The 57,671-nt window shown below is 69.0% G+C and carries 47 protein-coding genes (2 of these 47 cut by a window edge); 28 read left to right on the top strand and 19 right to left on the bottom strand.

The window, feature by feature from the left end; genetic code table 11:
• The 7 genes from AC069I_RS06460 to AC069I_RS06430 form a co-directional block, all read right to left on the bottom strand.
• Nucleotides 1–202, bottom strand: partial view of an MFS transporter gene (locus tag AC069I_RS06460; RefSeq protein WP_478223953.1) — the 5' end (the start) only. Its footprint begins 1,217 nt before the window's first position; the window shows 202 of its 1,419 coding nt (coding positions 1–202); it begins with the start codon at nt 200–202; its stop codon lies beyond the left edge, outside the window.
• A 102-nt stretch (nt 203–304) separates the two neighbouring features.
• Complete coding sequence (gene ptsP, locus AC069I_RS06455) at nt 305–1,939, bottom strand: phosphoenolpyruvate--protein phosphotransferase (protein WP_478264954.1); 1,635 nt, start codon at nt 1,937–1,939, stop codon at nt 305–307.
• Between the two features lie 68 nt (nt 1,940–2,007).
• A complete protein-coding gene (locus AC069I_RS06450) occupies nt 2,008–2,868 on the bottom strand; it encodes a ribokinase (protein ID WP_478223951.1) in 861 nt (286 codons plus the stop codon).
• Nucleotides 2,869–3,189: 321 nt separating this feature from the next.
• Nucleotides 3,190–4,344 carry a DUF6346 domain-containing protein gene (locus tag AC069I_RS06445; RefSeq protein ID WP_478264953.1) on the bottom strand — a complete coding sequence of 385 codons (1,155 nt, stop codon included), beginning with the start codon at nt 4,342–4,344 and terminating at the stop codon, nt 3,190–3,192.
• Between the two features lie 14 nt (nt 4,345–4,358).
• Nucleotides 4,359–5,372 carry a WXG100 family type VII secretion target gene (locus AC069I_RS06440; protein ID WP_478264952.1) on the bottom strand — a complete coding sequence of 338 codons (1,014 nt, stop codon included), beginning with the start codon at nt 5,370–5,372 and terminating at the stop codon, nt 4,359–4,361.
• The gene (locus tag AC069I_RS06435; protein ID WP_478264951.1) at nt 5,365–5,703 is read right to left on the bottom strand and encodes a hypothetical protein; all 339 of its coding nucleotides are present in this window, start codon (nt 5,701–5,703) and stop codon (nt 5,365–5,367) included. The genes AC069I_RS06440 and AC069I_RS06435 overlap by 8 nt, the downstream gene beginning before the upstream one ends.
• 23 nt (nt 5,704–5,726) lie before the next feature.
• Nucleotides 5,727–6,275, bottom strand: a complete 549-nt coding sequence (locus AC069I_RS06430; protein WP_478264950.1) for a YbaB/EbfC family nucleoid-associated protein — start codon at nt 6,273–6,275, stop codon at nt 5,727–5,729.
• 190 nt (nt 6,276–6,465) lie between these two features.
• Between AC069I_RS06430 and AC069I_RS06425 the strand changes: the two genes are divergently transcribed.
• The 5 genes from AC069I_RS06425 (at nt 6,466) to AC069I_RS06405 (ending at nt 10,079) form a co-directional block, all read left to right on the top strand.
• Nucleotides 6,466–6,837 (top strand): hypothetical protein, encoded by a 372-nt coding sequence (locus tag AC069I_RS06425; protein ID WP_478223946.1) that lies wholly within the window; start codon nt 6,466–6,468, stop codon nt 6,835–6,837.
• Between the two features lie 79 nt (nt 6,838–6,916).
• The gene (locus AC069I_RS06420; RefSeq protein WP_478264949.1) at nt 6,917–8,281 is read left to right on the top strand and encodes a hypothetical protein; all 1,365 of its coding nucleotides are present in this window, start codon (nt 6,917–6,919) and stop codon (nt 8,279–8,281) included.
• Nucleotides 8,282–8,283: 2 nt separating this feature from the next.
• Nucleotides 8,284–9,039 carry an ESX secretion-associated protein EspG gene (locus AC069I_RS06415; protein WP_478264948.1) on the top strand — a complete coding sequence of 252 codons (756 nt, stop codon included), beginning with the start codon at nt 8,284–8,286 and terminating at the stop codon, nt 9,037–9,039.
• Between the two features lie 12 nt (nt 9,040–9,051).
• A complete protein-coding gene (locus AC069I_RS06410; protein ID WP_478264947.1) occupies nt 9,052–9,456 on the top strand; it encodes a hypothetical protein in 405 nt (134 codons plus the stop codon).
• A gap of 32 nt (nt 9,457–9,488) precedes the next feature.
• Nucleotides 9,489–10,079: a DUF3558 domain-containing protein gene (locus tag AC069I_RS06405; RefSeq protein ID WP_478265164.1), complete on the top strand. Its 591-nt coding sequence runs from the start codon at nt 9,489–9,491 to the stop codon at nt 10,077–10,079.
• Here AC069I_RS06405 and AC069I_RS06400 read toward each other — a convergent pair.
• Nucleotides 10,063–10,974 carry a hypothetical protein gene (locus AC069I_RS06400; RefSeq protein WP_478231044.1) on the bottom strand — a complete coding sequence of 304 codons (912 nt, stop codon included), beginning with the start codon at nt 10,972–10,974 and terminating at the stop codon, nt 10,063–10,065. The genes AC069I_RS06405 and AC069I_RS06400 overlap by 17 nt on opposite strands.
• 292 nt (nt 10,975–11,266) lie before the next feature.
• On the opposite strand from AC069I_RS06400, the gene AC069I_RS06395 reads away from it, so the two are divergent.
• The gene (locus AC069I_RS06395; RefSeq protein WP_478223940.1) at nt 11,267–11,986 is read left to right on the top strand and encodes a TetR/AcrR family transcriptional regulator; all 720 of its coding nucleotides are present in this window, start codon (nt 11,267–11,269) and stop codon (nt 11,984–11,986) included.
• A gap of 1 nt (nt 11,987) precedes the next feature.
• Here AC069I_RS06395 and AC069I_RS06390 read toward each other — a convergent pair whose 3' ends face one another.
• From AC069I_RS06390 to AC069I_RS06380, 3 genes are all read right to left on the bottom strand, one after another.
• Nucleotides 11,988–12,725, bottom strand: coding sequence for an SDR family oxidoreductase (locus AC069I_RS06390; RefSeq protein ID WP_478223939.1), 738 nt, complete (start codon nt 12,723–12,725; stop codon nt 11,988–11,990).
• Nucleotides 12,726–12,814: 89 nt separating this feature from the next.
• Nucleotides 12,815–15,661, bottom strand: a complete 2,847-nt coding sequence (leuS, locus tag AC069I_RS06385) for a leucine--tRNA ligase (RefSeq protein ID WP_478264946.1) — start codon at nt 15,659–15,661, stop codon at nt 12,815–12,817.
• A 170-nt stretch (nt 15,662–15,831) separates the two neighbouring features.
• Nucleotides 15,832–16,929, bottom strand: coding sequence for an esterase-like activity of phytase family protein (locus AC069I_RS06380; protein ID WP_478265163.1), 1,098 nt, complete (start codon nt 16,927–16,929; stop codon nt 15,832–15,834).
• 134 nt (nt 16,930–17,063) lie between these two features.
• Between AC069I_RS06380 and AC069I_RS06375 the strand changes: the two genes are divergently transcribed.
• Entirely contained in the window at nt 17,064–17,486 is a 423-nt protein-coding gene (locus AC069I_RS06375; RefSeq protein ID WP_126734731.1) for an SdpI family protein, read from the top strand.
• On the opposite strand, the gene AC069I_RS06370 is transcribed toward AC069I_RS06375, so the two are convergent.
• Nucleotides 17,483–18,064: a YqgE/AlgH family protein gene (locus AC069I_RS06370; protein WP_478223937.1), complete on the bottom strand. Its 582-nt coding sequence runs from the start codon at nt 18,062–18,064 to the stop codon at nt 17,483–17,485. The two genes, AC069I_RS06375 and AC069I_RS06370, sit on opposite strands and share 4 nt — an antisense overlap.
• Nucleotides 18,065–18,272: 208 nt before the next feature.
• Between AC069I_RS06370 and AC069I_RS06365 the strand changes: the two genes are divergently transcribed.
• The 10 genes from AC069I_RS06365 to AC069I_RS06320 all read left to right on the top strand — a co-directional run bounded on the left by AC069I_RS06365 (nt 18,273) and on the right by AC069I_RS06320 (nt 37,172).
• A complete protein-coding gene (locus AC069I_RS06365; RefSeq protein ID WP_478264945.1) occupies nt 18,273–19,580 on the top strand; it encodes an MFS transporter in 1,308 nt (435 codons plus the stop codon).
• Between the two features lie 55 nt (nt 19,581–19,635).
• Complete coding sequence (locus tag AC069I_RS06360) at nt 19,636–20,256, top strand: YbaB/EbfC family nucleoid-associated protein (protein ID WP_478223935.1); 621 nt, start codon at nt 19,636–19,638, stop codon at nt 20,254–20,256.
• On the top strand, nt 20,256–20,585 hold the full coding sequence (locus AC069I_RS06355) for a WXG100 family type VII secretion target (RefSeq protein ID WP_340685748.1): 330 nt from the start codon (nt 20,256–20,258) through the stop codon (nt 20,583–20,585). Before AC069I_RS06360 ends, AC069I_RS06355 begins: the two co-directional genes overlap by 1 nt.
• A 10-nt stretch (nt 20,586–20,595) precedes the next feature.
• Nucleotides 20,596–27,666: a WXG100-like domain-containing protein gene (locus tag AC069I_RS06350; RefSeq protein WP_478265162.1), complete on the top strand. Its 7,071-nt coding sequence runs from the start codon at nt 20,596–20,598 to the stop codon at nt 27,664–27,666.
• Nucleotides 27,663–28,109 carry a hypothetical protein gene (locus tag AC069I_RS06345; protein ID WP_478223934.1) on the top strand — a complete coding sequence of 149 codons (447 nt, stop codon included), beginning with the start codon at nt 27,663–27,665 and terminating at the stop codon, nt 28,107–28,109. The genes AC069I_RS06350 and AC069I_RS06345 overlap by 4 nt, the downstream gene beginning before the upstream one ends.
• Nucleotides 28,110–28,114: 5 nt before the next feature.
• Complete coding sequence (locus AC069I_RS06340) at nt 28,115–29,584, top strand: TNT domain-containing protein (protein ID WP_478223933.1); 1,470 nt, start codon at nt 28,115–28,117, stop codon at nt 29,582–29,584.
• A complete protein-coding gene (locus AC069I_RS06335) occupies nt 29,585–31,831 on the top strand; it encodes an ADP-ribosylglycohydrolase family protein (protein ID WP_478264944.1) in 2,247 nt (748 codons plus the stop codon).
• A gap of 189 nt (nt 31,832–32,020) precedes the next feature.
• Complete coding sequence (locus AC069I_RS06330) at nt 32,021–34,036, top strand: YrhB domain-containing protein (protein ID WP_478264943.1); 2,016 nt, start codon at nt 32,021–32,023, stop codon at nt 34,034–34,036.
• A 4-nt stretch (nt 34,037–34,040) separates the two neighbouring features.
• Complete coding sequence (locus AC069I_RS06325) at nt 34,041–35,204, top strand: ADP-ribosylglycohydrolase family protein (protein WP_478223930.1); 1,164 nt, start codon at nt 34,041–34,043, stop codon at nt 35,202–35,204.
• A gap of 39 nt (nt 35,205–35,243) precedes the next feature.
• Nucleotides 35,244–37,172 carry a TNT domain-containing protein gene (locus AC069I_RS06320; RefSeq protein ID WP_478264942.1) on the top strand — a complete coding sequence of 643 codons (1,929 nt, stop codon included), beginning with the start codon at nt 35,244–35,246 and terminating at the stop codon, nt 37,170–37,172.
• Nucleotides 37,173–37,186: 14 nt separating this feature from the next.
• Here AC069I_RS06320 and AC069I_RS06315 read toward each other — a convergent pair whose 3' ends face one another.
• The 3 genes from AC069I_RS06315 to AC069I_RS06305 form a co-directional block, all read right to left on the bottom strand.
• Complete coding sequence (locus AC069I_RS06315; protein ID WP_478223928.1) at nt 37,187–38,038, bottom strand: class I SAM-dependent methyltransferase; 852 nt, start codon at nt 38,036–38,038, stop codon at nt 37,187–37,189.
• Nucleotides 38,039–38,054: 16 nt separating this feature from the next.
• Nucleotides 38,055–39,362, bottom strand: a complete 1,308-nt coding sequence (locus AC069I_RS06310) for a sensor histidine kinase (protein WP_478223927.1) — start codon at nt 39,360–39,362, stop codon at nt 38,055–38,057.
• A gap of 79 nt (nt 39,363–39,441) precedes the next feature.
• Complete coding sequence (locus AC069I_RS06305) at nt 39,442–40,860, bottom strand: CCA tRNA nucleotidyltransferase (RefSeq protein ID WP_478224444.1); 1,419 nt, start codon at nt 40,858–40,860, stop codon at nt 39,442–39,444.
• A 148-nt stretch (nt 40,861–41,008) separates the two neighbouring features.
• Here AC069I_RS06305 and AC069I_RS06300 point away from each other — a divergent pair, with 148 nt between their 5' ends.
• The 9 genes from AC069I_RS06300 (at nt 41,009) to AC069I_RS06260 (ending at nt 52,174) form a co-directional block, all read left to right on the top strand.
• Nucleotides 41,009–41,533: an NUDIX hydrolase gene (locus tag AC069I_RS06300; RefSeq protein ID WP_125679360.1), complete on the top strand. Its 525-nt coding sequence runs from the start codon at nt 41,009–41,011 to the stop codon at nt 41,531–41,533.
• Nucleotides 41,530–43,677 (top strand): DUF6049 family protein, encoded by a 2,148-nt coding sequence (locus tag AC069I_RS06295; RefSeq protein WP_478264941.1) that lies wholly within the window; start codon nt 41,530–41,532, stop codon nt 43,675–43,677. Before AC069I_RS06300 ends, AC069I_RS06295 begins: the two co-directional genes overlap by 4 nt.
• A 272-nt stretch (nt 43,678–43,949) precedes the next feature.
• Nucleotides 43,950–46,052 carry a murein biosynthesis integral membrane protein MurJ gene (gene murJ, locus AC069I_RS06290; RefSeq protein WP_478265161.1) on the top strand — a complete coding sequence of 701 codons (2,103 nt, stop codon included), beginning with the start codon at nt 43,950–43,952 and terminating at the stop codon, nt 46,050–46,052.
• A 120-nt stretch (nt 46,053–46,172) separates the two neighbouring features.
• Nucleotides 46,173–47,732 (top strand): hypothetical protein, encoded by a 1,560-nt coding sequence (locus AC069I_RS06285; RefSeq protein ID WP_478224442.1) that lies wholly within the window; start codon nt 46,173–46,175, stop codon nt 47,730–47,732.
• Nucleotides 47,733–47,763: 31 nt separating this feature from the next.
• A complete protein-coding gene (sigM, locus tag AC069I_RS06280; protein WP_478264940.1) occupies nt 47,764–48,423 on the top strand; it encodes an RNA polymerase sigma factor SigM in 660 nt (219 codons plus the stop codon).
• Nucleotides 48,420–49,208, top strand: coding sequence for a hypothetical protein (locus tag AC069I_RS06275; RefSeq protein WP_478264939.1), 789 nt, complete (start codon nt 48,420–48,422; stop codon nt 49,206–49,208). Before sigM ends, AC069I_RS06275 begins: the two co-directional genes overlap by 4 nt.
• A gap of 206 nt (nt 49,209–49,414) precedes the next feature.
• Nucleotides 49,415–50,410 carry a thioredoxin-disulfide reductase gene (gene trxB, locus AC069I_RS06270; RefSeq protein ID WP_478223924.1) on the top strand — a complete coding sequence of 332 codons (996 nt, stop codon included), beginning with the start codon at nt 49,415–49,417 and terminating at the stop codon, nt 50,408–50,410.
• 41 nt (nt 50,411–50,451) lie between these two features.
• Nucleotides 50,452–50,775: a thioredoxin gene (trxA, locus tag AC069I_RS06265; RefSeq protein WP_101611569.1), complete on the top strand. Its 324-nt coding sequence runs from the start codon at nt 50,452–50,454 to the stop codon at nt 50,773–50,775.
• Between the two features lie 250 nt (nt 50,776–51,025).
• On the top strand, nt 51,026–52,174 hold the full coding sequence (locus AC069I_RS06260; protein WP_478223923.1) for an N-acetylmuramoyl-L-alanine amidase: 1,149 nt from the start codon (nt 51,026–51,028) through the stop codon (nt 52,172–52,174).
• 284 nt (nt 52,175–52,458) lie between these two features.
• On the opposite strand, the gene AC069I_RS06255 is transcribed toward AC069I_RS06260, so the two are convergent.
• Complete coding sequence (locus AC069I_RS06255) at nt 52,459–53,103, bottom strand: GNAT family N-acetyltransferase (RefSeq protein ID WP_465459656.1); 645 nt, start codon at nt 53,101–53,103, stop codon at nt 52,459–52,461.
• Nucleotides 53,104–53,298: 195 nt separating this feature from the next.
• Between AC069I_RS06255 and AC069I_RS06250 the strand changes: the two genes are divergently transcribed.
• Both AC069I_RS06250 and AC069I_RS06245 read left to right on the top strand, forming a co-directional pair.
• Nucleotides 53,299–54,618 (top strand): aminotransferase-like domain-containing protein, encoded by a 1,320-nt coding sequence (locus tag AC069I_RS06250; protein ID WP_478223922.1) that lies wholly within the window; start codon nt 53,299–53,301, stop codon nt 54,616–54,618.
• 34 nt (nt 54,619–54,652) lie between these two features.
• Nucleotides 54,653–55,603, top strand: a complete 951-nt coding sequence (locus AC069I_RS06245) for a D-alanine--D-alanine ligase family protein (RefSeq protein ID WP_340686107.1) — start codon at nt 54,653–54,655, stop codon at nt 55,601–55,603.
• 5 nt (nt 55,604–55,608) lie between these two features.
• Here the strand turns inward: AC069I_RS06245 and AC069I_RS06240 are convergent, their stop codons facing one another.
• From AC069I_RS06240 to AC069I_RS06230, 3 genes are all read right to left on the bottom strand, one after another.
• Nucleotides 55,609–55,992, bottom strand: coding sequence for a hypothetical protein (locus tag AC069I_RS06240; protein ID WP_478223921.1), 384 nt, complete (start codon nt 55,990–55,992; stop codon nt 55,609–55,611).
• Nucleotides 55,989–56,660, bottom strand: a complete 672-nt coding sequence (locus AC069I_RS06235) for an HAD family hydrolase (RefSeq protein ID WP_478264938.1) — start codon at nt 56,658–56,660, stop codon at nt 55,989–55,991. Before AC069I_RS06235 ends, AC069I_RS06240 begins: the two co-directional genes overlap by 4 nt.
• A gap of 85 nt (nt 56,661–56,745) precedes the next feature.
• Nucleotides 56,746–57,671: the 3' portion of a ParB/RepB/Spo0J family partition protein gene (locus tag AC069I_RS06230; protein ID WP_478264937.1), read on the bottom strand. Its footprint extends 91 nt past the window's final position; 926 of the gene's 1,017 nt are visible here — the last part of the coding sequence; its start codon lies off the right edge, out of view; the stop codon is at nt 56,746–56,748.

Raw genomic sequence — 57,671 nt, 5'->3', positions numbered from 1 at the left:
TGAAGCCGGCGATCATGAAGCCGTAGACGTCCATGATCCACAGCTGCTGGACGCTGTCGGCGCCGAGGCTCTGGCTGAGCTTCGGCAGCGCGAGGATCAGCACGAAGACGTCGAGGGAGACCAGGAAGGTGGGGAGGGCCAATACGGCCAGCCCGACCCACTCCCGGCGTCCCGCCCGCGTCGAGGTCATGGTGGTCGTCATGGTCCGGTCCTTTCGTCGCTTCGGTGTCTTTCACCTAGGCGTCGAAGTGGTGGACCTGATTTCGACATGCCCCCGATCCTTTTTGGGAGCGGGGGACCTTTGCTACCGCTTCGCGGCGGCCTGCCTCGCGGCGACCGGGTCCGACGTGGCCAAAACGGCCTCGGCCAGCGACTCGCATTCGGCCAGCGTCGTGGCCGCCAGGCTCGCGCCGACCGCGCGCACGGCGGGCGCGTTCATCGAAAGGCTGGTGAGGCCGAGCCCGGCCAGCACCAGCGCGAGCCTCGGGTCGGCGGCGGCTTCACCGCAGACACCGGCGGGCTTGCCGGTGTCCTTCGCGGCCTGCCCGATGACCTTCAGCAGGCGCAGCAGCCCTGGCTGCCACGGGTCGTTGAGCTTGGCGACCGCGCCGAGCTGGCGATCCGCGGCGAAGGTGTACTGCGCGAGGTCGTTGGTGCCGACGGAGACGAAGTCGACCGCGTCGAGGATCTCGCGGGCGGTCAGCGCGGCGGCCGGGATCTCGATCATCACGCCCACGCGGGCGATTCCGGCGGCGCGGGCACGCTCGGCGAACCAGGCGGCCTCGGCGGCGGTGGCGACCATCGGGGCCATCACCGAAACCTCGGCTCCGGAGTCCTGCGCGGCACCCGCGATGGCCTCGAGCTGGCGGTCGAGGATCTCGGGCCGGTCGAAAGCGACGCGAAGGCCGCGTACGCCGAGCGCCGGGTTCGGCTCGACCTCGGGCTCCAGGAACGCGAGAGGCTTGTCGGCGCCCGCGTCGAGCGTGCGGACGATGACCGGCTTGCCGCGGAACGGCGTGAGCACGGCGGTGTAGGCCTTGCGCTGCTCTTCGACGCTCGGCTCGGCGGACGCGTCGAGATAGCAGAACTCGGTCCGGAAGAGGCCGACGCCTTCCGCGCCCGCCTCGGCCGCGGCCTGGGCATCGGTAGCGGAACCGACGTTGCCGAGCACCTTCACCCGGTGGCCGTCGGAGGTCGCGCCGGTGCCGTCCCACTCGATCGCGCCGGTCTTGGCGGCCGTGACGACCTCGGCGGCCGGGTCCGCGACCTCGACGACCCCGGTGTCCCCGTCCACCGCAAGCGCTTGCGCGTCGAGCGCGAGGATGCCGCGGACCGCGACGACGGCGGGAATGCCGAGCGCGCGGGCGAGGATCGCGGTGTGACTGGTGGGGCCGCCCTCTTCGGTGACGAGCGCGAGCACCTTGTCCGGGTCGAGGCCCGCGGTGTCGGCGGGCGCGAGGTCGCGGGCGACGAGCACGCTCGGCGAGTCCAGGTCGGGAACGCCGGGAGGCGCGATGCCGAGCAGTTCGGCGATGAGCCGGTCGCGCACGTCGAGGACGTCGCGGGCACGCTCGGCCATGTAGCCGCCCGCGGCCGCGAGCGCGTCGGCGAACTTGCCCGCCGCCTGGTGCACCGCACGCGGCGCGGGCAGGTTCTGATCCTTGACCAGCTGCTCCGCCGAGGAGACGAGCGCCGGGTCGGCCGCCATCGCCGCGGTGGTGATGAGGATCGTCGCGGCCTCACCCGTCGCCGTCTCGGCGAGCTTCTCGAGCCTGCCTGCCACGATCTGCGCGGCCGGGGCGATCCGGGCGGCCTCGGCGGCGGGATCGGCCGGTGCCGGCGTGCTCGCGGGTTCGCCGAGCGACTCGGCGACCCGGACGACAGGACCGCTCGCGCGGCCGGGACTGACGGCGACCCCGGACAGTGACTCAGACGGCATGGTCTAGACCATATCTCATAGGCGGCGTGACCTGGCTCATAGCCACCAGCAGAACACAGACGAAGGCATCATTCCAGTTCGGACGCCGTCGGATACGAAGGCTGCGCCCCCTGGCGGGTCACGGTGATCGCCGCCACCTTCACCGCCTTGCGCGCCGCCTCGGCCAGCTCGTCACCCTTCGCGAGCGAGGTGGCGAGCGCCCCGGCGAAAGCGTCACCGGCGCCCGTCGTGTCGACGGCCTCCACCTTCGGCGACGGCACCTCCGTTACCCCGTCCGCGGTCACCACCGCCGCCCCCTTCGCGCCGAGCGTCACGACAGCGGCCTTCGGACCGAGGTCGAGCAGCTTGGGGAAGTCGGCCTCGCCACCAAGGAGGAAGGCCGCCTCGTGCTCGTTGACCAACAGCACGTCGAGCCCCTGAAGCGTCTTCGCGGAAAGCTCGGCCGCCGGCGACAGGTTCAGCAGGGTTTTCGCGCCGCTCTCGACGGCCTTCGCGACGGCGTGCTCGACGGTTTCGAGCGGGATCTCCAGCGACAACACCACGACCTCGGCGCCGTCGAGGTCGACATCCTCGGGCCGCAGGGCCGAATTGGCGCCAGGCGAAACGAGAATCGAGTTCTCACCGTCGGGCGTGACCGTGATGTACGCGATCCCCGTCGGACGCTCGCTCGTGCGCAGGGAGCCAGTGTTCACCCCGGACTCGGCCAGCGACCGCTTGAGCAGCTCGCCGTACGGGTCGTCGCCGACCGCCCCGAGCAACGCGACGTCGGCGCCGAGCCTGGCCGCGGCGACCGCGGTGTTGGCGCCTTTGCCACCCGGCGACAAGACCGTGTCGCCGCCCAGTACGGTTTCGCCACCACCCGGCCGCCGGTCGACCGGGACGACGAGATCGGCATTGGCGGACCCGATGACCAGCACCTGAGAAGTCATGGAGGAAACGATGCCATGACCAGCAGTTGTCCGGTCATGGCCCTTCTCCGGGCGAAGATGTGAAGAACTTTGTAACTTTCTCGGCGCGTAGTGCGACAATCAGGCGAGCAGCGGAACGCCGTCACTCTTTCGGGGGATAACCTTCCCCCGGGCGTCACTTCGGCGATCACGCCCGCTCTTGAGATGCGTTGCCGCTTCCAAGCGGTGACGTTGCCCCGATCCCGGCCGGTGCCGGGAAGAGGGCATCGGGTCGCCGGCGTCGATCACGTAGCCCCCCGAGTGATCGGCGCCGGCGGCGCCCCGTTCGACGGGGCGCCGCACTCAGGACACAACCGTGTTCTGCGGGATTCCCCGGTACTCGCTCAGCCTGTCCGGCCGGATCATCGTCATCGCGGCCCGGATCTCGGCGAACGCGGCGTCGCTGAACGCCTCAGGAATCCGGTAGCCGTTCACAACCGGCGGAAGTGGACGGCCGTCGAGGTTCGCCCCGATTTCCCATAGCCCTTTCAGCGTTCTATGACGCTTCGCGAAATCCTCGTCGAGAGGGAAGAAGTCGATCATCCGCAAGACGTGTTTGCCATCGGTGACGGTGGTCAGCCGAAGCTCGCGGAGCTCGTCCCAGCCCACCTCGAAGGTCGCCTTGTCGCGGCGGAACCAGCGGATTCCTTCGATCGACACAGTGAACGTGGTGCACCAGGTCGCCTTTTTCCATCGCGCGGGGGTGCAGAACCAAAGCCATCCGGGAGAGAGGAGTCCGATCGCCGCGATCGTGAGGGTAGCTTCGCGGAGCTCCGTTCCGCGGCCCGCGGTGAAACCCACGATCCCGGAGATGACGGCGACAACGAGGATCACCCCGCAAATGCGCCAGAACTTCGCTGATGACCAGTCGTTGGGCGTGACCGTCCTAGACACCGTCGCAGGAAGGCCGGCAGGAGCCGCCACGCCACCCAGCGGACGAACTGACGAGAGAGAAAGCGAGTTGGTCACGGGTGCTTCGGTGTCAGGTTTGCGGAAACGCTTGTTCCGTCGCCAGTGGGCGAACAGGGCCAACCCCACGAACCCACCGATGCCAGGTGCGAGGCTCCACCACGGAACATCGCTTTTGAAGTCCCGGGCGTAGTACCTGCCGAACTCTTTGACTCGGACGGACTTACCGATGTCGGCTGGTGTCAACTCGTCCGGGAACGAGCGCGCTGTCACGACTTCCTGCCTGGAACCCGGCGAGTAGGGACGAACCTCGATGTCGCAAACCCAGTAGTAGCCGATCCCGGCGATGCTCAGCGGCCCTATCTCCTCGCAAGTCTTCGCCGTCGCCATGTCGACGAACTTGCTCGTTCCCTCCTCTCCGTGAGACACCATCCCGCGGCCGAGCAGAGTCCAGCAGATCAGCACATAGAGGAACACGCCGACGGCGACGCCCGCCACCTTCCAAGGGGATCTGCGCGTGACTGTGGGAGCTGCTTCGTACCCGGTCATCAGAAGACCGTTGCTCACTGGATCGACCCGGATATCCGTTGCGTTCCAGGTTGCTCGAAAATCGGCTCCTGCTCGACAGGGTTCCTGGAGCCGACTGCTCCGTTAGCCTTCTCTGGCGGCGTCGGTTCGCCAGTGGCGTTGATGGTCGTCTCTCGCCGGTCGCGCGCCTTGTCCTCCGACGCGCTCTTGACCACCTCTTTGACGGCCGTCTTTCCTGCTTCCTTCGCCACCTCCCAGAAAGCACCCATGCCCGCGCCTTCGAACACGTCGCCCTTCTTGAGGAGGTCGCCGACGTTCTTGTAGAAGTCCATCAACATGGACTTCGCTCGCAGGAGGACGCGCATGAGCTTCTCGGCCCACGTCATGGCCTCGGTGCTTTTTTCGATTGCGAAGGGAACACCCTCGGCCGCCAAGGCGGCTGGGTAGGCAGGGGGTGGATACCTGGCGATGATCATGACGATCTTCGCCAGTGTGTCGGTGATCAGGTCTCGAATGATCGTTCGAACCACCGAGAGCACGGTCTTGCAGATGTTGATGACGTTCCCGGCCTGCTCGGCGAGCCGCACTATTTCCCGGTATCCGTCGAGCTGCTTTTGAACGTACGCTCGATACGCGTCAGCCCCGGCGCCCGACCAGTCCATGCAGTTCTTCTGGACCTCGTCGGTCAACTCCTCGGCTGTCTGCTTGACGTACTGGCCCACCTGCAGCCATTTCTGTACCTCGAGATCCAGCGCGTCTTGGTCACCGGAAACCCAGTCAAGCGGCTCTTTCAAGAAATCGACATGCTCGATGATCCACCCGAAACCCCAGCTCATCAGGGTTTCCAAAGGGTTCTTGATGACCTCGACGATGTCGGGTACGGCTCCCGCGAGGCTGAGGAGTCCCTCCGTCCAGTCACCGTTCAGGAGCTTTTCCGCGCCGCCGAACACATCCTGGACGGCGCCCGCACCTTCCAGAGCGCTGTCCACCTTGTACTTCTCGGAGTCCGTTTCGCCCTTGGCGCTCTTGAGGACGTCGTTCTCAGCCACGTTCCACCTGCTCTGCCCGCTTCAGAAGGTCCACCGCGTCCTGCTCGGTCACCCGACGTACCTCGGCCCACTTCCGCACCGCGGCGACATGGTGCCCACCTGCCGAAATCGCGGACCGCAGGGCCTCTCGCACGTTCTCCGAAAGGTTGTTGCAGATCAACGGCATCCCGCACATATTGCCGATCAGGCCGAAGGCCAACATGTCCACACGATCCCTGTCCGCGTCGAGCGCGGTCCGCAAATGCTCGTGCGTCTGTTCCACCTGTTTGGCGTGTTCGTCGATCTGGTCCGGATTTACGTCGAAACCCTGACCTGCCTGCGGTTGCCCCATGTTCCCCTCCCTCAAGAACCCGCTCAGCGCAGGAAGTCTCCGCCGGTGAAGTAGTCGTCCTCGTGGTCCGTCTGCTGCCTGCGCGCGGCGCGCGGTGGCGCGGGCGGGGCTGGAGGAGCGGGCGGCTTCGGAGCAGGAGGCGGAGGCGGAGCGTCGAGTTCGTCTTCGGCGACGAAGCGGTCGTCCTCGTCCGTCTCCTGGTGGCCGCCCTCGACGTAGCCCGTCGGTTCGGGTTCCGGGTATTCGTTGTGCAGCTGGGTGACCAGCTCGTTCATGGTCTCGGTGCCCGCGATGGACGGCACGCCGGTCTGCATCGCACCCGCGAGTTTGCTCTGCGCGCTCTGGACGACGCGGAGGATCTCCTGGGCGAGCGCGGGGTTGTCCCGCACGGACGGGCCGATCTCCAGGCCGACGAGGTTCCCCGCGTGGTTGACCTTGACCGAGATCTGGCCGTCCCTGCTGCGTTCGGACACCGAGACGCTTTCGATCTCGGTGCGCATCTGATTCGCCTTTCGCTGGGCGTCGGCCAGTTTGGCCTCGAAATCAGCGAAGAGCTGCTCAGGGTTCGACACGCGAACCTCCCCTGTTCACGTCGTAGCCGTTCGGCGACCGAGTGTGGCATACCCGTCTGTCATCGGGGAACGTTTGACGAACATCCGCACCCCGGTCGTGTGGATCACCACAATGACCTCCGGTTTTCCCTACCGGATCCGATGGCTTACCCGATGTTCCCGCAGGTCAACAGCCCTTAGCGTGCCGGATATGACGATTTCGGACTGGAAACGCGCGGTCTACGCGCTTCTCGTGCTTCCGGGCTACCTCGGTGGCGCGAAGGTCCAGCGTGGACTGGCGCGGCGTTGGCTCGGGCACGAGAGCGGGTCACGGCCGCGGTTCGTGGCGGCCTTCGCTCCGAGCGCGGCCGCGTTCCTGCTCGCGTTGCTGCTCTTCTACCTTGTCGGGCGTATCGCGACGTACGGGCTCTTCTGGACCGGGAGCGACCCCGAGGGCACATGGGGCGGGCCGACGCTGGCGGGAGCGTGGATCGTGCATTTCCTCATCGCCGCTGGGATGGCCGTGCCGATCTTCCTGGTGCTCCGGCCACTCACCAGGCTCCAGGCTCGCCTTCTCGGCTGAAACCCGTCTACCAGGTGTGATCGGCACGGTATTGTGCGTGAGCGCAAGACATCGACCGATTGGGCCGGGGAGGGCTTCGATGGGTTTGTTCGGGGACGTATGGGAGGCGGCCACCGGCCTGCTCGGTAAGACCGGCGCCGGTGCGGCGGCCGGTTTCGCCGTGGGCGGGCCGGTCGGCGCGATCATCGGCGGGATCGTCGGGTCGAACTCGAGTGACGGCTCCGGCGCGGTCGATCGAGGCGGCCTGACGCCCAAGCAGCTGCTTGAAGCCGTCCTGAACGGCCCTGGAACCGGCTCGTTGGAAGAAGCGCGCAGGGTCGGTGGTGAGCAAGCGCGGAACCAGACCCAGCTGCATGACGGGACCCGCGACGTGATGACGGCGTTGGAGTCCGCCTGGACCGGCGGCGCGGCGGACGCCGCGCGGGCGAAGCTTCAGCCGCTCGCCGACTCCTCCACGTCGGCGTCATCGAGCCTGGAGCGCAATTCGGGGTTGACGCAGACGCAGCTGGATCAGTTCGTGTCGCTGAAGAACTCGCTGGACCGCGAAGTCGCCGCCGACCCACCGACCACGGGCACCTACGACGACGTGACGCCGTGGGACACCGACACCGAAGACAAGGTCAACCAGTACAACCAAAAGGCGCAGGCGAATCTCGAGCGCTACAACGCCTACAACGACCAGTCCACCTCGAACAATGCCGGCCGGACCATCGACTACGGGCAGCTCGGCGCTTTCGACGGCGGGGATTTCAAGGTCGACGACAGTCGGCCCGGTCCTGGCGACGGCGGCAAGGTGCGCGGGTTCGACGGGCGCTCGGATTCCGGTGGCGACGGATACCGGCCGCCTCCGGGCGGGGTGCAACCGCCACCACCGTCGTCGGGGCCTCCACCAACCGGCCCCGAAAACCCGAACCACCGGCCCTACGAGGCCCCACGCCCGCAGCCGTCCGATCCGAGCTTCCGCCCCGGCCAGTACGACGATGGCACGCGGGCGGCGGGTTACACGCCTCCGCAGCCTTCGTCGTATCCGGGTTACCAGCCGCCGTCCTTCGGCCCTGGCACCGGCGGCGGCACCAACTTCGGCCCTGGTGGTGGCGGAGCCGGGTTCGGGCCGGGCTTCGGTCCCGGCGCCGGCAGTGGTTTCGGACCCGGCTCGGGCTCGTCCGGTGGTCCGGGGAGCGGCTCCGCACCTGGACCTGGTCGCGGCAGCGGGGCGATGGCTCCCGGTCAGCCCGGCCAGGTAGCCCGTCCTGGCATGCCCGGTGGTCCCGCCGGGGGCGCGGGCCGGCCTGGCGCACCGGGAATGGGCCCGATGGGCGCGGGCAAGGGCAAGGGCGGCGAGGACGAGGAACACAAGCGTGCCTCCTACCTGCAGGAAGCCGACCCCGACAGCGTCTTCGGCGGCACTGAGACAAAGCCGGTCCCGCCGGTGATCGGGCTCTGATCGTGTTCGAAGCACCCCTGTACCTGCCGAAGACCGTCCTGCTCACCGCGTGGGAGTGGGAGCACCACGGCACTCCGCCCGCGGCGCTCGGTCCGGACCACCTGTGGCTCGCCGAGGACACCAAGAAGAAGCTTGACGACGCCGTGCTCGACACCCTCGCCGAACTGAAGCTGGCCTCCGGGGGCAGCTTGACCAGGGAGTTCCGCGACCTTCTCCGCGTGCTTGCCACCGGCCCGCTCCGGTTCACCGCCTGGCTCGGCGACATCGAGTCGGACGAGACCGGGAACATCCTCGTGTCGGCGTCCGGCCGGGACGCGGTCCGGGTGATCCGCCAAGACGAGAAGGTCCGTATCGACGTCATCGATCCCGGCTACGGCGCCGAATCGCTGGTCGACCTGTTGCCCCCGGTCGAACCGGCCCGGATCGACCCGGTCAAGATCCCGAAATCCCGCTTCTCGGGCCAGCCGGTCTACGAGGATTCGTACGACCTCGAAGACCCGACCGACGAGCCCGAATACGACCCCCTGCCCTCGGCGCGGGAGCTGATGGCGGCGAAACGAACCGGCGTGCACCAGCTCTACGCGGTCAACAACGGCACCAGGAGCACTCCGCTGACCGTGGTCGACACCGCTCATGCCGGACGCGTCCTCACCTACGTGCTGCCGGGTGAGGACGGCGAACCGCTGGTCAGCTTCGAACCGGGGAGCCGGGACGTCCTGGTCGACGTCCTCTATGCGACCCTGCATGGACTGAGATAAGGGGAGATCTCGATGACTTCGTTCTTCGGGGACGTCTGGTTCCAGAACAGTGACGACGTCGTAGGCGGTGGAGCCGCACCGGCCGGTGGCGGCGGCGGGGGCTTCACCATGAACGGCGACGAAATGCGCGCCCTGCTCAAGAAGTGCCAAGACCAACGCGACTTCATCCGCAAGCAGTTCGAGGACGCAAGGAAAATGTCGCAGGTTGCGCCACCTGGCAACGAACCGGCAAGCACTCACGCGGTGAACGGCCCGAACGGCGTCAACGAGACAGGACGGTTCTATGAGGGACATCTGCGATTCCAGGACAAGTATTATACGGAGCTGATCCTCCGACTGGAAAAAGCATTGGGACTGACCGAGGAAGCCGACCGGCAAGCAGCCGACGCGACCAAGAAGAGCGGGACAATCGATTGAGCTCACGACACCAACTGGCCGCCTTCGCCTTGGTGGCCAGCGGCACTCTGCTCCTGGCGGCCTGCGATGGCGGCAGCGCTACTCCCGGTACCCCGACACCGGGCACACCTGCCGCATCGTCAAGCGCGGCGGGTGTCCCGAACAGCGGAGCGCCCGCCGTGCAAAACCCGCTACCGGCCAAGGTCCTCGACGGAAGCCCCTGCGAGAGCGCACTCACTCCTGTGCAGATCAAAACGTTCATCAGCGAACCGAAACCCGCTGACCCCAGCACCGACGCACTCGGAACCGCCTGTAGGTGGAGCTCTGCATCCGGCAGCGGCGCGGGATTCACGATCAGCTACCAAACCAAATCCGACCAAGGCATCAGCCTTCCCTACAAGAACGTGAAACCGAAAGCAGCTCGCTGGGTGGAACTCGATCCCATCGACGGCTATCCGGCAATCGGCTACACCAACCTCCAGGACGACAACGGTTGTGCCGTCGTGGTCGGGGTCTCCGATCAACTCGCGTATTCGGTTTCCCTATCCCTCGGAGACAAGGCGACCCAGGCGGGCAAGGACGGCTGCAAACTCGGCCGTGACGTGGCTGCCGAAGTCCTGAAGAACCTCAAGGGGAGGGCGTAAGCCGGGCATAGACGGCCTCGGCACCTTTAACGAGGTTGTCGCGCGTCCTGGCCGGGTCGGTTTTGGGAGCGATGAGACTGATCCGCACCATCGAGCGACCGCTGTGGAGGAGGACCTGGCCGCCGTCGGCGCCGAAGTGGCCACAACTGGCCTCTCCGAGAGGCCGGGGTAACTCCACGCCCCGCTCGACGTCACAGTGCTCGCGAACAGCGGCGGTGGCGATGCCAGGATCCGGTACGGACAGTACGGTCTGGCTCACGGTGACGCTCGGTGCGATCCCCTCCGAAAGCGCCACTTGGCCGGTGCGGTCACAGCGCATCTCGACACTGTTGTGCTTCGAGCCGGGGCTTTCGCTCAAACTGAACAGATCCCGTTGCAGACCATCGGTCGGCCGTTCAGTGATCATGGTGAAGACCTCCGCTGGGAAGGCGGCGCACGGGTCGGCGACGAGGTCGTAAGGCGCCGGATAGCTGTGTACGGGCATGGACCGCGGGCCTTGGGCGACGTTCCGGCGGATGCCGTCGAGCAGCGTGGTCAAGGCGACTTCGGGATCTGGGAGCCTGGTGAAGCCGGTGATGCCGAGCTCCAGGATGTTGTAGTCGGTCTGGACACTCACCTTGATGTCGCCTGGTGCCCTCTCGGACACCTGCCGAGCACCGACCTCCAGCACGGCGTCCCGCCAATCCATTTGTTGCGAAAATCGCGAGTGCAAGACGTGGAGGTTCACACTGATATCGGTCAGCTTCGGCGCGGAGGACACGCTGACGCTGCCGCCGCACGTACTCGCCCACCCGCCCTTCCCGGCGAGTTCGGGCCGGTCTCCGTCGGTGGTGCTCAGGCGATCGCCGCCCTGGAGGAAGCCGTCCTTCAACGCCATTCCCGCGGCGGCCAGCACGTCCGGGGTGAGGACCGCGCACGCGTTGTGGACAAACCCGCCCTGGAAGGTGGCGGGTGGTTCGGTGCTGGGGGTCTCCTTCAGAATGAAGCGCTGTGGTGGCGGTGGCGGCTGGGCCGTGTCCGCCGGACCGGGTCGAGGAACGCAAGCCGCGCAGACCAAGGCGGGCACGATCAACAGCAGTACGTGTTTCATCAAGGTGGAACGCTACGAGTTGCCGACGCGGAAGCCAGCCCGCTTCGGGATGAGTCCAGCTGCCACGATTCCGGCACTGACCACCTAGAATGCCCGGATGACCAACCCCAGCCGCAGGGGCCGCGAGCGGGCGGCGACCGACCAGGACATCCGCCGGACGGCGCGGGCGCTCCTGGTCGAGCGGGGCCCGGAGGCCGTGACCCTGCGGGCGATCGCGCGCGAGCTCGGCATCACGGCGCCGGCGCTGTACCGCTACTACGGTTCCCGTGACGATCTGGTCGAGCATCTTCGCGCGGACGTCGTCGCGGATCTGGCTGCCGGGCTCGCCGAGGACATCGCGCAGCTGCCGGATGAGGGCGCGCTGCAGCTTTTCGCCATCTGCAAGGGATTCCGGCGCTGGGCGCTCGCGCATACGAAGGAGTTCACGCTGGTCTTCGCGTCGCCCGCGGGCGACGACACGTTGAGCAGGCTGGGCGAGCCGTTCGGGCGGATCTTCCTCGCGGCGGCGGGGCGGGTGCTCGCGACGCACGACCTGGTCACGCCGTCGAACGACGTGGTCCCCGTCGAGCTGCGCGACGATCTCACGTCGTTCCAAGAGGAACTGCTCGCCGTGCTGAAGGAGTCCGGGGCGACGTTCCCGCTCGAAAAGCTCGACCTCGGCGTGACGTACCTGATGATCCAGTTCTGGGCCCGGCTCTACGGGCACGTCACGCTCGAGGTCTTCGGCAATTATCCGATCCCGTTCTCGAAACCGGACGTCCTCTTCGACGCGATGCTGGCCGATCTCGCGCGGGAGATCGGCCTCACCGCGGATTGAGCTACGCCGCGTGCCCGCCGTCGACCGAGACGGTCGAGCCGGTCACGTACTTGCTTTCCGGCCGTGCCAGGAACGACACCGTGGCGGCCACCTCCGACGGCGAGCCGTAGCGGTCGAACACCGTCAGGCTCCGCTGGTCGGCGGCGTAGGGGCCGTCGGCCGGGTTCATGTCGGTGTCGGTCGGGCCGGGGTGGACGATGTTCACGGTGATACCGCGCGGCCCCAGTTCCCTGGCCAGCCCCTTGGTCATGCCCAGCAGGGCGGTCTTGCTCACCGCGTACAGCGACATCCCGGGGCCGGGCACGCGGTCCGAGACGCAGCTGCCGATGGTGATCACGCGCCCGCCGTCGCCGAGGTGCCGGGCCGCGGCCTGCGTGGCCACGTAGACACCGCGGACGTTGACCGCGAGCACGCGGTCGATGTCCTCCAGGCTCGTCTGATCGAGCGGGCCGACGAAGCCGACGCCTCCGTTGTTGACCAGCACGTCGAGCCTGCCGAACTCGGCGACCGCCGTGTCGACCGCGGAAACCACGGCCGCGGCGTCGGCGCTGTCGGCCTGGATCGCCAGCGCGCGGCGGCCGAGTGCCTTGATCCGGTCCACGACACCGGCCGCGAGTTCGGCGTTGCTCTGGTAGGTGAGCGCGACGTCGGCGCCGTCCTCGGCGAGCCGGATCGCCGTGGCGGCACCGATCCCGCGGCTGCCGCCGGTCACCAAAGCCACCTTGCCGTCGAGGGTCATGGGGTGTTCTCCGTTCGATTTCGTTGTCCTTGAACAACTCCATCGAATCGCCTCATGACCCTCGACGCTGGCGGCTATCGGCCACGGCGCTACAGCACGATGTTGACCAACCGTCCGGGCACGACGATCACCTTGCGCGGCGTGCCGTCGCCGACCAGCGCGGCGACCTTCTCGTCGGCCAGCGCGGCCGCCTGCACGGCGTCCTTGCCCGCGTCGGCGGGCACGGTGACCCGCGAGCGCACCTTGCCGTTGACCTGGATCGGATACTCCACGGAGTCCTCGACCAGGTACTTCTCGTCGACGACCGGGAACGGCCCGTGCACCAGGGAATCCGCGTGGCCCAGCCGCTTCCACAGCTCCTCGGCCAGGTGCGGGGCCAGCGGCGCCAGCATCAGCACCAGCGGCTCCACCAGTTCCCGCGGCGTGGCCTCGGCCGAGCCGTAGGTCTTGGTGACGTAGTTGTTCAGCTCGATCAGCTTCGCGCCGGCCGTGTTGAACCGCATTTCCGCGTAGTCCTCGCGGACTCCGGCGATCGCCTTGTGCAGCTGCTTGCGATCCTCGTCCGTGGCGTCCACAGTGGACACACGCAGTTCGCCGGTCTCCTCGTTGACGACCAGCCGCCACAGCCGCTGCAGGAACCGTTGCGCGCCGACGACGTCCTTGGTCGCCCACGGCCGCGAGACGTCCAGCGGGCCCATCGACATCTCGTAGAAGCGGAAGGTGTCGGCGCCGTAGTCGGTCGACATCTGGTCAGGCGTCACGACATTCTTCAGGCTCTTGCCCATCTTGCCGTATTCCTGCTTGACCTCTTCGTCGCCGAAGAAGAACTTGCCGTCCCGCTCCTCGACCTGGTCGGCCTGGACGTAGACGCCGCGTGCGTCCGTGTAGGCGTAGGCCTGGACGTAGCCCTGGTTGAACAGTTTCCGGTACGGCTCCTGGGACGACACGTGGCCCAGGTCGAACAGCACCTTGTGCCAGAACCGCGAGTACAGCAGGTGCAGCACCGCGTGCTCGACACCGCCGACGTACAGGTCCGTGCCGCCGGGGTCGTCGACGCCGTGTTCGGCGGGACGAGGGCCGACCCAGTAGGACTCGTTCTCCGGCGCGACGAACACGTCCGGATTGGTCGGGTCCAGGTACCGCAGCTGGTACCAGCAGGAACCCGCCCAGTTCGGCATGGTGTTGATGTCGCGGCGGTAGGTCTTCTTGCCCTGACCCAGATCCAGCTCGACCTCGACCCAGTCGGTCGCGCGCGCCAGTGGCGAGGACGGCGTGCTGTCCCGGTCCTCCGGGTCGAAGGTCACCGGCGAGTAGTCGGCGACCTCGGGCAGCTCGACCGGCAGCATGCTGTCCGGCAGCGGGTGGACCTGGCCGTCCTCGTCGTAGACGACCGGGAACGGCTCGCCCCAGTAGCGCTGGCGCGAGAACAGCCAGTCGCGCAGCTTGTACTGAACGGTGCCGCGACCGTGGCCGTGCTCCTCCAGCCAGCCGATCATCGTCTTCTTGGCCTCGTCGACGCCCATGCCGTCCAAGAACCCCGAATTGATCGCGGGCCCGTCGCCGGTGAACGCCTTGCCGTCGAAGCCGTCCGTCGGCTGGACGGTGCGGATGATCTCCAGGCCGAACTTCTCGGCGAACTCCCAGTCGCGAGTGTCCTGGCCGGGGACGGCCATGATCGCGCCGGTGCCGTAGCCCATCAGGACGTAGTCGGCGACGAAGATCGGGATGTCCTTGCCGTCGGCCGGATTCACCGCGTAGGAGCCGGTGAAGACGCCGGTCTTCTCCTTGTTCTCCTGACGGTCCAATTCGGACTTCCGCGCCGCCGCCGCACGGTAGGCGGCGATAGCTTCGGCGGGCGTCGCCGCGTCACCGGTCCAGCGGGCGTCGACGCCTTCCGGCCAGGTGGCGGCGGTCAGCTCGTCGACCAGCGGGTGCTCGGGCGCGACCACCAGATACGTGGCGCCGAACAGGGTGTCGGGGCGGGTGGTGAAGACCTCGATCTTCTGCTTGCCCGCCTCGAAGGACACACGCGCGCCGTGCGAGCGGCCGATCCAGTTGCGCTGCATGGACTTGACCTTCTCGGGCCAGTCCAGCAGGTCCAGGTCGTCGACCAGGCGGTCGGCGTAGGCGGTGATCCGCATCATCCACTGACGCAGGTTGCGGCGGAAGACCGGGAAGTTGCCGCGCTCACTGCGGCCGTCGGAGGTGACCTCTTCGTTCGACAGCACCGTGCCCAGGCCGGGGCACCAGTTCACCGGCGCCTCGGACAGGTAGACCAGGCGATGCGAGTCGATGATCTTCAGCTGCTCGGCGCGGGTCAGCTCGCACCAGTTGCGGCCGTCCGGCGTGGGTCGCTTGTCCTGCGCGTACTCGGTCTCCAGCTCGACGATCGGCCGGGCCCTGCCCGCCTTCTCGTCGTACCAGGAGTTGTAGATCTGCAGGAAGATCCACTGGGTCCACTTGTAGTAGTCCGGATCGATCGTCGAGATCCGACGACGCTCGTCGTGACCCAGGCCCAGGCGCCGGATCTGGCGCAGGTAGGTCTCCATGTTCTCTTCGGTCGTCTTGCGCGGGTGCTGCCCCGTCTGCACCGCGTACTGCTCGGCGGGCAGGCCGAAGGCGTCGAAGCCCATCGTGTGCAGCACGTTGCGGCCGATCATGCGGTGATACCGCGCGAAGACGTCGGTCGCGATGAAGCCCAGCGGGTGCCCGACGTGCAGGCCGGCGCCCGACGGGTACGGGAACATGTCCTGGACGAACAGCTTGTCCGACGGGACCTCCCCGCTCTCGTCCGCGAGCGGGCCCACCGGGTTCGGTGCGTGGTAGGTGCCGTGGTCGGACCAGTAGTCCTGCCAGCGCTGCTCGATCTGGCCCGCCAGCTCCGCGGTGTAGCGGTGCTGAGGTGCCGCGTCGGCGCCTTCGCTCGCCTGGTTCATCGCCGAAATCCTCCGTGCTCATCCACGTCAAGCCACTCCAGAAACAACTCGACCCCTCAGCCCGGAGGGCATGAGGGGTCGCCGCGCTGGTCCCGGCCGTGGGGCCGAGTTCAGCGCGGCAGGCTAAGGAGCAGCCGAGCCGTGTTCATGGGTCCAGTTTAACGCGCTGGTCAAAGCCGTTCCGCGGGGACCGCCAGAGCGATGAACTGGGTCACCTGTGTCGCGGAGAAGTTGTTGTCGCTGACCAGCACCAGACTACGCTCGCCGTTCGGGAGCCGCGGCCCCCAGGTCATCCCCTCGACGTTGTCCACAGTGGACAACTTGAAGTCCGCGAGGTCCGCCAGCAGGCGCTTCTTGACCGGCTTGACCTTCTTCGTGTCGGCCAGTGAGGGCGTCTTCAGGATGTTCGTGGCGCCCTTGGTGTCGATCTCGTAGATGCGGACCTTGTTGCCGACGCCGGTGACGAACGAACGCTCCATCACCAGGTAGCGGGTCGGATCGGCCTGGTCGACGGCCAGCAGCGACGAGATACCCGTGGTCGCGAACGCGCCGGGCGGGTTCGGCGACGCGAAGACCTTCTCCTGCGGGTACGCGTACTGCGCGAGGACCGGTCCGAACCGCGACTGCACGGTGATGCGCGAAAGGGCGCCCGATGTGGTGTTCGCCTCCGGGCCGTCCTGCAGCAGCGGGCCCTCGGCCGAGCTGGCGAGCAACGACCCGAAGCCCGCGTACGTGAGGCCTTCGAGAGCGAGGTTCTGCCGTGGTCCCGTCGTCACGGTCATCTTCTCGTTGGCGGGGATCGGCAGGTCACGGACGTAGGAGCCGTCGCGCTCCGCCTCGCGGATCGACGGGTCGATCCGCGCCGCCGCCGACCGCTCGCCCTCCTGGGACCAGACGTAACGGCCGGTCCAGGGGTCGACACGCAGTTCTTCGGGGTCGATGGTCTGCATGTTCGGCGGCTGCGCGGGGTCGTTCTTGGCGAGCGGCGGGTACGGCGTGCCGTCAGGACGCAGGAGCGGCTTGGTACCGGTGAAGGTGACCGGGCCGAGCCCCTTGGCGTCGAGGGAGAACTTCGCCGTGTAGAACCGCGCGGGGTTGAGGGCCGAGCGGTCGTCGCAGATCAGCGCGTACTCGCCGGTGCGGGGGTCGAAATCGATACTGGACAGGCCGCCGACGACGGTGCCTTCGTAGGGCAGGGCGTTCGGGACGATCTGTTCCCCGATCAGGCGAAGCGGACGGTGACCCGCTTCGGCGGCGGGTGCGGCCATCAGGGTGAGGGGAACGGCCCCGATCAGGGCGGTGGCGATACTCCGCCATTTCAAGATGTGGCTGGACATGGCCTGTAGCACAGTCGATCAGGGTATCCGGCAGGTTGCCGGGACGTCACGCTTATCCTCGTGGAGTGTTCGTCATAGCGCTGGTCCCGATCGTGCTGGGTGTCCTCGTCGGCTGGGGTGGGTTCCTCGGCCTGCGCGAGAAGCTGCCGCGTGACCGCGGCGCCGGCGTGCGCACCGCCGCCACGATGCGCAGTGAGGACGCCTTCCGGCTCGGCAACAAGGTCGCCGGGGTCCCGACGCTGGCCGGCGGCGTGATCGCCGTGCTCGCGGGGATCGCCGCGCTGGTCATGCCGACGACGTTCGGGCTGCTGCTCGCCTCGTTCGTGGGCGTGATCGGGATGATCGCGCTGGTCGCGGCCGGGGGAGTGCTCGGCAACCGCGCGGCCGCGACGGTGCCGGAGCCCGAGCCGGAGCGGCCCGCCGGATGCAGTGGCTGCGCCTGCGGCACCTGCGGCGTCTTCAAGAAGGCCGACACCGCCACCGCCTAGTTCCGCTGAAGATCTCCCGGGTGGGTGGCCAGCAGCGCCAGCGGAATGCCCTGACGCCGCAGCACCTGACCCCACAGGTCGTGGTGCGGCGAAGCGAGGACATCGCTGGGCAGCGCCGGGACGATCACCCAGTCGTCGCGTTCGATCTCGTTCGCCAGCTGGCCGGAGTCCCAGCCCGCGTATCCGGCGAAGACCCGTACACCGCGGACCTTCGGCACCAGGATCTCGGGATCGGTGTCGAGGTCGACGAGCGCGACCGGGCCGCGGACGGCGATCACGCCGGGCACGCTGGCCGCCGTCTCACCGGTCCGCAGCGCGGCCAGGCACAACGCCGTCTTCTTCTCCACCGGACCGCCGACGAACACCGACTGCGGTTCGGCGACGTGCCCGCCCCAGCTGGGCAGCACGTCGTACACCGGGACGTCACTCGGCCGGTTGAGCACGACGCCGAGCGTTCCCTCGTCCCGGTGATCGATGACGAACACGACGGTCCGCCGGAAATTCGGATCGAACATCGTGGGGGCGGCGACCAGGAGCGTTCCCGGTTCGACCTCGGCGTCCGCTGGCACGTCCGCCATGATCCCACTTCGAGCGGAGACAAATCGTCCGGCTCTGGGAACAACAGCATCACGAGCACCGTTGGACACAACGGTCGGTGCGCTTTCCGTGTCCCCCGGGCTCACTGAAGAACCGCCTTTGTGGAATACCGTCCGGCTGGAGCCACACTGCGCATAGCCGCCGAGAGGCGACCTCAAAGCGCATCGGCCACCTTTATAGGCTGGCGCCGTGACGACCACCGCCACGGCGCCCACCAGGGCGTACGTTCGCGACCGTGACTTCCGCCGTCTGCTGTACACGCGGTTCTCCGCGCACTGGGGCAATGGCATGTACCAGGCCGGACTGGCCGGCGCCGTCCTCTTCAACCCCGAACGCGCCGCCGACGCGCTGGCCATGGCGGGCGGGTTCGCGGCGTTGCTGCTGCCCTATTCGCTCGTCGGACCGTTCGCGGGTGCGCTGCTCGACCGTTGGGACCGCCGGAAGGTCCTGATCTTCGCGAGCCTTCTGCGGTCCTTCACCATCCTCGCGACGGCCGTCGCCGTGGGCACGGGAGCGGCCGGGATGGGGCTGTTCTCCCTGGCCCTGGCGTCCGAAGGCATCTCGCGGTTCATCGGCTCGGGGCTGTCGGCGTCGCTTCCGCACGTCGTCGAAGAGAAGTCCGTGGTCGCGGCGAACGCGTTCGCCGCGACCTGGGGTTCGGTGCTCGCCGTGGTCGGCGGTGGCTGCGCGATCGGCCTCCGGGCGCTGACCGGCGCCGACGACGCCGGCTCCGCGTGGGTCACCGCCGCGGCCGCGCTGGGTGGGATCGGCGCCGCCGTCCTGGCCTCGGGGTTCGCGCGCGGGCTGCTCGGGCCGTCGACGGTCGACGAGCCTTCGAACCCGGCACTCGCCGTCGCGCGCGGCCTGGCGGACGGTGCGAAGGCGGCCTGGCGGACGCCCAGCGTGACGGCGGGATTCGTCGCGCTGTTCGCCCATCGCGCGGCGTACGGGATCTCACTGCTGGTGACCGTGCTGCTGATGCGCAACCACTTCACCGACGCGGGCATCTTCCGTGCCGGCATGGCGGGGCTGGGCCAGATGGCGACGTTCGCCGGCGCGGGGATCCTGCTCGCCGGGCTGCTGACCGCCCGGCTGCTCCGGCGGCTGGGCAGGGTCCGTGTCGTGGTGGTGGCGCTGGTGCTGGCGGCGGTCGCGCAGCTCGCGCTCGGACTGCCGATGGTGGTCCCGGCCGCGTTGCTCGCGGCGTTCCTGGTCACGGGTGCCGGGCAAGTGCTGAAACTCTGTGTCGATTCCTCGGTCCAGCTCGACGTCGCCGACGAAGCGAGAGGGCGGGTCTTCGCGCTCTACGACACGCTTTTCAACATCACCCAGGTCGCCGCCGTCTCCCTGGCCGCGACGGTGATCCCGGACGACGGCCGTTCGCCGGGACTCCTGATCACGGCGGCCGTCCTCTACCTCGTGGGCGCCGCCGGATACCTGCTCGCGGCGCGAAAAGGGAGAACTGCTGATAAGGCTCCGCCCTTGGCATTAGGGTGACGCCTACCGACACCGGGTGGCGTATGCCCGGGATCAAGCACTCGCGGGGGCTCCAGTGACGACGGCCGGCGACGACAGCGCACGCCTCGAAGCGCGCAATGCCGCCATGAAGGACCAGGTCGACACGCTGCTCGAACAGTTCGAGCGGCAGACGGCCCAGCTCCGGGACGCGCAGGAAGCCGCTTCGCAGACGTCGGCGACGGTGGTCTCGCAGGACGGCCTCGTCCGCGCCACCATCGACGCGACCGGCACGCTCGCCAAGCTCGAGATCCAGCCGAACGCCTTCGAGCGCACCAACCCCGCGCAGCTGGCCAACACCGTGCTGACGCTGGTCCGTCAGGGATCGCTGCAGGTCAAGCAGCAGGTCGCCGACCTGATGGCCCCGATCACCGAAGGGCTGCCGGACCTGTCGGACCTCATCGAAGGCGCGCCTTCACTCCAGGGGCTGATGCCGGCGATCCCCGACTTCCTCGCGGAAGAGGAGGAGACTGCCGCGCCCTCGAAGTCCGACGAAGACTTCGACGCCCCGCTGATGATCAAGGACGACGCCCCGCCGCCGCCTCCTCCGCCCGCCCCTCCCGCGCCGCCGACGCCGAAACCGGTTCCGAAACGGGTGCGTCAGCAGGACGACGATGAGGAAGAGCCGCCCTCGAGCTGGCTGACCAGGGGGGTCTGATGCCGAACGGTGGGGGTGGAGCCGGGTTCACCGCGGATCCGGAAGCGGTGAAGACGGCCGCGGCCAAACTGGGGATCGCGGCGGACCAGCTGGACGAAGCGGGCAAGGAACTGCTGGCCGCGATGAACTCACTGGGCCAGTGCTGGGGCAACGATGACGCGGGCAAGGAGTTCGCGAAGGACTACGAGCCCGGCGCGCAGGGATCGTCCGAAGGGTTCGCGAACGTCGTCGAGGCGCTGCGGGGCATGCAGCACAACGTCGAACGGTCGATGACCGCGTTCACGAACGCCGAGGAAGAGATCAAGTCGACGCTGGACAAGAAGGTCTAGCGCCGTGGGTATGGAGATGCCCGACGCGGTCAAGTGGCTCTTGCCGATCGTCGTCGGGGAGAGCTGGCCCGAAGGCGACGAGGACAAGCTTCGCGAACTGCGCGACGCCTGGCACAACGCTTCGAAGGCGATTCAGCCGATCGCCGACACCGCGACCAAGGGCGCCACCGAGGTCCTGGGCGGCTGGAGCGGACAGGGCGCGGAGAAGTTCGCCGAGGCCTGGAAGAAGTTCGTCGAGGGCGACGAGGCGTACTTCAAGTCGCTAGCCGATTCCTCGAAGGCACTCGGCGACTCGTGCAACGCGACCGCGCTGGACGTCGAGTACACGAAGTACATGATCATCATCTCGCTGGTGATCCTGGCCGCGCAGATCGTCGCGATGATCGCGGCCGCGGCGGTGACGTTCGGCGGGTCGACGGCCGGGATCGCGCCGGCCCAGATCGCCACCCGCATGACCGTCCAGATGATCTTCCGGCAGCTGATGCAGAAGCTCGCGCAGGAAGGCTTCAAAAAGGTCGCGAAGGAACTCCTGGAGAAGCTTCTCAAGGAGGGCCTGAAGAAGATCGGCAAGGAAGTCCTGCAGAACACGGCGATGAACCTCGCCATGGACGCGGGCATCCAGGGCCTCCAGATGGCCAAGGGCGACCGCGAGAGCTGGGACTTCAGCAAGACCAAGGATTCCGCGATCAGCGGCGCCGTCGACGGCGTGGTCGGCGCGGGCAGCAGCAGCATCGGCAAGGGCGCCACGAAGGGACTTTCCGACAGCGTCGGCGGCCAGATCGTCGACAGCGCGGCGCGCGGTGCCGTGCGCGGCGCGGCCGAAGGGGTCGCCAGCACGGTCGGGCAGGCCGCCGTCACCGGTGACCTGGACAAGCTTTCGGCCAAGGACGTCCTGATGGGCGCTTCCGGTGGAGCGGTCGGCGGTGGTGTCGACGGGGCGAAGAGCCAGATCGGCGACATCAAGGCCGCGAACACGCCAGGCGCCTCGGCGGGCGACGGTCCTTCCACGCCGGATGTGGACACCGGGGATTCCGGGACGCCTTCGGGCTCTTCGGACTCGGGCTCTTCGTCCGAGTCGCGCTCTTCGTCGGACTCCGGCTCTTCGGACTCGGGCACTTCATCGGACTCGCGCTCTTCGTCGGACTCCGGCTCCTCGGACTCGGGCACTTCATCGGAGTCGCGTTCTTCTTCGGATTCCGGTCCCTCTTCGCGGTCGGACTCTTCCTCGGATCCGGCACCTCGGTCCACTTCGGACAGTCAAGCGGCTTCGAGCCGCGGTTCGGACGGCTCCGCTGATCCGCAGCCGCGCTCCGAGAGCGGTCCGCAGCGGACGGCGGACAGCGACCGGGTCAGCCAGTCCTCGACGCAGGCCCCGGAACGTCCGGCCGACGCCCCGGCGAACACCGGTGACGGTCAGCGTCCGGCGCAGACCCACCAGAACGCGCCGGCGGCCGCCGCCGACAACGGATCCGGTCAGCAGCAGCAGGCCGCGCCGGGTAATCAGCAGCAGGCACCCGCCCAGTCGCAGGCGCCGGCACAGACACCCGCGGCGAGCCCTGCGCCGAGCCCGTCACAGGGACCCGCGTCCAGTCCGGCGCCGAGCCCGTCTCACAATCCTTCGCAGTCCAGCGCGATGCCGCCCGCTGCTTCCTCTTCGACAGGTGCGCCGTCGAGCTCGGGTGGGTACGGCATGGCGCCGGGCGGCAACCCGCCCGGCAACGGGCCTGCCCCCGGCGGTTTCCCGCCGCCGGGGCACGATCCGTCCCGGCCAGTCCGGCCGAACGACGGCGTCCAGGCCGCGGGTTTCGCGGGCAACGGCGGACCGCAGCAGCCGCGTTTCGACCAGCCGCCCGCCCCGATGCCCTTCCAGGGCCAGCAGCCGATGCAGCCGCCGCCTCCGGGTGGTTTCGCGCCGCCTCCGCCACCGCCTCCCGGTGGTGGTGGCCCCATGCCGCCGCGAGGACCGCAGGGGCAGCCCGGTCCGATGGGCCCGCGTCCGCCGCAGCAGCATCCCGGTCAGGGTGGATATCCGCAGGACCGCGGGCCGCGTCAGCGTCCTCAGCAACCGCCGCAGCCCCCTGGTCCGCAGGGTCCGCCTCGGCCGCCCCAGGGGTATCAGGGCAGGCCCGGACCTGGTCCGGGCCCGAACGGCGGGGTCCCGCCGCGTCCGCAGACGCCTCCGCCCGGTCCGCCTCCCGGCAACCGCGGTCCGGCGGGCTATCCGCCGCCGCCGCGGCCCCAGCATCCGGGCAACGGCCCGTTCCCCGGCAACCGCGGCCCCATGCCGCCGCCTCCGCCCGGTCACCACCCCGGCCGGCCGGGGCCGGGGCATCCGGGACAGCAGCCCGGCAGGCCGATGCCGCCCGGCGCCGAGCCGCCGCGCTTCGGTGGTCCGCAGCGTCCGCCGCAGGTCCCGGGACCGCGCCCGGGCCACGACGGGAACGCGGGTCCCCAGCAGCCGCAGCGTCCGCAGCAGCAGCCTCCGGTGCGGCCGGTGGAGCACGCGCCGCAGCAGGCACCTCAGGACCGCGGCGGGAACGACCTGCCCAAGGACACCGAGCTTCCGAAGGACGTCGAGGCTCCCAAGGACACGAACGTCCCGAAGGACACCGAGCTCCCCAAGGACACCGAGGCGCCGAAGGACGCCGACGCTCCGAAGGACACCGAGGCGCCCCAGGACGTCACTCCCGACGACAGGACCACGGTCGACGAGCCGTACCTGACGGATCCGAAGTTCCACACGGACGATCCCGCCGCGTACCGCGCGCTCGCCGAGACGCAGATCGACAAGCGCGGTTTCGACAAGGACACCGGGGAAGCGCGGAGCGAACAGGTCCGCCGCGAAGGTCTCGCCAAACGCGACGCCCACGAAGATCCGCGCGTCAAGCAGATGTCGGATCAGGGTGCCTACGCGGTGCACAGCTACACGCGCACCGACATGGCCGAGCGGATCACGCACGCCCAGCGGCACGGCGGCGCGGAGCTGGAAGCGCTCCGTCCGCACATCGAGGCGATCACCTCCGGCCTCAACGAGATGCCCGCCTACGAGGGTCTCGTCTCGCGGCGGGTGAACTTCAACGGCAACGAGAGCGCGATCCGGGCCTTCCTCGAAGCGCACGCCAAGGGCCAGGTCATCGTCGACCCGCAGATGCTGAGCACGTCGCGGGTCACCCCCGAACATCCGCACAGCAACTTCCCCGGCGAAGTCGAGATGCGCATCCAGTCGAAGACCGGACGCCATATCGAAGACCTCGCCTCGAAGAAGGAAGAACGCGAAGTCCTGATGAAGTCGGCGACGCAGCTGCGCGTCACCGACATCAAGATGGGCCCGGGACATCCCGAGCACCCGCACTACAAGAAGCGTCTCGACGACGGATCGCCCAACGATCTGCCGAAGTGGATCGTCGAATGCGAGGAGGTCGTCGCCGGTGACGACGGCCATCTGACGACGGACCAGGTCCAGCAGAAGGTCGCCGAACGGCGCGACTACAACAACGCCGTGCAGGAGCGGCTGGCGCAGGAAGCGGCCGAGCAAGAGGCGCAGCTGCGCCGCGATCACCCGGAGCTGTTCCAGGGCCAGGGCCTCGCGGGGCTCGAAACCAAGCTGGCCGACGGCAAGGGCGGCTGGATCGACGCCACCGACGCCCCGGTCCGGGACGCCCCCGAGCCGCCGAAGGAGCACGCTCCCGACGGCGGCTGGTCCGAGCTGGCGAAGCCGCTCGAAGAGGGCGGGACGCCGGTCATCCACGCCGGTTCGACCGAGACGCCGCACCAGCAGGTCCGGCTGGTCATGGACGAGATCCCCGCGATCGGCGAGGCCAACACGCGCAACTACTACGCGCCCGAGTCGTGGAAGGACGGCTACCAGACGAACTCGGCCGAGGCGCTGGTCGCGTTCGAAGACCGGATGAACGGCGGCGACTCGGTCGCCGCGCCGTCGACCGGCGGTTCACCGCTGCAGCACGTCAGTGACCGGCTCGGCGGGCAGTGGTCTGATCGGAACGGTTTCGCCGACGTCGCCCGTGAGCTGGGCGAACGTCCGATCGGCGCGCGGACCGCGGTGGCGTTCGAGCATCACGCCGCCGCCGATCCGAACGCGCCGGAGGGCTCGCCGCGGTCCAAGGACCGGATCGAGACCCGGATCGTCGCCGCGGTGAACACGCCGCACGGCGTGGTCTTCGCCGACCCGATGACCGGGCGGCTCGCGACGCTGCCCGACGATCCGACGTCGATCAAGGCGATGCCGATGGGCGGCGGCGATGCCCCGCACACGCCGGAAACGCCGCACACCGACAGGTCCGCCGACTCCGAAACCCCCGTCCAGGAACAGGCGCCCAAGACCGAACTCGACATCGCCGAACGCCTCAAGGGCCCGGAAGAAACCCCGACGCGAGTCGACGAGAGCTACCTCTCCGACGAGAACTTCCGTGGCACGCCGGAGGATCACAAGACCCTCCGTGACCGTTACGACAGCGCCGAACTCGCCGAACAGGCTCGCGAGAAGGCGCTCAAGCGGCTCGAAGCCAGCCCGCTGAAGGACCGCGTCTCGCCTGAGGCCGCCGAAGCGATCTACTCGTACTCGCGCGAACACGCGTACGCGATCAACGACGCGAACCGCCGGGGCGAGTCGCACCCCGACTTCGAGAACGCCCAGCGCAGCACCAGGGCGATCGTCGGCGCGCTCAACGAGCTGCCGGACTTCCACGGCGAGGCCATCCGCGGCATCGACACCAAGGGTGACATGCGGGCCGCCGCGATCATGGCGGCGCACTACGAACCCGGCCAGACCGTCCCCGAGCCGACGATGACCAGCTCGACCATCAAGACTTCGCCGGACACGAAGTCGAAGTTCGGCGAAGACGTCGAGATCCACATCGTCTCGAAGACGGGCAAGGACGTCTCGTCGCTCGCCGAAAACCCGCGCGAGAACGAGGCCATCAACAAGCCGGCCACGCAGCTTTACGTGCACAGCAAGGAGTTCAAGACTCCGCCGCTGGTCGACCGGCCGAAGTGGGTCATCCACGCCGAAGAGGTCACTCCCGGCGACCCGCGCTACCTCGACCCCGAGACCGCCAAGCAGAAGATGGACGAACGGCGGGCCCGGCACGCCGCGGAGGCGCCGGAACTCGCGCGTCTGGCCCAGGCGCAGTCGATGGCGCGCCTCGGCGGCTTCGACGAGCCGCAGACTCCGCACTTCTCCACGGAGAACCCGGCGGACCACGGCGTCACGGACGTCGAAAAGGGACCCGAGTACGGCGACCAGCCCGCTCAGGACCACTCGGCCACCGACGACACGCTCGAACTGCCTGCCCCCGAGCGGGACTACTCGTCGATGGCGGTCGCTACGAACCCGCCGAGCGAACCGGCGATCCACGCCGGTTCGGCGAGCCCCGCGCAGCAGGCCGCGTACATCGCCGACCGGCACCCGCGGCTCGGCGAGGTCAACCCGCATTTCAACGACCCCGACGCGTTGGCGAACGGCTACCGCTCCAACTGCACCCGCACGCCGGGCGCGTACATGGACCGGCTGAACGGCATCGACTCGACCGCCGATCCGCTGCTCGTCCACGAGATGGACAGCCGCGGCACGCTGGAACACGTCGAAGAGCGGTTCGGCGGGGAGTTCTCCGGTCGCGCCGACTACGACACCGTCATCCGCGAGATGCGGGGGATGCCGACCGATCACCACGCGGTCGTCGCCGTGAAGTACCTCGACGAGAACGGCGTCGAGCGAGGGCACGTCGCGATGGTGGCGAATACGCGGGACGGCGTCGCGTTCATCGACCCGCAGTCCGGCGCGCTGATGAACCTGCCGCAGCCGCCGCTGGGCGTGAAGCTGATGCACGTCGGCGTCCCGGAAGGCCCGGCCGCTCAGCCCGTCGACCCGCGGATCGCGTTCGCCAGGGATGACACGCCCGACGTGCCGCCGTCGAGGATCGGGCCGGACGGCCGTCCGATCGTGACGCCGCCACACGACGCGGGCTACGGCATGGCCCACGACGAGCAGCCTCCGGGCGACCGGGCCGATGGCGAGCGGTTCCTGAACGATCCCGAGGTCGTGGCCGCGGTGGACGGGCTGGACCCGGACAAGAAGCGGGCCGTCCACGAGGACGAAAACGGGGTCAAGCACGACGTCGGGCCGATGCGGGACTTCATCCGCGAACATCTGCCCGCGCATCCGGAACTCGTCAGGCTGATGGAGCATCCGGACAACGCGTACCTGCGGGCTTCGCTGCTGAACAACCCGATGACCATCGGCAGCCTGCTGCTGCACCCGGAGGCCATCCCGATCCTCGAAGACGCCCTGCGTGACGTCGAGGAACGCGGCTACCAGATGATCGACGACGTCCGTGAGGACGGTCCCGGCGACACTCCGCTGACCCAGGAGCAGCGGGATCTCGCGAACGCGGCGGCGGATATCGCCGCCGACGTGGAGCCCGGCGATCAGTACCACGCCGGCTTCGATCGCGCGGACAAGGGCGATCCCGGGAAGATCCAGGAGTTCCTGGACGCCGAGCGGGAGGCATGGCCGCGGAATCAGGGCGACCTCAACCGGATCGCCGAACGGATCGCGGCGGAGAACAACGGTGACGCGTCGGGCAGGCCCGGTCCGAAGGACGACGACCGCGCGAAGGCGAAGATCGCGGGTTACGACGGTGACGCGTCGAAACTGACTGACCTGGTGGGCGTGAAGATCCAGTTCGACACGCTGGCCGACGTCTACAACGCGCTGAACGCGGTGATGGACGATCCGGACCTCCGGATCGTCAGCTTCGACGACCGGTTCGCGAATCCGCAGGACAGCGGGTACCGCGATCTGCAGATGAACGTCCGGCTGCCGAACGGGCACGTCGCCGAACTGCGGCTGCACCTGAAGCACATCGACACCGTGTCGGCCTACGAACACGCCTTGTACGAGGTCCGCCGCGACTTCCCGACGTACAACCGGACACTGGACGAGAACAACAAGAAGCGGTTGTCCCCGGAACAGGCCCTGCTGGAAGCCGCGTTGATGGACCGGGTCCGGGAGAAGTTCATGGCCGGTCTCCGCAAGGGCCTGCCTCCTGAGGAGAACACGTGATCCAGACGCCGTCCTTCTACACGTACTTCGGGAAGACCTACCGCGTCGAGTCGACCCCCGACGGGGGCCTGACCGGTTTCCTCCTCAACCTGAGCACCGGCGAGTTCGACGAGAAGCCGGAGCACGTGCGTGAGGTCATGTGGGCGATGGCGAGTTCGGACATCAGCAAGGTGTCCGAAGAGAAGTTCGTCCAGGAGACCGAGCGCGCCCGTGCGTACGAGCTCAAGGGCGGCGGACCGATCTTCGCGCTCTACGAGACCATCGACGGCCTGTACGCGCAGGCCAAGCGCGAAAACCGTCGCGTGGAACCGCAGGAATCGGCCTTGATCAAGTCGCTGCGCGAACGCACCTTCAAGATGTGGGAGGACGAGCTGGCCCGCCGCGCCGCCGGTGAGCCGCCGTCGTTCCGGGCGGAACCACGTTTCCCGAACCGGGCGCGATGATTCACGTGGAACAACTCACCCCCGAACAACAACGCGGGCTGCTGATCGAAATCGGCAAGCTCATCCGCTCGGGTGTCGCCGACGCGGCGCATCCGGCTGTCGCCGATTTCCGGCAGGCCGGGGAGCACACCGAACTCGAGGGCCACAACTGCGCGCCCGCGCCCGAGCTGAACGATCTCTTCGGCAGGCTTCGCACCGGCATGTACACGACCGGCCGGGGGACCTGGTTGCAGTCCCGGTTCACGCTGAAACCCGACGGCACCTTCGACTTCGACTTCACCCTCGACGACGAGCCGGCGTGGATCGAGCCACCGGGGACTTCGGTGTACCCGGACGAGCTGGCCGCGTTCCCGCGCGAGGACGAGCACGTCCCGGACTGGTGGCGGCTGCGCGCGCAGCTGCCGTTGCGCGTCGAGTTCCGGCACGCCCGGATCGTCGACGCGTACACCGAGGGCGAGCCGCCCGTGGTGGACAGACCGGAGCTCGACGAGTCCGAAGCGCCGCTGGTCGCGCAGTATCTCGAGCGTGAGCCGGCGATCCTCTCCGGCAGCGGGCTCGGCAAGGACATCTTCGATCCCGAGGCCGACGGCGACGTCCCGGAGAGCTACCACACCGACGGCACCTGGATCTGGCACGCGTCCGTGCCGCACTACCTGCGGAAATACGGGATCCCGCCGGAGCCGGACCTGGTCGAGCACATCCGGAGCCAGCGGTTCCAGCCACCGTACGTCGAGCACCTCGTGCGGCGGACCGCGGAAGCGGATCTGCTCGGCAAACCGCGGCCGAAACCGGGCCGCTCCGACGTCAAGAAGACCGAGGGCGACATCGCCGCGGAGCTGGAGACGTCGCCGAATCCGGCACTGACCGACGAAGAGCTCCTGGTCGTGCTGGTCAGCAGGCTCGGCGAGCACGCCGTCTGGCCGGAGGCCTACCGCATCGGCGACCGCGCGGACGGCGCCTGGTGCCTCAACTTCACCGAGAAGGGCTGGGAGGTCGCGGCCTACTCGGGCGGCGCCCCCGTGTCGCCGAAGTACTTCGACAAGCTCGAAGACGCGTCGCATCAGCTCCTCGGCGCGGTTCTGCTGCATCCGGCGAGGATGACCGCCGGACACGAGACGCCACTGGAGACGGCGAAGGAACTCGCCGACTGGCCGGTGCGGGCGGCGCCGGGTGAGCCTCCCCTCACCTTGCTCCGCAACAAGCGCGTGAGCCGGATGGTCGCCGGTACGGTCGTACTGCGGTTCGGCGAGGAAACCGGCAATCTGGTTCACCACGGAGGAGTACGGTTCGCCACGACGTCCCTGCCGCTGGAACGGGAGCGTGTCGGTGGGACCTACCGGCTGCGACGCCCGCTCCACGTGATCATCGGTGTCACCGTCCCGTGGGCGAACATGCCCGGCGGGGCGGTGGCCTACGTGCTCCCGAGGACCATCGCCGAGCACGTGTCCGACGGCAGCCTGGAGAGGATCGAGTAGGTGGAATCGGCGGAAGCGGTAGCCAAGGTCGAAGAGTGGCTGCGCGCGGTCCACGGTCCGGACGTGTCCGAACCGGGCGGCGCCGGCCTGCGCGTGAACCACGAGAAGGTCCTGCGCATCCCCGAGGGCTGGTCTGTCCCCTACAACACCATCGCCTTCCTCGACGAGGGTCATGCCGAGAAGGAGATCTTCCCGCCGCCGTCGGTGATCGTCCGCGAACCGGACGGCGAGCTGCGCCAGGCGCATCCGCAGCCCGGCGGGCTCAGCGTCCCGGTCGCGTTCCCGGGCCAGGAGGCCTGGCGCGAGGTCGTCGACCCGGAATACGCCAAGGCAGGGCTCGGTGACCTCGGTGTCCCGCCGCCGGTCGTCGCGGGCTGGGTCAAGGTCAACGCGGAAGGCGTGCAGACCGGGGAAGAACGGGAGAACCCGGAGTACAAGGCCGGTCCGGTCCGCCGCGGCTACCCGAAGCCGGAGAACAAGCTCGAAACGCTGCTGTCGTTCGCCAGCGTCGGCTGGCTGACCAGGGAACAGCTGCTCGTCGGGCTGCTGCGCTGTGAGGTCTACGTCCCGCTCGACCTGGCGTCGGGCAAGACGGAGCGGTTCTATTTCAACGAGGAACGCGCCGAGCTGAGGGTGTTCAGCTCGACCAGGAACCTCCCGCCCCGGGAACACGGGTACTGGAAGGTCGACATCGCCACCCTCGCCGGCTACGAGAGCCCGCCGAACCTGGTGATCAACGGTGGTCCCGCGACGTTCGAGGACGTCAGCGGCGCCGAGCTCGCCGAGACCGCGCTCCGGTTCCCGCGCCGGGGCCCCGGCGTCGACGTCAACGAGCGCTGCCCGGAGGCGGACCCGGAGCTGGAGGCGCTCGCCGCCGACACCGCCGCGAAGATGGGCCTGTCCGAACCGGTGAAGCCGCCGCTGGCCGCCGCCGAACGGGCACGCCGCCGCGGGTTCGAGCTGAGTGCCGAAGAGTGCCAGAAGACCGTCCTCGGTCAGTCGTGGCTGGCGCGGCTCCGGCAGCCGGAACCACCTCGCGGCCGCCCGAACGACCTTCGGGCGAACGGGCTGGCGCCCGCCTACGACAACGAGGGGCAGATCCAGCCGCGCCTGGACACCTTCGGCAAGTACTTCGAGCGAGACCGTTCCAGCTCGCGTTACGGCTGGCAGCGCGTCACGGGCGCGTACATCGGCTTCGCGCTCGGTGAGGCGCTCGGCGCGGCCGTCGACCGGATGCGGCTCGACGAGATCCACAACACCTACGGCCCCGACGGGGTCACCGATCTGCCGATCGCGTTCGACCTGCCCGGCCGGATCGGGCCGCTCACCCAGCGGCTGCTGTTCTACACCGAGGCCGTGATCCGCAGCCCGCATCGCGAGCAGCCGGAGAACCGCGACGCCGAAAAAGCGCTCGGGACGGTCGCGCGCAACTCGCTGATGCGCTGGCTGCACACCCAGGGCGCGCCGCTGGACAACGCCGACGGCTGGCTCGTCAAGGTGCCGGAACTCCGCGTCCGCCGCACTCCCGACGACGCAGAACTGAACGCCTATCACGCGCTGGCGACCATCTCGCCGACGGCGATGCCCATGAGCGGACCGGACGCACTGGTCGCGGCACTGCCGGCGGCGATGACCGCGGCCGGGCCGGGGAGCGCGATGAGCGGCGGCGTCCGCCAGGCGGTGCGCGACCTCGTCGCGGTGACCCATCCGGGCGAGGTCGACGTCGAAGCGGCGACCTACCTGACCTGGCTGTTCGAACCCGCGCTGACCTCGGAGGCGTTCAGCTACCCGATCTGGAACACCTCCCGGGAGATCTTCAGCGACCAGAACCCGCACCAGCGGGGACCGGTCTGGGCGGATCTCAAGGCGATGATCGCGGAATCGGTGCCGTTCTTCGGCAAGCACGGCCTGCCCGATCTGCGGGTCCCGGAGCTGATCGGCGACGGCAAGGGCACGCTTTCGGTGCTGGGCCGCGCGTTCGCGGCGCTGTCCGGTTTCGAGAACTACCCGGAGCAGGCGCTGCTGCGGGCGGTCAACCACTCGGGCCGCAGCGCGATCACCGGTGCCATCGCGGGCGCCCTGCTCGGTGCCCGCACCGGCATCCCGGGGTTGCCGCAGAAGTGGGTCGAGCAGCTGGAACTGCGCTACCTGGTGGAGAACATCGCCACGGACGCGTTCTGGCACTTCGACCGCCACTCGGCGCTGCACGAGGTCGACGGCTGGGCCCAGCGGTATCCGCGCTGGTGAACGGAATGGGGGCGGAGCTGAGATGGAGTTCGGAAAAGCGACCGAAGGCGTGAACCCGCCCCGGCCGAAGGCCCCGCTATCGCGGTGGCAGGACGCCCTTTCCACCACCGTGACGTGGACGACCAGGCAGCGTCCTGCCGACGTCGATCGCGGACGCGGGTTCACCGACAGGCAATCAGAATGGGGACGATGAACGAAGAGGAAGCCGTCAGCCGCGTCGAGGAATGGCTGGCCGGCCGAGACGGGGAGGGCACCGGCGCGTTGCGGGTCCGCCGCGACTACGTCGTGCGCGCGACCGACGGCTGGAACGTCACCTACAACACCGTCGGCTGGCTCGACGGGACCGATCCCGGCGCCGGTCTGTTCCCCAGCCCGGTCGCCTTCGTGCCGGACGACGGCGGCGAGATCCGCCTCGACCTGGAGCTGATGGCCGTTTCGGCGGCGGGCGGCGACAGTGACGCTTTCACCCGCTGGGCCGAGGTCGTCGATCCCGAGTTCGACCCGGACGCGGTCCCCGGTCTGCCCGTGCCGAAGGCGGCGATCCTGCGCTGGGAGCAGCACACGCTGTACGGCGAGCCGACCGGCGCGGTCCGCGCGAACCCGGAGCACCGGCCAGGGCCGCGGTTCTCCGGCCGCCCGGCACCGGAAAGCCCGGTCGAGACGCTGCTCGGTTACCTCCGCGTCGAGTGGATCACGCCGGAGGAGTTCGTCCACTGGATGCTCGACCTCGAGGTGCTGGCCCCGGCGAAGGACGGCCACCTGCAGGTCCGCGACTTCGGTGACGCGGGCGTGCGCTTCGTCGTCTACACCTCCGAGGCCCAGATCCCGTCGGAGTACACGGTGTGGCAGCGGGTCCAGCCCCGCGTGCTCCTGCGCCGGGCCAAGGACAACCCCGGGGTCGGGCTGCTGGTCAACCCCGGCCGTCCGGAGACGTTCAACGTCTACCCGGAGACGCTTCGGCAGGTCGCCGACCTCGACCTCCCGGCAGGCACCGAGCGCCCCGAGTCCGTCGGGCGCCCCGCGTACTTCAGCGGGGAGTACGAAGGCGCCGCCGTCGCGAACCTGCGGAGCCTCGTCGACCAGGCCAGGGACAACGGCTACCCCCTGAGCAGCGAAGAGCTCACCCGCTACGTCCGCGCCGCGACGCTGTCGTTCGAGCGCTCCCGGGCGAAGTATGACGGCCGCCCGCTGCCGGAACTGCCCGAAGACCTTTTCGCCAACGGCCTCGTGACGCACTTCTACGACAACGGCGAACCGCGCCCGAGCGCTTGGACCTTCGGTAAGTTCTACGACCCAACGCTTCCCGTCGGCAGCTTCGCGTACCCGCGGCTTCTCGGCGCGTACGTCGGCTTCGCGCTCGGAGACGCACTGGGCTCGGGCGCCGATCCCGCCGACGGCTTGCCGCTCGGCGGGCTGACCCGGCAGCTGCTGTTCCACACCGAATCGGTGATCCGCGGCCTGGACCCGACCCCGGACAAGCCCGAGATCCCGGCGTCGCTGCCCGCGGGCGGACGGCCGGACGGCTGGGTCGCCAAGGCCACCGAAGGCGCGGGTCCACCCCCCGCGGAGTTCTCGGCCATGCTGGCGACCGCGCTCGCCGCGACGGTGACCGGCGGGGTGCAAGGCCCCGCCGACAGCACGTTCTACGCGATGAAGGTCGTCCGCGAACTGGTCGGATCCGCGGCGGGGCACGAGGTCGTCCACGGCGCCGAACTGCTGGTGAACGTGTTCCGCGCCCAGCTCGCCGCCCGGAACGGCGAACCGGCGGTCGCGAACTTCCTCGAAGGCTTCGACGAGTACAGCGGTGAGGTCGGCGAGCTGGTCAAGACCGTGCTCGACCTCAGGAACGACATCGGCGGGGACGACGTCGAGCAGTTCGACAGCATCGGGGACGGCCGGACGCCGCTTTCGGTGCTCGGCCGGGCGCTGTTCGCCGCCGCGAAACGCGGCTACGACGCCGAAGCGGCGCTGGCGCTGGCCGCTCGCGGCGGCACGGTGACCGCGGCGCTGACCGGGGCGATGGTGGGCGCCAGGCTCACCGTGCCGGGTCTGCCGGAGTCCTGGCTCGCCGCGTACGCCGACCTCGGCGTCGTCGACGCCATGGCGGGCGACGCGTATTACTACTTCAACCGCTTCGGCCTGCCCCGCGAGCCCGAAGAGCGGCGGCGCTGGGACGCGAAACGGTATCCACGAGGAGATCAGTAGAGAAATGCGCGAGTGGCTTCAACATCCGGCGACCAGGTCGCGGCTGCGCGGCAGCCTCTTCGGCGGGGCGATCGGCGACGCGCTCGGCGCGAAGACCGAGTTCGACTCGATCGACCGCATCCGGGAGATCGCCGGACCCGCCGGGATCACCGACCTCATCCCGGCGTACGGCGGCGTCGGGCGGATCACCGATGACACCCAGATGACGTTGTTCACCCTGGAAGGCCTGATCAGGGCCCATGCCGCCGCGCGCCGGGAGCAAGGGACCTTTACTCACGGCCGGAGGCAGCAGGGGACCTTTGCTACCGCTGCTACCGCCACCGCCACCGCCGTCGAGCAGTCGCTGCAGCTGGCCTACCAGCGCTGGCTGCACACCCAGGGCGTCTCGTGGGAGCGCGCCCGCGGCCCGCAGGACACGAGCGCGGAGCCGGACGGCTGGCTGATCACGAACCGTGAGCTGTTCAGCCGCCGCGCGCCCGGCCTCACCTGCTTCGGTGAGCTGGAGGCCTACGGCAGGACCGGCGTACGCGCCGGCATGGACAAGCCGGTGAACAACTCGAAGGGCTGCGGCGGGATCATGCGCGCCGCGCCGGTCGCGTTGTGGTCGGACGACCTGGCCGAGGTGTTCCGGCTCGGCGCCGAGAGCGCGGCCCTGACGCACGGTCACCCGAGCGGGTATCTCTCGTCGGGTGCTTTCGCCGTGATCGTGCGCGAACTGCTGGTCGGGAAACCGCTTCTCGACGCCATCGCGACCGCCCGTGCCGAGCTGGAGAAGTACCGAGGGCACGAAGAGCAGAGCGTCGCGCTCGACCAGGCGCTCGCCCTGGCCGAGGAAGGCGCCCCGACGCCGGAGAAGCTCGAGACGCTCGGGCAGGGGAACATCGGCGAAACCGCGCTCTCCATGTCCGTATACGTCGCACTGACCACTACGGACGCGAACACCGCCCTGCTCGCGTCGGTGAACCACAGCGGCGACAGCGACTCGACGGGTTCGGTCTGCGGGAACCTCGTCGGCGCGATGTACGGCGAACAGGCCTTGCGGACGGACTGGCTCGAGAAGCTGGAACTGAGCGAAGTGATCGGACAGCTGGCGGACGACGCGCTCGCGGAGTTCGGCGGGAACGCCCCGGGTGACGACCGGTGGTACGTCCGCTATCCGGCCCACTAGATTTACCCCCGGTTTGGGGAACTTGGGGAGGGACACATAGTGCGTTACCGGGTTCAAGCGGCGGAGCGGCCGGATGGCCTGTACGCCGTCTGGGGGGACACCGTCTTCGCGGCCCAGCGGTCGACCGAAGACGGCACGCTGCTGCTCGTCGCGCCGCCGGGGGAAGCGGCGCCCGAGGGTTTCGATCGCGACTGGAACGGCCGCCCGGCCCGTGTCGTGCTGAACGGCGAGGTCGGCGCGACCTTCAGCCTCCAGTCGTACGGCCGGTTCGACGACGAGCACTTCCAGATCGCGCCGAACACCGGCGGCGGCGACCTGACCTTGCGCTGGGCGGGAGAGGACGCGGCCCGCGCGGCCGAACTGGGCCTGACGGACTTCTCGACCACCGCCTCGCCGTCGCGGCTGACGGCGTTGTGGCAGACCCGGCACGACTTCGTCGAGACGCCGGAAGCCCGGCCGGAGATCGGCACGGGTGACCAGAGCGCGCTGCTGCGGGCCATCGGCCGGACCCTGCTGCGGGTGCTGCCGCCGGGCTGGCAGCGCGTCGGCGCCCAGTTCCGGCAGGTCGGCGACTACTCCGAACTCGAGGTCCGCTCGGTCGGCGACGAGGGCAACGGCCCGGTGTCGGTGTCGATCGCGGCTCCGCCGGAGCTCGGTTCGCTCTTCGCGCGGTTGCGCGCGGCGATGCACCAGCCCGAGACCGGCACCTGGTTCCAGGGCACGTTCACCCTCGACGCGGAATCGCATTTCGACTTCGACTTCGACGCCGAGCAGGAACCGACCTGGCGGCTGGCGCCGAACGAGGCCGGGAAGCCGTCGCCGCGCGCGTACGCGACCGAGCTCGCGATCTTCCCGCGCGACACCAAGCACGTCCCGGCCTGGCTTTCGGCCAAGGCGGGACTGCCGCTGGACATCGTGTTCCGGCACGCGAAGGTCGTCGACGCGCACAACGAGGGCGAACGACCGGTCGTCAACCGGCCGCCGGTGCCGCCGGACCTGATGCGCGGCGTCCTGGACTACCTCTTCCGCTCGCCGGTGGCGCTGACCAGGCCGGGTCCGCAGCCCGACATCTTCACCCCGAACGGCCCGCCGGACGTGCCGAACGCCTTCCACACCGACGGCGTGTGGATCTGGCCCGCGGCCGTCCCGCACTACCTGCGCAAGTACGGGGTGCCGCCGGAGCCGGAGCTGATCGAGCACATCCTGGCCGCCGGCTTCCGGCCGCCGCTGGTCGGCGAGCTGGTGCGGGCGACCGCGGAGGCGGAGATCGTCGGCAAGCCGCGGCCGCCGCAGACCGCAGCGGACCTGCCGGACGAAAGTGCCCGCACCCGCGTCGAACGCGACGGCGAACCCGGCCGCGACATCCGCGCCGTCGAGGTGCTGGACGTCCTGTACCAGCGGCTGGCCGAGCACGGGGTGGCGCCGACGTCCTACCGGATCGGCGCGAACGCGGTGCCGGAGCCGGGGCTCTGGACCCTGCGCCGCACCGAGACCGGCTGGGAGGTCTCCCGTCCGCCGACGGACGAGCCGGTGGCGTTCGCCAAACTCGAAGAGGCGGCACGATTCTTCCTCGGCACCCTGCTGCTGTACCCGGCGCGAGCCGCGGTGGGCGCCAACGAGGAGTCCGACAACCCCGCCGACTGGCCGATCCTGCCGCTGCGGGGCGAACCGCCGCTGAACTTCTTCCGTCGCAAGCGGATCGTCGTTCTGCCGTCGGGCACCACGGTGCAGCGGTTCGGCAACGAGACCGGCAACCTCGTGCACGCCGAATCGGCGCGGTTCATCGAGACGTCGCTGGCCGCGGACCGCGAACGGGAGCGCAGGCTCTACCGCGTCGTGCGGCCGCTGCGCGTGGTCACGGGCATCACCGCGCCGTGGAACGGGACCCCGGGCGGGGCCGTGGCCTACGTGCTGCCCCGGCCGATCGCCCAGCATCTCGAAACCGGCGCGCTGTCCCGCGTCCAGTGACGGGGTAGCAGACGTCAGGAAGCGGTGATCAGCACCGCGGGCGACCACCAGTAGTCCGCGAGCGGCTCGATCCGGATGCCGGTGAAACCCGCTTCCTTCAGCTGCGAAGCCCAATCGGTGGCGGGCTGCTCCCAGTTCGCGCGGTCCGCCCCGGGTTTGACCAGGCCGAGCAGGATCGGCAGCAGGAACCCCTGTGCCACCAGCGACGCCTCCTTGCCGTACTCCGAGATCCCGCGTTCGTAGCGGGTGACCAGGGAAAGCAGGTACTCGGGGGAGTCTTCGTCGTACTCGGGCACGTCGAACTCGGCGAGAACCAGACACGACGTGCGCGGCCGGAGCGCCCGCAGGACCTCGGTGCGCTCGCCGGTCGGGATCGACTGGAGCGCGAAGGTCGACTGCGTCAGCTGCCACTGCCGGTCGTCGTCGCGGGCCAGGAACTCCTGCGCGGTGGCGTCCCAGGTGTGCAGGCCGTGAGTGCCGTCGAGATGCTTCCGCGTTTCCGCGAGCAACGCGCTCGACGGCTCGACCAGGTCGATCCGGCCCGGCTGCCGGTCCGCCTGTTCGAGGGCGGGAACGACGGCGAGCCCGTCGCCGCAGCCGAGGTCGAGCAGCGAACCGACACTGCCGTAGCGCCGGGCGAGCATGGCGCTGAGCCGCCGATAGAGGTTGACGTTCCCGCCACCGCGGATGAACGCCGTGAACGCGGCGGGCTGGTCGTACACATCTCCGCCGCCGCCTTCGGTCAGGTACCGGTGCAGTTCGCGGCCGAGCGTGGATCCGGCACGCTCGGCGAGGTCCGCTGCCGTGGCCCGGTCACCGTCTCGGTACGCGGTGAGCGCTGCGGCCAGGACGTCCGTTTTCTTCATGTTCTCCTGTTTACCGTCAGAAAGGCACCCAAAGGGTGACTCTGGTGCCATTGCCCGGAGCCGACTCCACCCTGGCGGTCCCGCCGACCTCGTTCAGCCGGGCGGTGATGGACTCGCTGATCCCGAAACCGGCGGGCCGGGAGTCGATACTGAACCCGGCACCGTGATCGCGGGTGATCACCGCGACGCCGCCTTCCTGCTCCTCGACCCGGACGACGACCTTGTCCGTCCCGGCGTGTTTGAGGGTGTTGCGCAGGGACTCGCGGACGGCGTCGCGGATGGCGATCTGCCGCACCTCCGAAAGCGTGTCGTCGTCGAGCTCGGCGATCACGAGCTGGGCACGCAGCCCGTCCCGCGCCATCTCCGCCGCCAGCGAAGCGAGCTTCTCGCCCAGCGGCCGTGAACCGGCTTCCGACCGTTCCGAAGCCTCACTCTCGATCGTCCGGCGCAGTTCCATCGACTGCGCCCGCGCCAGCCGCTGCACCTCGGCGAGCCGCGCGACCGGGTCGCCCTTGTTGGCCAGCGCGATCGCTTCGAGGGTCTGCAGCACGGAGTCGTGCAGCATCCGGTGCTGGCGGGCGCGTTCGGCGATGCGGCCGTTGCGGATGCCGTACGCGAGGGCGAGCCGCGTGCCGAGCCCGATCAGGACGAGGGCGCCGCTCGCGGTGAAGAGGACGCCGAGGATCGACGGGAAAGTGGCCATGGCGTCGCCGGGCGCGGCTTGGCCGGTGCCGAGCAGGGACGCGAGCATCCGCACCGGGAAGCTGCCGACGGCGAGCGCCGCGGCGGCCGGCATACCCAGCGCGAGCGCCAGCAGGGCGACCTCGCCGAGCAGGTGCTTGCCGGGGATCGCCATCGCCTCGGTGAAGACGGAAGCCGGCACCAGCGCCCCGACCGCGAGCGGCGCGAACAGCGTGAACACGAGGTCGATCGCCAGCAGCCGGGCCGCGTACTGCGGGCGGAACGGCGCCGAGCGCAGCATCCACCGGATGCCGTACAGGGAGAGCCCGACCGAGCCGAGGGCCACCAGCCCGACCGGTCCGATCCCGATCATGCCGTGCGTGGAGACGTAGACGCCGAACGCGCCGGGCACCGCGAAGAGCCGGTAGACCAGCGGGACGAGGGCGACGTAGCGGGCGGCTCTGAGCAGCAGGTTGTCGCGATGGGCCGTGTCGATGGGCCCCGACATGTGCTGGATCCGCCGGAGCGCGCGCATCGGTGTCGGGTCGCCGACCTCGTCCGACAGCTCGCTCGTCGCCGTCGCCAGCGCGGGCGCGCCACGACGCAGCAACGTCACCAGAAAACTGGGCGGCCGCTTCGCCATGGATTTTCCCCCTGCCCGGAGCACCGGCAGGAGTATCTCCGGTTACGCCGTGTGGATCCAGAGACCAAGGGGGTTTATCTCAGCCTATGCCGTTCTCGGCGGCCCACTTCTTCAATTCGGCCACCGCCTCGTCGTGCTCCAGCGGACCGCGGTCGAGCCGCAGTTCCTTCAGGTGCTTCCAAGCTTTGCCGACGTCCGGCCCCGGCTTGAGCCCGAGGATCCGCATGATCTCCTCGCCGTTGAGGTCCGGCCGGACCCGGTCGAGGTCCTCCTGCGCCTGGATCGCCGCGATCCGCCGCTCGAGGTCGTCGTAGGTCGCCTGCAGCGCGGCCGCCTTCTTGCGATTGCGCGTGGTGCAGTCGGCGCGCACGAGCTTGTGCAGCCGGGGCAGCAGGTCGCCGGCGTCGGTGACGTAACGCCGCACCGCCGAATCCGTCCATTCGCCCTTGCCGTAGCCGTGGAACCGCAGGTGCAGGAACACGAGCTGGCTGACGTCCTGGACGATCTCCTTCGAGAACTTCAGCGCGCGCAAACGCTTGCGGGCCATCTTCGCGCCGACGACCTCGTGGTGGTGGAAGCTCACGCCGCCACCGGGCTGGAACTCGCGCGTCGCGGGCTTGCCGACGTCGTGCAGGAGCGCCGCGAGCCGCAGGATCAGATCCGGCTCGGAGGTCGGTTCGTGCGACTTCTCCAGGTCGATCGCCTGCGCGAGCACGGTCAGCGAGTGCTGGTAGACGTCCTTGTGCTGGTGGTGCTCGTCGATCGCCAGCCGCATCCCCGGCACCTCGGGCAGCACGCGATCGGCGAGGCGGGTGTCGACCAGCAGCTCGATACCGGGCCGGGGGTCGTCCGCCAGCAGCAGCTTCGACAGCTCGGCCTGCACGCGCTCGGCGGTGATCCGGTCGATCTCCTCGGCCATCGACGACATCGCGTCGACCACCCGCGGCGCCGCGGTGAACCCGAGCTGCGCGGAGAACCGAGCGGCCCGCAGCATGCGCAGCGGGTCGTCGGCGAAGGACTCCTGCGGGGTCGCGGGCGTGTCGAGCACCTTGTCCTGCAGTGCCTGGAGCCCGTCGTGCGGGTCGACGAAGGTCTTGTTCGCGAGGTCGATCGCCATCGCGTTGACCGTGAAGTCGCGGCGGAGCAGATCTCCCTCGATGCTGTCGCCGAAGGTGACCTCGGGGTTGCGGCCGACACGGTCGTAGCTGTCGGCGCGGAACGTCGTGATCTCCAGGGTCATGCCCTGTTTGGTCACGCCGACGGTGCCGAACGCGATACCGACGTCCCACACCGCGTCGCCCCAGGCGCTGACGATCTTGAGCACCTGGTCCGGGCGCGCGTCGGTAGTGAAGTCGAGGTCGTTCGACAGCCGGCGGAGCATCATGTCGCGGACGCTGCCGCCGACCAGGTACAGGCTGTGCCCCGCCTTCGCGAAGAGCTTCGCGAGCTCGTCCGCCAGCGGGGAGATGCGCATCAGCTCGGTCACGGCGTTCTGCATCGCAGTGCTCTTCCCCGCAATCGCCTGCCCGGCGACCACCTTGTTCACGACAATCCCACCACGATTTGGATGTACTTACTACGGCCCGGCCCAACACGGGCACGGAGAGCCAGCGTACCTGTACCGCCGTTTGCTCTAGCATCGCAGCATGTCTGGATCAGCCGGGCGCTCCGGCGCTTCGAAGCCGGGCCGCCGGCGGAGGCGCAGGCGGGGGAGGCGGCTGACCACGGTCGACGAAACCTCGGCCGGCGGACTCGTCGTCGACGCCGAACGGGCGAACGCCGCGCTGATCGGGCGGCTCGACCGGCACGGCAGACTGCTGTGGTCGCTGCCGAAGGGCCACATCGAGGACGGTGAGACGGTGGAGCAGACGGCTGTGCGCGAGGTGAAGGAGGAGACCGGCATCTCCGCGCAGGTCCTGCGGCCCCTCGGCACCATCGACTACTGGTTCGTGGCCGAGCGACGGCGCGTGCACAAGACGGTGCACCATTTCATCCTGGAATCCACCGGCGGCGAACTTTCGGACGAGGATGTCGAGGTGACCGAGGTCGCCTGGGTGCCGCTCGCCGACCTGGAGACCAAACTCGCCTACTCCGACGAGCGCAAGCTGGTCCGGAAGGCCAAAGAACTCTTCGCGCAGCAACAGCACACCGCCGAGGGAGCACCTGAGTGAAGCGGCTTGCCGCCACTGTCCTGTCGATCCTGTTCCTGGCCCTCACCGCGTTGCCCGTCGCGGTCGCGCAGGCCCAGGAACAGCCCCGGCTGCGCGTGGACCTCGACCAGCTCAACCCCCGCGTGATCACCTCGGCTTCGGCTTCGCTCACCGTGACCGGCCGCGTCACCAACATCGGCGACCGGCGGATCAGCAAGCTGGGTGTCCGGCTGCAACTGGGCACGCGGCTGCAGAGCGAGCAGCAGATCGGTGACGTCCTCGCCGGCGACAAGTTCAAGGATCTCGCGGCGACGGAGTTCGTCGACCTCGAACCGGACGAGCTGGAGCCCGGCCAGAGCGCCGCGCTGAACCTGGCCGTCCCGCTCGGTCAGTCCGCCAAGCTGCAGTTCCCGAGGCCCGGCGTGTACCCGCTGCTGGTCAACGTCAACGGGACCCCGGATTTCGGCGGTCCGGAACGGCTGGCGGCGGTCACCCTGCTGATGCCGGTGCTCGGTGTCCCCGGCAAGGCGCCCGCGTCGCGTCCGCCGTCGGCGCCGTCGACGAGCCTGCTGTGGCCGATCGCGAACAGCGTCGTGCACGTCGTCTCCGCCCCACTCGGCGGGCCGCTGACCCTCGCGGACGAGCGGCTGGCGGACGAGCTGGCCGCCGGCGGACGACTGGACTCGCTGGTCGAGGCGGCGCGCGCGGCCGAGGCCGACACGAAGGTCTCGTCGTCGTTGTGCCTGGCCATCGACCCCGACCTGGTCGCGACCGTCGACGCGATGACCCGTGGCTATCAGGTCGCGGGCGGCGCTCCCGGCAAGGGCGTCGAGACCGCGAAGAACTGGCTCGGCAGGCTGAAGGCGCTGGTCGCGGGCCGGTGCGTGGTCACCCTCCCGTTCGCCGACGCCGACCTCACCGCGCTGACGAAGGTCCGCGCCGGTGACGCCACCGACACCGCGCTCATGACCACCGCGCTCGGCGGCGCGGGGACGATCAAGAACCTGCTCGGCATCCAGCCGCAGGACGGCGTGCTCTGGCCCGGCGGCGCCCTCGACTCGCAGACCGTCGAAGCGATCGGCAAGGCGGGCGTCAAGACCGTGCTGACCGATTCGGGCAAGCTCCAGTCCCGCACACCGCTTTCGAGCGGGGTGTCGATCGAAGGGACGGACCTGCGCGCGCAGCCGATCGACGCGCTGATCTCGTCCGCGCTGAACGGCTCGGGGTCCACCCAGAACGGGCTCGGCGCCATCGCCTTCCGTGCCGGGCTCGGCGGGCAGAACGAGGGGCCGGAACGCGCACGGCTGCTGATCGCGCCGCCGCGGCAGTGGGCCGCGACCGGCACCGAACTCACCACGTTCCTGGAGCGGATGGACGACTTCTACACCGCCGGCCTCCTCAAGTCGGCGCCGCTGCCCGAACTACTCGGTGAAGCCCCGTCCGGGACGGCGTCGGTCAACTACGACCCACAGGATCTGACTGCCGCGACCAGCGGCGACGTCACCGCGAAGATGTCCCAGCTCGACAACGAGACACTGGGCCTGTCGTCCGCGATGACGATGGATGCCACCAAACGGGTGAGGCCGGCCGACGTGGTCGCCCCGGTCCGGCTCGCCCTCATCCGGGCCGCGTCGACGTCGTGGCGCGGCGCGGACGCCGCGACCGTCACCGGCAACGCCCGCGGCGATCTGGAGGCGATCCGCAGCCAGGTCACCGTCGAGCGGCCGAAGCAGACGATCGCGCTGGCTTCCGGCGCGGCGCCGCTGCCGGTGTTCATCACCAACAACCTGCCGGTCGGCGTCGCCGTCCAGGTCGCCTTGAAGAACAACGTGGGCCTGCGGCCGACCGACGACACCCAGTTGCAGGCTCAGATGGTCCCGGCCAACAGCGCCCGTAACCGGCTGCTCCCGGTCGAGGCGCTGCGGGCCGGCCGGTTCAGCGTCGACGTGTCGCTGACCACGCCCGACGGGACCCCGCTCGGTTCGGCCGCGCGGTTCGAGCTGACGTCCACGGAGTACGGCGCGATCACCATCATCATCACCATCACCGCGGCGGGTGCGCTGCTGCTCCTGTCGTCCCGCCGGATCTACCGGAGGATCAAGGACTCACGAGCCGATCGGGCGAACGAAACCGCCCCGCGTGTGACCGAGGACGCACAGGTTTAAGTGTTTCCGGGCGTCGCCGATTACCCTGGGTCGAACGATGCCGCCGGGCATCACGTAGCCGAGCACCGAGGATTGGGCACGCGTTGGAAAGAGAGCCGGGTGTACCGCCCGAGCGTGCAGGCCGTCCCCGGCGCGAAGGCACTCCGCCACCGCCCCGCCGTACCGAGGGACCCGCACGCCGTCCGGAGCGTCGTCAGCCGCCCCCGCAGCAGCCCCCACCCGAACGCGGTGAGCGCCCGCGGCGGGCCGCGCCGCCGCCTCCTCCGCAGCCGGTGGACGGCCGCCGCCAGCGGGTGGCGGGCCGCCCCGACGACGAGACACGGCGGCTGAGGCCACCGCAGGCCCCGCCGCCGAACCAGGTACCGCCGCGGAAGGTGCCCCCTCCCCAGGGGACGCCTCCGCCGCCGACCCGTCGTCAGCCGGTTCCGCCGCCGCAGGGCCCGCCGCTGCCGCAGCCGTCCCAGAACCCGCCGCCGCGGCGTCCGGCCGTGTCACAGCCGCCTCCTCAGGCGCTCCACCAGACACCGCCTCCGCCGCATCGCGGGCGCCGCCAGCCGCCACCGGTCCGCCCGTGGCAGGTCGACCGGCGCGACGAACCCGACGCGACGCGGTTCATCCCGCGAACCCCCGGCGTCCCGATGGGCTCGCGCTGGCCGGTCGCCGACCCTGACGTCCTCCGCCCGTACGACCAGCTCGCCACGCAGGTCATGCCGGCGATCAAGGACGCGCCGCTGGTCAAACCGCGGCCGGGGGAGACGGGCGAGCAGGATGTCGCCGCCCCGGCGAAGGCGCCGTCGATCGCGAAGTCGAGCGGACGGATGGCGATCGCCTCGCTGATCAGCCGCATCACCGGCTTCGCGTGGAAGCTGCTGCTGGTCGCGGCCATCGGCGCGCAGGTGGAGAACGACTCGTTCAACGTCGCCAACACGATGCCGAACATCATCTTCGAGCTGCTGATGGGCGGTGTGCTGTCCAGCCTCGTGGTCCCGCTGCTCGTGCGGTCGCAGGACGACAAGGACGGCGGCGAGGCGTACACCCAGCGGCTGGTCACGGTGGCGGGCACGCTGCTCGTGGTCGGGACGACGATCGCCGTCCTGGCGGCGCCGTTGATCACGAAGCTCTACGTCGACGACAACGGTGACGCCAATCCCGCGCTGGTCACCGCGTTCGCGTACCTGCTGCTGCCGCAGATCTTCTTCTACGGCGTGTTCGCGCTGCTCTCGGCGGTGCTGAACGCGAAGCACATCTTCGGCCCGACGGCGTGGGCACCGGTGATCAACAACCTGGTCGTCATCTTCACGATCCTCGTGGTGTGGATCATGCCGGGGAACATCTCGACCGATCCGGTGTCGATCACCGATCCGAAACTGCTGACGCTGGGTCTCGGCGTGACCTCGGGCATCGTGGCGCAGTCGGTGCTGTTGATCCCGCCGCTGCTGCGGTCCGGGTTCAAGTTCAAGTGGCGCTGGGGCATCGACAAGCGCATGAAGGAGTTCGGCGGGCTCGCGCTCTGGACCGTCGGCTACGTCGCGGTCAGCCAGATCGGCTACACGATCACGACTCGCGTGCTGACCAGCGGTTCGCAGGGCGGTGTGACCGCGTACAGCAACGCGTGGCTGCTCTTCCAGCTGCCGTACGGCGTCATCGGGGTGTCGCTGCTGACCGCGATCATGCCGAGGATGAGCCGCGCGGCCGCGGACGGCGATCACAAGAAGCTGATCGGCGACCTGTCCTACGCGTCGCGTATCTCGACGGTGACGCTCCTGCCGATCTCCGCGGTGATGACCGTGGTGGGCGGTTCGGTCGGCATCGCGCTGTTCACCTTGGGCAAGGGCACGGTCGAGAACGCGTCGCGGATGGGCGAGGCGCTGGCTATCTCCGCGTTCGCGCTGCTGCCGTACGCGCTGGTCATGCTTCAGATGCGGGTGTTCTACTCGATGAAGGACGCGCGGACGCCGGTGCTGATCATGATCGTGATGACCGTGGTGAAGGTGCCGCTGCTGTACCTGTGCCCCGTGCTGCTTTCGCCGGACAACATCGTGCTCGGCGTGATGATGGTCAACGGCCTCACGTTCGTCGTCGGCGCGATCCTCGGTCAGGTCTGGCTGTGGGTGACCCTCGGAAATCTCCGGAGCAAGCGGGTTCTCGGAGTGATCCTCTTCACGGTCGTCGCGAGTGTGCTCGGCGTCGGCGCGGCGTGGCTCGCCGGGCAGATCGTCCCCGACTCGTTCGGGCCTACTTTCCATGCCTGGGTGAAACTTCTGCTCCAGACGGTGGTCGGGATCGTGGTGTCGTTCGGCGTGCTCATGGCCTTGAAGGTCGAGGAATTGAAGCCCGCCACGGCGAGGATCACCCGGTTGATCAAGCGCGGATAACGATTCACGTACGGATGGCGCGCGTTCACGGGTCGTATTCTGGGTACTCTCGGGGCGGGAGCTACGCGGGAGAGTGCGGTGGATACGAGACGGAGCGAACAGGCAGGGGAGGCCGGCCAGATGGGCATCCGGGCCCAAGGCGGGTCGCTGGCCCCTGGCCGGGTCGTCGGTGACGGCCGGTATCGCCTGCTCGCACAGTTCGGGGTGGACGAGCGGGCCGCCGCGCATCTTTGGCGTGCCCGCGACGGGCAGCTGAAGCGGGACGTGGCGCTGACGCTGCTGGTCGGCGACCCCGCGGACGCGGAAGCCGCCCGGCTCGCGCGCCGGACGCTGGAGCGTGCCGCGCACGCCTCCAAGTTCGGCCACGGCGGGGTCGCGCGCGTTCTCGACGTGCTCAGCCTCGGCAGCGGCGTCACATCGAGCGAAGGTCTGCTCGGTGTCGTCGTCGCGGAATGGACCAAGGGCAGCGACCTGGTCGACCTGGTGGCGCAGCGCCCGGTGGCGCCCGCCGCGGCGGCCAGGATGGTGCAGGCGCTGGCGGAAGCCGTCGACCACGCCCATCAGAACGGTCTCGTCCTCGGCCTCGACCACCCGCAGCGTCTCCGGCTCACCCCGGACGGCGCACTGAAGCTCGCCTTCCCGGGCCCCTTGCCCGAAGCGACCCTTCGCGACGACGTCAAAGCACTCGGCGCCGTCCTGTACCTGCTGCTGACCGGCCGGTGGGCCCTTCCCGGTGGCCCGGCCGCGATCCCGGCGGCGCCGCACGCGCCGACCGGCCGTGTCATCCCGCCGCGTTCACTGGTCCCGACGGTGCCCGTCGAGCTGTCCTCGCTCGCCGTCCGCACCATCGAGGACGGCGGCCACGGCGGTATCCGCACCAGCGCGGCCATCCTGCGTGTCCTGGACCAGGTCGCCGAAGCCGAAGAACGCACCCAGCTGATCAAGGCCGTCGGCGAGGAAGAGGCCGTGGCCGAATCGGACGGCACGGTCTGGACGACGAAGAAGCCGGTCAAGGACGTCGCGCGCCGCAAGAAGCTGGCGTTCGGCGTGACCGTGCTGGTCGTCGCGACCGTGGTCATCCTCGCCTGGGGTGGGATGATGCTGATCAACCTGTTCCAGGGCGAGTCGAAGTCCAGCGGTCCGAAAATCAACGTCGCCGCGTCCTCTTCGCAGGTCGCGCCGCCGCCCTCGGGCGAGCAGCCGCCGCCGGCCCAGCAGAAGCCGTCCCCCGCCGTGGGTGCCGCGGTGAAGCCGTCGGCCGTGGCCGTCTACAACCCGGGCAGCAAGGGCGACAGCCCTGGCAAGGCCAGGAACACCACCGACGGTGACACGGTCACCTCGTGGAAGACCGACCAATACGACAAGCAGTTCCCGGTGCTCAAGGACGGCGTCGGACTGGTCGTGACCTTCAAGGACCCGATCAACCTCACCCAGGTCAAGATCGACGCGGCGAGCCCCGGCTCGAAGGTCGAGATCCGCTCCGCCGACAAGAAGAACCCGAAGCTCGACGAAACGAAGGTCGTCGGGACCGGAGACCTCGCGGAGGGCGAGTCGACCATCGCGTTGCAGCAGCCTCAGCAGGGTCAGTACTTCATCATCTGGATCACTCAGCTGGGTGAAGATGACAAAGGAAAGTTCGTCACCGAACTCAACGAGCTGACCTTCCTGCCTGCGGGGTGACGGCGGACACCGGGTCAGTAGGCTCTCCCGGGTGACAGCTGCAGCTCCCACGGACGCGGATCTCATAGCGGCGCATGCCGCTGGAGACCCGCACGCGTTCAGTGAACTGGTCCAGCGACATCGAGACCGCATGTGGGCGGTGGCCCTGCGCACCTTGCGGGATCCGGAAGAAGCCGCGGACGCCCTGCAGGACGCCTTCATCTCCGCGTTCCGAGCAGCGGGCAACTTCAGAGCCGAATCGCAGGTCACGACGTGGTTGCACCGCATCGTCGTGAACGCGTGCCTCGACCGCATCCGGCGGGGCAAGGCCAGACCGACCGTTCCGTTGCCCGAGACCGGGCAGTTCAACGAGCCCGCTTCACCGCGTGACTCGATGTCGGAACGTGAGACGAGCCTGGTCATCAAGGAAGCCCTCGACCAGCTCCCCGAAGAGCAGCGTGCCCCGATCGTGTTGGTCGACGTCGAGGGATACTCCGTCGCCGAGACGGCGAAGATGCTCGGCATCGCCGAGGGCACGGTCAAGAGCCGGTGTGCCCGAGGTCGCGGAAAGCTCGCGAAGGTTCTCGGACATCTACGGAACCCCGATGCGATTGCGAACGTCCCAACTCACGAAAGCAAACGAGAGCGCGCTACCCCGCAACGGGGTGCCAGGCGTCCTCAGGGCACGCCGGGTGACGGGGAGGGACGATGACAGACGAGAGCAGGGGGATCGGTGGGACCGTCGGTCCGCCGTGGTCTGTCGATGTGCTCGCCGACCTGCACGCAGGTGTGCTGGACGAGCGAGAAGCGGCCAAGCTGTGGCCGCTGGTGAACGCCGACCCCGAAGCACTGGCGATCATCGAAGCACTCGAAGCGACCACGGCCGACCTCGCGGAACTCGCGAACGAGCCGGTCGCGCCGATGCCGGCGGAGTACGCGGCACGGATCGACGCCGCGCTGGCCGCCGAAATGCGAGTGTCGCCTGCGTTTCAAGGCGCATCTGAACGGCCGCAGGAGCAGGTCGCCCCGGTGGTGGACCTCGCGGCCGCACGGCGGCGGCGGAACAAACGGATCGGCTGGGGCGCCGGAATAGCGACCGTGGCGGCGGCGGCCATCGCCGCCGTGGCGATCGTCGTCCCGACCACTCGGGAGCCGGATTCGGGCGGTATCGCCCAGCCCGCGCCGTCGGCTCCTTCCGGACCTTCGGTCGGCGGAGACGGCGGAGGTGCCGAAGCCCTCGTCGGCAAGGCGATCGGCGTCCGCGACTTCGGCTCGCTGAAGACCGAAGAACGCCTCGACGCCTGCGTCGCCGCAGCCGGAATGGACGCCGACGTGCGGCCGGAGGGCATCCGGCCGGTGAACGTCGCGGGCAAGGACGGCGTGATGGTGATCTACACCACAGGCAAACTCGCCCAGTTCCGCATCGTCGCCTTCGGTGCCGACTGCGGCCCGGGCAACCCGGCCGTCCTCTTCGACAAGATCATCGGAGCGAAGTAGCAGACGAGACGTGGTAGCAGCGGCAGAAAAAGATCTCCCTGCTGCCTCCGGCCGCTAATAGAGGTCCCTTGCTCTCCGGATGGGAGCAAGGGACCTTTGCCACCACCTCGGCGCGGGCGGGGAAGTAGCGCCGGTCACCCCGGGAACACCGGCCCTTACGATCGTGTTGAGCCTGGTGAACAGGTCACTACGAGCGGAGGTCACGGGTGGCTGCCGAGGAGATCAGGAACCTGATCATTGTGGGATCGGGTCCTGCGGGATACACCGCCGCTGTCTACGCGGCACGGGCGCAGCTCGAACCGCTGGTGTTCGAGGGCACTCAGTTCGGCGGTGCGCTGATGACGACGACGGAGGTCGAGAACTTCCCCGGCTTCCGCGAAGGCATCCAGGGTCCCGACCTCATGGAAGAGATGCGCGAGCAGGCCAAGCGTTTCGGCGCCGACCTGCGCCAGGAGGACGTCGAGTCCGTCGAGCTGACCGGTGACGTCAAGTACGTCTTCGCGAACGGCAAGCGCTACGCGGCCCGCGCGGTCGTGCTCTCGATGGGCGCCGCGGCCCGCTATCTGAACGTGCCCGGCGAGCAGGAACTGCTCGGCCGCGGGGTTTCGGCCTGTGCCACCTGCGACGGTTTCTTCTTCCGCGACCACGACATCGTGGTCGCCGGCGGCGGCGACTCGGCGATGGAGGAGGCGACCTTCCTGACGAAGTTCGCCAAGTCCGTGACGATCGTCCACCGCCGCGAGGAGTTCCGCGCTTCCAAGATCATGCTGGAGCGTGCCCGCGAGAACGAGAAGATCAAGTGGGCGCTCAACAAGCAGATCACCGAGGTCGAGGGTGAGGGCAAGGTCGAGGGCCTGAAGCTCAAGGACACGGTCACCGGTGAGGAGTCCAAGCTGGACGTGACCGGGTTCTTCGTCGCGATCGGTCACGACCCGCGCAGCGAACTGGTGCGCGGCCAGGTGGACCTCGACGAGGACGGCTACGTGCTCACCAAGGGCCGCACCTCGTACACGAACCTTCCCGGCGTTTTCGCCGCGGGCGACCTGGTCGACCGCACGTACCGGCAGGCGATCACCGCCGCGGGCTCGGGCTGCGCCGCGGCGATCGACGCGGAACGATGGCTGGCGGAGCACGCCGGTGTCGAGGCCGCCCAGGAGACCCCTGAGCTGGTCGGTGGCGGCTACGGCGCCACCACCGACTGACTTTCCCAACACCGGAGTTTCACCACCCAGAAGGAGACACCATGGCCAACACCGTGACGGTGACCGACAAGACGTTCGTCGACGACGTGCTGACGAGCGAGAAGCCCGTCCTGGTCGACTTCTGGGCGACCTGGTGCGGTCCGTGCAAGATGGTCGCCCCGGTACTCGAGGAGATCGCGGCCGAGAACGGCGAGAAGCTGACGGTCGCGAAGCTCGACATCGACGCCAACCCGAACACTGCGCGTGACTACCAGGTGATGTCGATCCCGACGCTGATCCTGTTCCAGGGCGGCAAGCCGGTGAAGCAGATCGTCGGCGCCAAGCCGAAGGCCGCGCTGCTGTCGGACCTCGCCGACGTCCTCTGATCTCGCGTTTCATCTGCCGAAACCCGGGGCCTGCCCAGGCTCCGGGTTTCGTCGTCACGGGGAATGGGTAGATCTCTCCGTTATGGGAACGCCTGGACGAGTTCCACGAACGGGGACTTGACGCACCGACCGGGCCTCCGCGCTCACCGAGAGTTCACAGGGCACAATAGAGCACCGGGGTTCGCCCCGCAGGGTTTTCATAGTCGTGCATCGAGCTCGATCGGTGCCCCAAGGGAAGAGCGAGGAGTGCATGCGGGTACTCCGCCGCGGTGACGCCGGACCGGACGTCGCCGAGATCAGGTCCACGCTGGCGGCGATGGAGCTGCTCCCGCCGGTGACCGAATCCGGGGAGTACGAGGTCTTCGACACGGCGATGGAACATGCCGTGCGGGCGTTCCAGCAGCGCCGTGGGCTCATCACCGACGGTCTGGTGGGTCCGGCCACCTATCAGGCGCTTCGCGGCGCCGGCTTCCATCTCGGCAGCCGGCCGCTGACCTACATGTTCTCCGCCCCCATGCAGGGTGACGACGTCTTCGCGCTCCAGGAGCGGCTGACCGAGCTCGGTTTCGACGCCGGCCGCCCGGACGGCCACTTCGGTCCCCAGACCGAGCGTGCGCTCAAGACCTTCCAGCGCGACATGCGCCTGGTCGCCGACGGTATGTGCGGCCCGGCCACCATCCGTGAGCTGCACCGGCTCTCTTCGCCGCGTGCCCGCGGCGGCCGCCCCGTTTTCCTGCGCGAGCAGGAGCAGGTGCGGCAGGCGGGCCCCCGGCTGCGCGGCAAGCGCATCGTGATCGACCCTGGCCACGGCGGCGAGGACCTCGGGGTCGTCGCGGGCGGCCTGCGCGAGGCGGACATCGCCTGGGACCTGGCGCGGCGGCTCGAAGGCCGGATGCAGGCCACGGGCATGGAGGCGCTGATCTCGCGCGGCCCGAACCAGAGCCCGACTGAGGGTGAGCGGGCGAAGTTCGCGAACGAGGCGGGCGCCGACCTGTTCCTTTCGCTGCACAACGACAAGAACCCCTCGCCCAAGGCGCAGGGGGTCGCGAGCTTCCACTTCGGCACCGGCAACGGCACCACGTCGACCGTCGGTGAGCTGCTGGCCGGCTTCATCCAGCGCGAGCTGGCCGCCCGCACCGGCATGCTCGACTGCCGCACGCACTACAAGACCTGGGAGATCTTCACCCGCACCCGCTGCCCGGCGGTGCGGATCGAGATCGGCTACCTGACCAACCCCGAAGACAGCCGCAAACTGGCGGACCCGGCTTTCCGCGACGTCGTCGCCGAAGGCATCCTGGTCGCCGTGAAGCGCCTGTACCTCCTCGGCGAAGGCGACCAGCCGACCGGCACGTTCACCTTCGCGGACGTCCTGGCGCACGAACTCGCCAAAGCGGAGTAGCCAGTCCTCCACACCCGCACGCGGGCGCACATCCCTCTGCCGACGCCCTCGGCACAACCGGTTGTGTGCCCCGTCCCCCGAGTACGCCACCCCTAGCTCCACCCGGCGCGCAGCCCCCACCCTTCCCGGGGGGCGTCCCCAAGTCCAGCCTACCCATCCACAGATTTTCCACCGCTCCTAGCAGCGATCTGTGGATAACTCGGCGGGTTACCCACAGCTGTCCCCAGGCAGGGGGATGGCTGCTGCGCGCGCTCTGGAACTCTGCTAAAGCGGGGCGAAGAAGGTCAGGCGCGGCCCATGCTCGGCTCGGCCGTCGTGATGGAGACCTGGCCGAGTAGCCGTTCGAGGGCCGCCTCCACGTCTTCCTTCCACGAGATCGCCGACCGCAGTTCCAGCCGCAGCCGCGGCCACCGCGGATGCGGCCGCACGGTCTTGAACCCGACACTCTGCAGGAACGCGGCGGGCAGGACACAACTGTGCCCGCCGTCCGGATCGGTCTCGTCGGGCTTGGCGTCCCCGAAGGCCTCGATCGCGCGAACCCCGCGTTTGGTGAGGTCCTTCGCGACGGCCTGCACCAGCATCCGGCCGAGCCCGCCGCCCTGGAATTCGGGAAGCACCTGGAAGGCGGTCAGCAGGACCGCGTCGGGGCCGGGGGGCGAAGTCGGGAAAGCCAGCGAGCGCGGCACGGCGTTCGGCGGCGCGTAGAGCACGAAACCGACGGGCAGGGTGTCGCTGTAGACGATCCGGCCGCAGGAACCCCACTCCAGCAGCACGCTGGAGACCCAGGCTTCCTTTTCGACCTCTGTCGCGCCGTATTCCTCGGCCTGCGCCTTCAGATGCGGTGCCAGCTCCCAGTACACGCAGCGGCGACAGCTCTTGGGCAGGTGTTCGAGGTTGTCCAGGGTTACGCCCACGACGCGACGCGACACAGACAAACCTCCCTGAATGAGGAACACCCGACGCGGCCTTGTCCCGAGCAGGGCTCACTGAAGGGGTCCAGACCGAGGATAGGCCGATGTGATGAACACCGAAAGGCCAGGGCCCCTCAAGGGAGGGTGGTTACACTCGATGGAACTACCAGTCGGTAGCGACTATGTCCACTTCGAAGCCGGGTGAAGCGCCTGATGACCGAGAACCGCCCTGTCCGGCCGGAGCCCGGCCGACACAACCTCGACCCTCATCTCGACCGCTACGCCGCTCGTACGGCCGGGATGACTGCTTCCGAGATCAGGGCCTTGTTCGCGGTGGCCAGTCGCCCCGAAGTGGTGTCGCTCGCCGGCGGGATGCCGAACCTCGCCGCGCTCCCGTTGGACACGCTGTCCGCGCAGGTCGGCGAGCTCATCGCCCAAGACGGCCTGGTCGCGCTCCAGTACGGCTCCGCGCACGGCATCCCGTCGCTGCGTGAGCAGATCTGCGAAATCATGGCCCTCGAGGGCATCAAGGCCCACCCGGACGACGTCGTCGTGACGGTCGGCTCCCAGATGGGGCTCGACATGGTCACCCGGCTGTTCTGCGATCCGGGTGACGTCATCATCGCCGAGGGTCCGTCGTACGTCGGCGCGCTGGGCTCGTTCGCCGCGTACCAGGCGGACGTCGTCCATGTCGCGATGGACGACCACGGCCTGGTCCCCGAGGGGCTCCGCGCCGCGCTCGCGGAGACACGGAAAGCGGGCCGCCGGGTCAAGTTCCTCTACACGATCCCCAACTTCCACAACCCCGGCGGCGTCACGCTGGCCGTCGAGCGGCGCGCGGAGATCGTGGAGATCTGCCGGGAGAACGACATCCTCATCGTCGAGGACAACCCGTACGGACTGCTCGGCTTCGGCGGGCAGACGTACCCCGCGCTCCGCTCGATCGACCCCGACAATGTCGTTTACCTGGGCTCCTTTTCGAAGACGTTCGCGTCCGGCCTGCGGGTCGGCTGGGTGCTCGCGCCGCATGCCGTCCGGGAGAAACTCGTGCTCGCGGCCGAGTCCGCGACGCTTTGTCCGCCAACGCTTAACCAGTTGATCGTGTCGCGATACCTCTCGACGCACGACTGGATGGGGCAGATCAAGACCTTCCGCGAGAACTACCGGGAGCGACGGGACGCGATCCTGTCCGCGCTCGATCAGCACATGCCCGCCGGTTGCAGCTGGACCAAACCCGATGGCGGTTTCTACGTCTGGATGACCGTCCCCGAGGGCGTGGACACGAAGGCGATGCTGCCGCGGGCCGTCACGGCCCGCGTCGCGTACGCCTCCGGAACCGGTTTCTACGCCGACGGTTTCGGCAGCAGACAGCTTCGACTTTCCTACTGCTACCCGACGCCCGAGCGGATCCGCGAAGGTGTCCGGCGGCTCGCCGCGGTGCTCGAGTCCGAAATGGACCTCGCGCGTACCTTCGGTAACGCGAGCCCACGCTCGATCTCGGGGCCGCAGAACCCCTCTCCGGACACGGTCTGATCGGCCGGACGTCCCCAAGCACAAAGGAGTCTCGGTGGTCGACCGCACCGTTGCCGTACTCGCAGGCGGACTTTCCCACGAACGCGATGTCTCTCTCCGCTCCGGACGCCGGCTCTCGGTCGCGTTGCGGGCGGAAGGTCTCATCGTCGAGGAGTGGGACACCGACGCGGGCCTGCTCGAACGCCTGCGCACCCAGCGGCCTGACGCGGCCATCGTCGCCCTTCACGGTGGTGAGGGGGAGAACGGCGCGGTGCAGACGGTGCTGGAGATGCTCGACGTGCCTTACGTCGGGACCAGTTCGCGGGGCTGCCGCCGCGCGTGGGACAAGCCGACGGCCAAGGCACTCGTCGCCGACGCGGGTTTCACCACGCCGGACTGGGTCGTGCTGCCGCACAGCACCTTCCGCGAACTCGGCGCGCAGGCCGTGCTCGACTCGATGGTCGAGACGCTGGGCCTGCCCATGATCCTCAAGCCGGACCAGGGCGGTTCGGCGCTGGGCGCCCAGGTCGTCAAGGACGCCGCTGAAATGCCCGGCGCGATGGTCGGCTGCTTCGCTTACGGAGACACCGTTCTCGCCGAGAAGTTCGTATCCGGCGTTGAGGTGGCCGTGACGGTCATCGAAGGCGCGGAAGGCCCCGAGGCCCTGCCCGCGGTCGAGATCGTGCCGGAGAGCGGCGTGTACGACTACACCGCCCGCTACACCGCCGGGCTGACCGATTTCTTCACCCCCGCGCGGATCCCCGACGACGCCGCCAAGGCGGTCAGCGAGCTGGCCGTCGCCGTGCACCGGCAACTCGGGCTTCGCGACATCTCCCGCACCGACGCCGTGGTCGCCGAAGACGGCACGGTCTACTTCCTCGCGGTGAACCTGTCCCCGGGCCTGACCGAGACTTCGATCGTCCCGGTGGCGATCGAGGCGTCCGGTGCCACCCTCGGCTCGGTCTTCGCCGACCTCGTGGGACGGGCGATTTCCCGCAAGAGCTGAGTCTTTCAGTTCTGGACGGCGACTACCTGGTACTCGTCCTCGTAGACGACCCGGCCCGGATTCGCCGACCGGACGGTCTCGCACGGGATCTCGTGCGCCTCGAGAATCGCCAGGTAGCCGTCGACCCGCTCGATGAAGACACGAGCGGTCGCCTTGAACCACGCTGCGGCTCCGGGATTGACCTCCGCGTCGTAGACGCTCGGATCGGCGTGCGCCGGGTTGATGAAGTTCGCGTCGTACCAGTCGTTGTTCGCCCTGCGGAAGGCTTCCTGCTCGACGGTCAGGCGTCCGGCCCGGGCGAGCCCGTTCACGAGACCGAAGACGCCGGTGAAGTTTCCACGCTCGTCGCGGACCGGGCTCTGGAAGCGGACGAAGGGGAGACCGGTCACCGCCGAGGCCAGCCGCGGACCCAGGCCAGCAGCTCTTCGTCGCGCAGGGAGCCGATCACGACATCGGCGGGGAAGTCCTGCTGCTTCAAGGTGGGAACCCCGATGACGGTCATCCCGGCCGCTCGCGCCGACCGGAGACCGGTCGTCGAGTCCTCGAACGCCAACGCGTCGACGGGATCGACGTCGAGCAGTGCGCAGGCGGTCCGGTACATCTCCGGATCGGGCTTCGGCGCGGCCACCTCGTCGGCGGCCAGTTTCACGGGAAACATCTCCGAAAGCCCGCCGCGAACGAGCGCGGCTTCGAGGAGCGCCCGGGGCGAGTTGCTCGCGACGGCGACCGGGACGGCGGCGGCGGTCAACTCGACCAACTCGCGCGCGCCGGGCATCGCCTCCGCTTTCGCGGTGACGACTTCGGTCACCAACCTCAGCAACTCGTCCGCGATCTCGGCGCCGCCCTCGGGTTCACCGAACGCCTCCGCCATCGCGTCGGCGGCGGCCGGGAGCGACTTGCCGATCACCAACGCCTTCTCGTCCGGACCGAAGGGCAGACCTCGCCGAGCGAACAGCTCGGTCTCGGCGACCGACCAACACGGCTCGGTGTCCATGAGTAGTCCGTCGCAGTCGAAGACCACCGCGCGGGGATTTCGACCGCCGACGAGCCCTTTCATACTTGCCCCCAGTTCAAGTACTCAGCGTGATTTCTCTGTCGACACCCAGCTATCGTCACCGTGACAAAACGACCTGGGGTAATCCCTAATCGGTTTCGCGTGTCTGATTTGCCTGATTTTGATCCATCAGCGCCACGATGCGTTCAAGATCGTCAACGGACCCGAATTCGAGCGTGATCCGACCTTTTCGGCGACCCAAGTCGACCTTCACGCGAGTGTCGAACCGGTCCGAGAGCCGGTTCGCCAGCTCCTGAAGACCGGGGGCCTGGATCGGCTTGCGCGGAGCGGGCTTCGGCTTGGCCGGCTTTTCGCTCTTCTTGAGCGTGACGGCTTCTTCGGTCGCGCGGACAGACATGCCTTCCGCGACGATCCGCGCGGCCAGCTCTTCCTGACTGTCGGCGTCTTCGAGGGAGAGCAGCGCCCGCGCGTGACCCGCCGAAAGCACCCCGGCCGCGACCCGCCGCTGGACCGCGAGGGGGAGTTTGAGCAAGCGGATCGTGTTGGTGATGACCGGCCGGCTGCGCCCGATCCGGCCCGCCAGCTCCTCGTGCGTGACCGCGAACTCGTCGAGCAGCTGCTGATACGCCGCCGCCTCTTCGAGCGGGTTGAGCTGAACGCGGTGGATGTTCTCGAGCAGCGCGTCGCGCAGCATCGCCTCGTCGGCGGTCTGGCGGACGATCGCCGGGATCGCCTCCAGCTCCGCCAGCTGGGAGGCACGCAGGCGCCGCTCGCCCATGACGAGTTCGTACTCGTCGGAGCCGAGCTCCCGGACCACGATGGGCTGCATGAGCCCGAACTCGCGGATCGAGTGCTCCAGCTCGTTGAGCGCGTCCTCGTCGAAGACCTGCCGCGGCTGCTTCGGGTTCGGCTTGATCTGGCTGACCGGCACCTCGCGGTAGACCGCGCCGGCGACCGTTCCGCCGGGTGAACCGGCCGCACCGTTGGCCGCGAACCAGCCCTTGTCATCCGGCCCGACGGGCTTGCTCGCGGGCGCGGACGGGGCAGGGGAGC

Source organism: Amycolatopsis sp. NPDC043885 (assembly GCF_056435685.1).
This window is presented reverse-complemented; position numbering and strand designations above follow the sequence as displayed.

Bases quoted from the DNA above. Each gene is read 5' to 3' on its own strand.
- AC069I_RS06355 (WP_340685748.1), top strand. From the start codon at position 20,256: ATGCCGAACGGTGGGGGTGGAGCCGGGTTCACCGCGGATCCGGAAGCG.
- AC069I_RS06315 (WP_478223928.1), bottom strand. From the start codon at position 38,038: ATGAAGAAAACGGACGTCCTGGCCGCAGCGCTCACCGCGTACCGAGAC.
- AC069I_RS06330 (WP_478264943.1), top strand. From the start codon at position 32,021: ATGAACGAAGAGGAAGCCGTCAGCCGCGTCGAGGAATGGCTGGCCGGC.
- AC069I_RS06420 (WP_478264949.1), top strand. From the start codon at position 6,917: ATGGGTTTGTTCGGGGACGTATGGGAGGCGGCCACCGGCCTGCTCGGT.
- AC069I_RS06435 (WP_478264951.1), bottom strand. From the start codon at position 5,703: ATGGGGCAACCGCAGGCAGGTCAGGGTTTCGACGTAAATCCGGACCAG.
- AC069I_RS06395 (WP_478223940.1), top strand. From the start codon at position 11,267: ATGACCAACCCCAGCCGCAGGGGCCGCGAGCGGGCGGCGACCGACCAG.
- AC069I_RS06425 (WP_478223946.1), top strand. From the start codon at position 6,466: ATGACGATTTCGGACTGGAAACGCGCGGTCTACGCGCTTCTCGTGCTT.
- AC069I_RS06235 (WP_478264938.1), bottom strand. From the start codon at position 56,660: ATGAAAGGGCTCGTCGGCGGTCGAAATCCCCGCGCGGTGGTCTTCGAC.
- AC069I_RS06380 (WP_478265163.1), bottom strand. From the start codon at position 16,929: ATGGCCGCACCCGCCGCCGAAGCGGGTCACCGTCCGCTTCGCCTGATC.
- AC069I_RS06445 (WP_478264953.1), bottom strand. From the start codon at position 4,344: ATGACCGGGTACGAAGCAGCTCCCACAGTCACGCGCAGATCCCCTTGG.
- AC069I_RS06275 (WP_478264939.1), top strand. From the start codon at position 48,420: ATGACAGACGAGAGCAGGGGGATCGGTGGGACCGTCGGTCCGCCGTGG.
- AC069I_RS06310 (WP_478223927.1), bottom strand. From the start codon at position 39,362: ATGGCGAAGCGGCCGCCCAGTTTTCTGGTGACGTTGCTGCGTCGTGGC.
- AC069I_RS06410 (WP_478264947.1), top strand. From the start codon at position 9,052: ATGACTTCGTTCTTCGGGGACGTCTGGTTCCAGAACAGTGACGACGTC.
- AC069I_RS06350 (WP_478265162.1), top strand. From the start codon at position 20,596: ATGGAGATGCCCGACGCGGTCAAGTGGCTCTTGCCGATCGTCGTCGGG.
- AC069I_RS06300 (WP_125679360.1), top strand. From the start codon at position 41,009: ATGTCTGGATCAGCCGGGCGCTCCGGCGCTTCGAAGCCGGGCCGCCGG.
- AC069I_RS06450 (WP_478223951.1), bottom strand. From the start codon at position 2,868: ATGACTTCTCAGGTGCTGGTCATCGGGTCCGCCAATGCCGATCTCGTC.
- AC069I_RS06250 (WP_478223922.1), top strand. From the start codon at position 53,299: ATGACCGAGAACCGCCCTGTCCGGCCGGAGCCCGGCCGACACAACCTC.
- AC069I_RS06305 (WP_478224444.1), bottom strand. From the start codon at position 40,860: ATGCAGAACGCCGTGACCGAGCTGATGCGCATCTCCCCGCTGGCGGAC.
- AC069I_RS06260 (WP_478223923.1), top strand. From the start codon at position 51,026: ATGCGGGTACTCCGCCGCGGTGACGCCGGACCGGACGTCGCCGAGATC.
- trxA (WP_101611569.1), top strand. From the start codon at position 50,452: ATGGCCAACACCGTGACGGTGACCGACAAGACGTTCGTCGACGACGTG.
- AC069I_RS06285 (WP_478224442.1), top strand. From the start codon at position 46,173: ATGGGCATCCGGGCCCAAGGCGGGTCGCTGGCCCCTGGCCGGGTCGTC.
- AC069I_RS06370 (WP_478223937.1), bottom strand. From the start codon at position 18,064: ATGGCGGACGTGCCAGCGGACGCCGAGGTCGAACCGGGAACGCTCCTG.
- leuS (WP_478264946.1), bottom strand. From the start codon at position 15,661: ATGAACCAGGCGAGCGAAGGCGCCGACGCGGCACCTCAGCACCGCTAC.
- AC069I_RS06390 (WP_478223939.1), bottom strand. From the start codon at position 12,725: ATGACCCTCGACGGCAAGGTGGCTTTGGTGACCGGCGGCAGCCGCGGG.
- AC069I_RS06325 (WP_478223930.1), top strand. From the start codon at position 34,041: ATGCGCGAGTGGCTTCAACATCCGGCGACCAGGTCGCGGCTGCGCGGC.
- ptsP (WP_478264954.1), bottom strand. From the start codon at position 1,939: ATGCCGTCTGAGTCACTGTCCGGGGTCGCCGTCAGTCCCGGCCGCGCG.